The organism is Paenibacillus glycanilyticus (assembly GCF_030161375.1).
GTDB classification, from domain to species: domain Bacteria; phylum Bacillota; class Bacilli; order Paenibacillales; family Paenibacillaceae; genus Pristimantibacillus; species Pristimantibacillus glycanilyticus_B.
The window spans coordinates 57,672-108,486 of record NZ_BSSQ01000012.1 but is presented as its reverse complement, the minus strand read 5'-3'; the positions used below and the strand labels follow the sequence as shown (position 1 = coordinate 108,486).

Below are 50,815 nucleotides of genomic sequence, written 5' to 3'. Positions count from 1 at the left end.
GGCGGTGGGGGGGGGGGGGGGGGGCGGCCATCCCCCCCCCCCCACGCCGCTGCGGGAGCCGCTTCGCGGACGGAGCCGCCGGTGACCACGGCGACTTCGTCCGCGAGCGGCAGAAGCGCATCGAGGTCGTGCGTTGCCACGACCGCTCCGCGCCCCGCCGCCCTATGCGCGTCAAGCATCGCGCACAAGCGGCGGATGCCGTCGGCGTCTAATCCCGCCGTCGGCTCGTCGAGCAGCAGCCATTCCGGCTCGCATGCGAGCAGACATGCCATGGCCAGCCTCCGCTGCTGCCCTCCGCTTAACGTCCATGGGTCGCGCTCCAGCAGCTCCATGGACAAACCCGCCCGCTCCATTGCGCTAGCCATTCGGCGTTCCTTCTCCGCATCAGCAATCCCGTAAGGCTTAAGCGAATAATCGAACTCTTCCTTCACCGTTGACGCGAACCATTGCGATTCCGATTGTTGAAGGGCGATTCCCGTCTTCATGACGATGGGCTTGTTTAATCGCGGTTTCCTTCCTTTGGTTAACCATAACGGCTCGTCCCCGTTCTTGATCCGACCGCCTGCGATACGTCTTAGTCCCGCCATCGTCTCCAGTAGCGTCGATTTCCCCGAACCGTTGTGACCAACCAGCAACGTAATAGTCCCTTTTCGAAAGCTCAGGTTAATTCCGTCCAACAGCTTCTTATTTGGTTCGTTTGTTGCCATGACCGATACGTCTTCAAGCTTCCAATCTCCCGTCACTGCCCCGACACCGCCTTTGCAAGCAACTCTGGCGTAAGAGGAATCGGATGAAGATCAATACCGAGCGCCTGTAGTTCCCAAGCGGTCTGAATCACGTAAGGGGCTGTGAACCCTAGCTCCTCGCAGCTGCTTTTCTCTTCAAGCGAATGCCGTTCAAACAACCGCTCTGCTTCCCCATCAAACCTGATCTGTCCGTTCTCAAGAGCGAGGACGCGGTCGCCGGCTGCAAGCTCTTCCAGCTTCTGCGTAATCCAAAGCACGGCGACGCCTCTCTTATTGAGATCTCTTACCTTCTCCATCACGTGAAGGCAAGCCCCAGGATCGAGCATGGCCGTTATTTCATCCAATATAAGCATCGGTGCTTGAACGGCCAGACAGCCCGCAATAGCCGTCAGCTGCTTTTGTCCGCCGGATAACGTCTCGACGGGCTGATGCATCCGCATATGAAGACCGGTCTCGCGGAGAGCATCTTCGGCAAGCTGCGGAATCCGCTCCCCTTCCATGCCATGCTGCTCCAGCATCATGACGACATCTTCCCATGGCGTTGCGCCTACTACGGAAACGTCCGGTTGCTGCAGCACCATCGGTACTTGCCGCGTCGATTCATCCTTATACACCTTGCCTTCAACGTGCATCGCGCCAAAACCCGCGATCAGCCGGGCGAGCGTGCTTTTCCCGCTCCCGTTGCGGCCGATCAAATTAATCCACTCCCCTTGTTTAATGGATAAATTGATCTCCTTTAATAAATAAGCAGAAGCACTTGTCGGCTCCCCGTATGTAATCGGCTTAACTGACACGTTCGACAGCTCAGCCAACTTTTTTTCCAAAAACATCCCTTCAACCTCTTCCCCAAATGAAAAAGCTGTGCTAAAATCCAAATTGTTAACCTTAGTAAACTATAAATGGTTAACAATTAAAACGCAATACTCAAAAGGAGCCGATCCATCATGCGCACAAGCACTAATATTCGCAGCACCGTATTTATCGCCTTATTTGCAGCATTGTTTATCGTTATGAGCGCTATTCAGATCAAAGTGGGAGCGTACGTGCCGATTACCCTACAGACACTTGCCGTTACGCTTGCGGGAGCGATCCTCGGCCCGCGCAAAAGCTTTATCTCCCTTATTATTGTCATTGCGCTTACCGCGACGGGCCTCCCTCTCTTAAGCGGCAGAGGAGGACTTGAGACGTTAACCGGCCATACGGGCGGATTTATATTCGCCTTTCCGTTTTGCGCGCTGCTCGTCGGCTTTGCCACGCAAGCGATCTTTCGCAGCAAAGCTATCATGGGGAACCGCATTGTAGCTTTAGTTGCTTTGTTTATCGCGTTTGAACTGTTTGGATCATTCCTCACTTATGTACCCGGCGTTCCGTGGCTGATGCATGTAACCGGCCTTGATTTCGGCAAAGCGATGACAGCAGGCTGTTATCCTTATCTGCCCGGCGATGCGATCAAATCGTTTGTTGCAGCCATCATCGTCCTATCTCTCAAACCATACATTCTTAAAATTCAATCGTCAATGCTTCGCTCGCAAGACCATAACCAACCTATTCACACTTCTATTTAACCACGTTAATTCTAAGCTCAATAAGGGACAGCCATTAGACCAATGGCTGTCCCTTTTATATGCCTAACTGCCGATGCTATAATAATAAAGCTTTCAATTTCATACATACGAAGAAGATACGAGGTGATGGCCATGTTGGCCGTTGTAATCCTGATTGGCGCAATCGCGTTAATCGCCGTCTTAACGATGCTCGTCCTGCGGTTTTACCCTGCGTTTGGCGGTAGACCAAATGAGCAGACACAGGCAAGAATGTTGCGTTCTGCCCAATATGCGAAAGGTAAATTCGAGAATCAGCTTCCGACGTCCATGAGTATGTCGATGCGCGAATATCTTTCGACCGCAGGCGAGTTCATCAGAGGCAATCCGGGCGGAAGACCAGCTAAAGCGCTGACGAGCAATGCCATCGATCCCCGCTCCCTGCATGCCGCCCAGAAAGCCAAGGTCACCTGGTTTGGCCATTCCGCCATGCTGCTCGAGCTGGATGGCAAGAGACTGTTGCTAGACCCTATGTTAGGACAAGCCCCTTCCCCGTTTCCTTGGATAGGAGGCAAACGATTCAGCGACAAGCTGCCGATCGAGATCGAAGCGTTGCCTGCAATTGATGCCGTCATTTTTTCGCATGACCATTATGATCATTTAGATTATAGCTCTATACAACGCCTGAAAGACAAGGTTGGCCGTTTCTTTGTTCCGCTTGGCGTTGCAGCTCATTTGGTGCGATGGGGCGTGAGCCCTGACCGGATTGAAGAATTTGATTGGTGGGAGGAGATCGTGTGGGAATCCATTACTCTAGCCTGTACCCCCGCTCGTCATTTCTCGGGACGGGGCTTGGCGGACCGAAACAACACGTTATGGTGCTCATGGATCATTCACGGACAAGAAGCCCGGATCTTCTTCAGCGGCGACAGCGGCTACGGACCGCACTTTAAGGAAATCGGCAACAAATACGGCCCATTTGATCTCACTCTGATGGAATGCGGACAATACGATACGCGTTGGGCGGCCATTCACATGTTGCCGGAAGAAACCGTACAGGCGCATCTCGACGTGAAAGGAAGCCTTATGATCCCGATTCATTGGGGCGGCTTCAAGCTAGCTCTTCACGATTGGCGGGACCCGGCAGAACGGGCAGTAAAGGCAGCTCACGCTAGCAACGTCCGCATTGCGACTCCCCGTATCGGAGAACCCGTCACAATTGGCGGGGCGTCCTATCCGACAGCCGCATGGTGGCGCGAATAATAACGTAATTCATTCATAAAAAAAGGCTGTCCCGTTGCCATGACTGGCAATGGGACAGCCTTCTTCAATTTCTACAGCGACAACCGGTAAATCGCCACGACATCTTCTTTCTTCAGCTTGCGGAAGTTGCCGCGAGTACCGCTGCCTGTCGTTTTCTCCGCCATTTCTTCCAGTCTGCTGTCATCAATGTCATAATCCGCGAGACGCGACGGCGCTCCGATCGAATCCCAGAACTCGCGAAGTTTCGTTATGCCTTCGCGAGCTACTTCCAGGTCGCTTTTTCCGTCAGCTTGTACGCCAAATACATTAACCGCGAATTGCTTGAAGCGCCCTACGTTGTCTTCTACCACGTAATTCATCCAGTTCGGGAACAGGATCGCAAGACCCCCGCCATGAGGAATATCGTATACAGCGGACACCGCATGCTCCATATCGTGGTTGGCCCAGTCGCCTACAACCCCCATTGACAACGTTCCGTTAAGCGCCATCGTTCCGCAATACAGAATCGTCTCGCGAAGCTTCACGTTCGTTAGATCATTCACAAGTCCAGGGGCTGTTGCGATTACCGTCCGCAATATCGTCTCGCAGAAGCCATCCTGAACAGGCGTTTTAGGATCATGGTGGAAATACTGCTCAAGCACATGCGCCATCATATCGACCATTCCGTATACGGTATGATCCTTAGGCGCACTCGCCGTAAATACAGGATCAAGAATGGAGAACGTTGGGTAAGCGAGTACGTTGCCCCAGCCATGCTTCTCAAGCGTTTCTTGATTCGTGATCACCGAGCCGGAGTTCATCTCGGAACCCGTAGCGGCAAGCGTAAGAACCGTTCCAAGCGGCAATGCGGCCTCCGGCTTCGCTTTACGAGTCACAACATCCCAGAAATCCCCGTCGTATTTCGCCGCAATAATAATCGCTTTGGCGCAATCGATCGTACTACCGCCGCCTACCGCGAGTACCCAGTCAATCGACTCGGAACGGCACAGCTCAGCCCCGCGGTGTACGGTAGACAGTCTCGGATTAGGCTCAACGCCGCTTAACTCGGTAACGGTGCAGCCGGCTTGGCTCAACTGCGCGAGTACTTGCTCGTATAAGCCGTTGCGTTTGATGCTTCCTCCGCCATAAACGAGCAACACGCGTTTGCCCAGCTTTTCTGCTTCTGCCGGCAGTTGCTTTAATTGCCCTTCGCCAAAATACAGACGGGTCGGATTGTAATAGGTAAATGGATTCATTGCTTGATCGCTCCTTTGGGGTTATTAAAAATGAGAAAACCTCTATCGAAGCCATTCGAAGGCGAACGGCCGCGTCTAGAGGTAGGGTTTAACTCAATTAGTCACATTCTTCCGGTGCTTCAACCGTAGCGTCTTCGACATTGATTTTCTCGGATACCGTGTCGCGTACAATCGAAATTACCAGCTGCAGCAAGTAGTTGATGTCCGATTGGCTTTGCTGGAACTCGGATACGATCGGAATACCGTCCAATTCGTCCTGAAGTGTCTCCATCTCGCCTTCGATTTTTTTCACCATTTGCTCGTTTTTGAATGTCGTTTCGAATGCGACGACTTCTTTTTGCTTCTTCTTAATAAGCGTGATCAGCGATTGAATGCGCTCATTGCCTTGAATTTGCTTCTCGGCACGGCGGTAATGCTGGACTTCCTCGGAAGTAAAGATCAAATCCGCCAGTTCCTTCGCCTTGTTCATAATATCTTCACGGACCAGAAGGTCGCGTGTATCGAATTTCGGAACGTTGCAACCATGTTCATGGTCATGGTCATGATGGTGGTGCGAATTAACTGCAGTCTGTTGTTCGGACATCTATCATCTCTCCCACTAATTTGAATCGCTTCTAGGATACGTTGCTGGCTGAATTCGCTAGCGGCACTGCTTTAATATACCATGTTTTTGCTTCCGTTACACGAACATGTATAAATTGTCCAATCCATTCTTTGGGACCTTCCAGATGAACCAGCTTATTCGTGCGTGTCCGGCCAGCCAAAATATTCGCATTGTTCTTGCTCTCGCCTTCCACCAGCACTTCCAAGACTTCGCCTTCCAGCCGTTCATTGCTAGTCCTGCCATTCTCGGAGATCAGCTCGTTCAACCGCTGGAGACGTTTCTTCTTCACTTCCATCGGTACATTATCCTCCATCTCGGCAGCAGGCGTACCCTCGCGCGGAGAATAGATGAACGTATATGCAAATTCAAAACCAATCTTGCGAACCAAGGTCATCGTATCCTCAAACTGCTCATCCGTCTCGCCCGGAAATCCAACGATAATGTCCGTAGAGAGCGACACGTTCGGAATGGCCCGCTTGATCTTCGCTACAAGCTCAAGAATTTGATCCCGCGAATACTTCCGGCTCATACGCTTCAGCACTTCCGTGCTGCCCGATTGGATCGGCAGATGAATATGCTCAACCAGGTTGCCGCCTTGCGCAAGCACCTCGATCAGATGATCGTCGAAGTCCCGCGGATGACTTGTCGTAAAGCGGATTCTAGGAATATCTATCTTCGACATATCGAGCATCAAATCGCCGAAGCGATAATTCATATCTTCAAAGTCTTTGCCGTAGGCGTTTACATTTTGTCCTAGCAGCGTAATTTCTTTGAACCCTTGACGCGCCAGCTCGCGAACCTCGGCAACCACATCCTCTGGCCGGCGGCTTCGTTCTTTGCCCCTCGTATACGGTACGATGCAATAGGTGCAGAACTTGTCGCAGCCGTACATAATGTTGACCCAAGCGCGCATGCCGTCACGCTTCTTAGGCATATTCTCAATGATGTCGCCTTCTTTGGACCATACCTCAACAACCATCTCCTTGCTGAAATAAGCGTTTTGCAGCAATTGCGGCAGACGGTGAATGTTGTGTGTGCCAAAGATCATATCCACAAAAGCATGCTTTTGCAATATTTTGCCGACAACCGACTCTTCCTGCGACATGCAGCCGCATACGCCTAGCAAGAGACCCGGCTTTTGCAGCTTTAACGTTTTGAGATGGCCAAGTTCTCCGAATACTTTATCTTCGGCATTTTCCCTAATCGCGCAAGTATTGAGCAATATAACGTCCGCTTGTAGGCGATCTTCCGTCGGCTGATAGCCCATTTCTTCGAACATGCCCTTCATCACTTCCGTGTCATGTTCGTTCATCTGGCATCCATAAGTTTGTATTAAGTAATATTTCCCCCTGCCGAACGTCCGAAGCTCTTCAGGAATGGAGAAATCGTAATGAACCTCTATGTCTTCTTTCCCGCGTTTCTTTTCCTCTTTATAGTTCGGAGTGGAGTTAATTTGAATGTTTCTGCCTTTAATGCGATAGGTCGTAACCCCGTCTTCCTCGCTTAGCACCTTAGCATCCGAGAAATCAAAGTATTTGGAATAGTCTTTAACCTTGCCGGATTGCGAGTCTGGTGCCTGCGGATTCCCCTTTGACATGGTTGTTCACTTCCCTCTACATGAAATATTGCAGTTTTGCCCAATACAAAATTATAGCATACCTCATGCAGAGATATCCATTTGTTCCATCTGGACAAAAAAAGCCGGCAACGGTTCTTGACCGCTGCCAGCTTTTCCAAATGCCTATATCCTATTCGATAATTTCGGCAGTGTCGCCGTTTTTGATACCAGCGCCGTTTGCTTCATCGGTATCGATGTGCATATCCAGAGCAAAGTCCGGAGATACGCGTGCGATTACTTGCTCAAATACAACGCCGCGCTCGCCTTGGAAGCGAACCTTCAGCAATTGTTTGTCCGTAATAGCCCACTTCTCGGCATCGCTTGTGTGGAAATGAATGTGGCGGGCTGCTACGATTACGCCTTCTTCAATCGTCACTTCGCCTGCCGGTCCTTTAAGCGTAATGCCCGCAGAACCTTGAATGTTGCCGGATTCTCTAACCGGCGGGTTAATTCCCAAGGAGAAGGCATCCGTACGGGATACTTCCAATTGAGTCGCTTTGCGAACCGGTCCCAAAATTCTAACTTTCGGGAATGAGCCTTTTGGTCCAATGACCGCTACGGTCTCGTTCGCCGCGTATTGTCCAGGCTGCGATAACGGTTTAGCAACCGTCAGCTCGCTGCCCTCTCCGAATAATATAGCGACATGCTCCGCAGATAAGTGAATATGTCTTGCAGATACGCCTACGGGCACTAATTTTTGTTCCATTTTGTTTCTACTCCTTTATATCCAATCCGGCAATTTGTGAAAATGCCGTATGCCCATCATACACTTATTTAAATTCAGCGACAAGCTTATTGAAATGTTCTTCCGTTAAGGACAGATCCTGCTTCATAAGCGCTTCTTTGCCGAATCCGCTGATCATGTCCTCATACGACTTGCGCTGCGTATTCTGATAGATCAGTCCGGTGAGCAGGCCGTTCGTTTCCATAATCTTATTCATTGCGGCAATACGGTTGGTTGGATCGTAATCCGGGAACTGCTGTTCAAGATTAACGATGTTTTCTTTGAACCAATCGTACGTATTGATTTTGTTGAAGGTTACGCATGGGCTGAACACGTTGATCAGCGAGAAACCTTCGTGTTTAATGCCCGCTTCGATCAAAGCGGTTAACTGCTTCAAATCGCTGGAGAACGACTGGGCAACAAATGTAGCTCCTGCCGACATCGCGATCTCAAGCGGCGACAAAGTCGACTCGATCGAGCCCTCGGGCGTCGATTTGGTCTTGAAGCCTTCCGCGCTGCGCGGGGAAGTTTGACCTTTCGTCAATCCGTAAATTTGGTTATCCATGACGATATACGTAATGTTTAGATTACGGCGAATCGCGTGAACCGTATGGCCCATGCCGATCGCAAAGCCGTCGCCGTCGCCGCCCGAAGCGATAACCGTCAGCTCGCGGTTTGCAAGCTTAACGCCTTGCGCAATCGGAAGCGCGCGTCCGTGAATCCCGTGCAGGCCATAAGCGTTGATATAGCCGGAAATACGGCCCGAACAGCCGATACCCGAAATAACGGCCAACTCTTCCGGTTCGAGACCGACGTTAGCGGCAGCGCGTTGAATGGCCGCCTGGATAGAGAAGTCACCGCAGCCCGGGCACCAGTTCGGCTTCACATTGTTTCTAAATTCTTTAAATGTAGCCATGATTAGTCCAACTCCTTGCACGCTTTATAAACTTCCGATGGCAGGAACGGATTACCGTCATATTTCAGCAAGCTGCGCATTTTGTCCGCGAAGCCCGCATGCATTTTGATTTGTCCGGCGAGCTGGGCTGTTGCGTTATTCTCGATAACAACGACTTTTTTCGCCTGCTGCAAATGAGGGATCAATTGCTCTGTCGGGAACGGATGGATTTGACGGATCGTAACGTGGTTTGTTGTTACTCCGTCATTCGCCAGCCACTCGCGGGCTTGATCGATGGTTCCGCCAGTCGAACCCATGCCGATGATCAGCAGATCCGGCGTTTCGCTTGGCGCATCGGTACGCAGTCCGTCGCGAACATACAGACCATCCAGCTTATGAAGTCTCTTATCCATCATGTTCTGACGGTTAACGGCACTTTCTGAAGGACGTCCGGTCTCATCGTGCTCTACGCCGGTGACATGGTGTATACCGTGTTTTGCGCCAGGCAATACGCGAGGCGATACGCCGTCCGGCGTGAGCTCGTAACGTTTGAACAGCTGCTGCGGCTCTTGTTCCGGAGCATCCTGTACCAGCTTGCCGCGGTTGATCTGAATCGAGTTATAATCAAACGGCTCGCAGGACTGTTTGCCGAGCGACAATTGCAAATCCGTCATGACGATAACCGGTACTTGGAATTGCTCCGACAGGTTGAAGGCTTCAATCATGTCATAGAAGCAGTCTTCGATCGACGCTGGCGCGATAACGATCTTCGGAATCTCGCCGTGCGTGCCGTATACCATCGCGTTAAGGTCGGATTGTTCTTGCTTTGTTGGCAAGCCCGTCGAAGGTCCGCCGCGCTGGGTGTCCACGATAACAAGCGGAGTTTCCGTCATGCCCGCGAGGCCAATGGCCTCCATCATAAGCGACAAGCCAGGACCCGCGGATGCTGTCATCGTCCGTACGCCCGCATAGTTAGCCCCAATCGCCATCGTTACCGCTGCGATCTCGTCTTCGGTCTGTACAACCGTTCCGCCTAACGCGGGAAGTTTCTTGATCAGGTATTCCATAATTTCGGATGCCGGAGTAATCGGGTAAGCGGACATGAGACGGCAGCCTGCCGCAAGACATCCGAGACCAATCGCTTCGTTGCCGATCATAAACAGCTTCTGACGGCCGTCCGCTTCGTCCAGCTTGAATTCGTCAAGCGGTCCGCCAGCCTGCTCAAGAACGAACTCCGCGCCGCGTTTAACGGCCTCGATGTTTTTCTCGACAACGGCCGCACCTTTGCGTCCGAACTCTTCTTCAACTGCTTTATTAAATACTTCAAGCGGCAATCCGAGCAAACCCCAAGATGCGCCTGAAGCAACCATGTTCTTCATTAAGGAAGTACCCAGTTCTTCAGCCATAGCCGTAATTGGCACGGCAAACAGTCTCGCGTCGATGCCTTCCGGCACAACGGGATTAAACTTCGCATCTGCCACGATAACGCCGCCGCTGCGAAGTTCTTTTGCATTCAAATCTATGCTTTCTTGGTCGAACGCCACGAGGATGTCCAGATCATCGGAGATCGCACGGATCGGGTATGTGCTGATTCTGATTTTATTATTTGTATGCCCGCCCTTGATCCGGGACGAGAAATGACGATATCCGTATAAATAATACCCAAGCCGGTTAAGCGCCGTGGAAAAAATCCGGTCCGTACTTTCGACGCCTTCCCCCTGTTGCCCTCCGATCTTCCAAGACAATTGACTAATCAAAACGCCCATCTCCTCTTTTTGATGGCTTAGCCGCGTACATTTACTAAGGCAATATCCAACAATAATTTGTATTATGAATAAACAGTCAAACCAAGTGTAAAGGTGTGGTTTGAAAATTGCAAGATGTAAACGTTTAATGAATGATAATCATTTTCGATTGTTTATATACCATATTCAGATCAGAGCGGAGCCGTTTGCTATTCCGGCAAATTAGCCGTTAAAAATGTAAGCGCATTACCCGATAGGAACCGTTTGGTCTGCTCTTCGGAGTATCTTTTGAGCAGCGCCTCGCGTAGCCTGTACACCTCGCCCGGATGAGTCAGTCCGTTCACATATTTGTCGATTCCGTCAAAATCGGAACCAAGCATAATGTGCTGCTCCCCGCCAAGCCCGCCTACATGATCCACATGCCTCAGCACATCGTCCACGGTGACCTGATCCCCTTCGGCTACAAACCACGGGACATAGGTAATGCCAATAAGTCCTTGAAGGGCGATTATCGCCTTGATCTGATCGTCTGTTAGATTGCGGGGGTGATTGAGTAACGTCTTGGCATTAGAATGAGAGGCAATAATCGTCTTGGAAGCCAGATCCGCAACATCCCAAAATGCTCGCTCTGACAAATGAGATACATCCACAAGTATGCCCAGTTTGTCGCATTCCGCAACGAATGTTTTCCCTTGCGCGGTTAATCCGCCTCCACGGGGCTCCATAACGCCGTCTGCGGCCCAATTCGCATGATTCCAGGTTAATCCTGCCGCTCGTACGCCAAGGCGGTACAGGAGCCTTAGGAAAGACATGCGGCCCTGCAGCCCGTCCACGCCTTCCAGCGACAATAATGCTCCTATTTTGCCTGCTGACAGACATTCCGCCAAATCGGATTGAGTGCGAATCAGCATCATATCAGGACAAGTAAGCACTTGCTCGTAAAAAAGATCGATGCTCTCTAGTATAGGCTCGATAGAACCGTTCAACTTCTCTGGTATGTACACCGCGAAGGTTTGTAGAACGGCGCCTGACGCCTTTAACCGTTCATACGTCACATCAAGCTGATTGGATTCGCTGCCTTGAAAATTAAGTTTTGGTTGAACAAGCAGCTTGCTCAGCACATCGCAATGAAAATCCGCAACGGGAAAGTTCAATTGCCGATCACCTACTTCCGTTTCCAAATAACAATCAAGCACTAAAAAAAGCAAAAAACCTGTTTACTGCGTAAACAGGTTCCATTACCTGGCTTCATCCAGCCCCGAACAAATCGGTTATTAGATATTACCTAGGTTCTACAATCAATTTTATCGCTGTTCGGTCTTCTCCATCAATGACAATGTCAGTAAATGCCGGCACACAGATCAAATCCACCCCGCTCGGGGCTACAAATCCGCGAGCAATTGCTACTGCTTTGATCGCTTGATTAAGTGCACCCGCCCCGATGGCTTGCAATTCAGCGGCGCCGCGCTCACGCAAAACTCCGGCCAGCGCACCTGCAACGGAATTTGGATTGGACTTTGCTGAAACTTTTAATACTTCCATGAAAAAGGACCTCCTCGGGAATGATGGATGGATTCCACTATTTAGATAGTATTCGAGAGAGGTTAAAAAATTCCTGCTAATCCCGCAATAACTTTCATATCAATTCTGAATTAGCTAAACTTTTCGAATATTCATATAACTACTGCATCATCAGCCAATCGTCTTCGGTCAAACGAATTTTTTGCATCTTCGTCGCTTGTCCCGTCGCATCGTCAATATGAACGGATACCGCATGCAAATGCCAATCCCCTTCGTCAACCACAAATCTTGTTGGCAACTGCGTTAGGAACTTATGCAGCACCGCGTTGCGGTCCATGCCAAGCACGCCATCACGCGGACCCGTCATTCCAACATCCGTTAAGTAAGCCGTGCCGCCGGGGAGAATGCGGTCATCATTGGTTTGAACATGCGTATGCGTGCCGACAACGATAGATGCATGGCCGGCCAAATGCCAGCCCATCGCGATTTTCTCGGAAGTCGCTTCGGCATGGAAATCGACCAATATGTTTTTCGTTTTTTGCTTTGCTTCTTCCACAAGCTCTTCTGCTTTCCGGAACGGACAATCAATTGGCGGCAAGAAAGTCCGGCCTTGCAGATTAATGATGGCCAGTTGCTTGCCGTTTGCTTTGATCAAAGCAGATCCTTGGCCTGGCGTTCCTTCCGGGAAGTTGGCCGGCCGAACAATCCGAGGTTCCTCATCGATCCACTCAAAGATGTCCTTATTATCCCAGGTATGATTCCCCATCGTAATGCCATGTACGCCCCATTCGAAAAACTCGCGGGCAATGGCGGACGTAATGCCGCGGCCGGCTGCCGCGTTCTCGCCGTTCACAATAATAATATGCGGGTTGTATTTGCTCTTTAGCGCAGGAAGCACTTGCTTCAATGCTTTACGCCCAACGCTGCCTACTACGTCACCAATAAATAATACGTTCATTCTGACACTCCTTTAGCATGCAAAAAAGTGGCTGACAAGCAGCCACTTTCCGTTCTTGCTATTTGCTTGTGATCTACTTGGCATATTCAACTGCACGGGTTTCACGAATAACCGTAACTTTAATATGTCCCGGATAATCGAGTTCACTCTCGATTTTCTTCGTAATATCGCGTGCAAGCCGGAATGCTTCTGTATCGTCAATCTTTTCAGGTGCAACCATGACGCGTACTTCGCGTCCTGCTTGGATTGCGAAAGACTTCTCAACGCCGTCGAACGACTCCGAAATGTCTTCCAGCTTCTCCAGACGTTTAATGTACGTTTCAAGCGTTTCACGACGTGCGCCAGGGCGTGCGGCAGACAATGCGTCCGCTGCTCCTACTAACATCGCGATTACAGACGTTGCTTCTACATCTCCATGGTGGGAAGCGATACTGTTGATAACAACAGGATGCTCTTTGTACTTCTTCGCCAGCTCTACGCCGATCTCGACATGGGAGCCCTCAACCTCGTGGTCAAGCGCCTTGCCGATATCGTGCAGGAGGCCTGCACGCTTAGCTAGGGTAATATCCTCGCCAAGCTCAGCAGCCATTAGGCCAGTCAAATAAGCAACTTCCATTGAGTGTTTCAGCACGTTCTGACCATAACTTGTCCGATACTTCAGACGTCCGAGAATTTTAATCAAATCAGGGTGCAAACCATGAACCCCAACCTCGAAAGTAGCTTGCTCACCGTATTCACGGATCCGCTCGTCCACTTCCTTACGGGACTTCTCGACCATCTCTTCAATGCGAGCCGGATGTATACGACCATCTGCAACAAGCTTCTCAAGTGAAGTACGAGCAATTTCACGTCTAATAGGGTCAAAGCCTGACAGAATGACCGCTTCCGGTGTATCGTCAATAATCAGATCGATACCAGTCAATGTTTCGAGTGCACGGATATTACGGCCCTCACGTCCAATTATGCGGCCTTTCATTTCTTCGTTAGGCAGCGTTACGACCGATACAGTCGTCTCTGCTACGTGATCCGCCGCACAACGTTGAATAGCGAGTGAAATAATGTCCCGCGCCTTACGATCGGCTTCTTCTTTCGCTTGCTGCTCGATCTCTTTGATCATCTGTGCTGTTTCGTGTCGCACTTCTTGCTCAACATTTGACAAAATAATCGCCTTCGCATCTTCCATCGTTAAGCTGGAGATACGTTCCAGTTCACTAAGCTGCTGCTTGTAAATGGAATCAATTTGTTCTTGTGTTTCATCGATCCGTTTCTCTTTGTTGGCTACTAACTCTTCTTTGCGTTCAAGCGCTTCTATCTTTTTATCCAGCGACTCCTCTTTCTGGAGCAAACGTCTTTCCTGACGCACAGACTCGTTACGCCGCTCACGGATGTCTTTTTCAGCCTCCGTACGGAGTTTGTGGATTTCATCTTTTGCTTCGAGCACCGTTTCTTTCTTCTGAGCTTCCGCTTCCTTCTTCGCATTTTCTACGATTTGTACAGCAGCTTGCTCAGCGCTTGAAATTTTAGCCTCGGCAATAGACTTGCGAATAAAATAACCAATCCCAAAGAAAATAACGCCAACAACGAGACAGATCAACACCGTCCAAATAGGGTCCATCTTGTTCACCTCCTCGTTGCATACACCAAGGCAAACGCTTGGGATGATATTAGGTTTTTAGCCGGTTTCCATACCGATTGATTCTCTAACTTATTGACGAAAATAATCGTTTCAAATCAACTTTTGGAAGGAAAATTGATTTGATATAAAAGGAATACAATTTTATTTTATCTTTTGGCAAAATCAATTGTCAAGCAAAAGCCCTTCATCCTCTTCCGACTGCTCAATTTCTGCTTCATCTATAGCTGCTTTTACGGCAAGTTTCACGATATCCGAAGGAAAACCCCGACGCATTAAAAAACCCATCAGCTTCTGGCGTTTCTCTCGATTTTCCCCTTTAAGAGAGCGCCATTTCTTCTTTGCGGAATGTACGGCGGACGCAAGCTCGTCTTCTTTGTCGATTGAACCAAGCGCATCGGAAGCAGCTTGTTTCGATACTCCTCGCTGCGCTAGTTCCTGCTTAATCCAGCGGCTTCCTTTCTGACCATTACGGATCCGCTGCTTCGCGAATTGCCGCGCATACTCTCCATCATCAACAATATGTTCCGATTCTAAACGTTCGAGCGCATAAGCAATCGGTTCAGGCTCAAATTCTTTGCGGATCAAATACTGCTCAATCTGCTTGCGCGTTTTCGCTCCCATCCCCAAATAGGCGAGTGCACGCGCGTATGCCCGGTACCGTCCGTCTTCGCTCCCAATCTCCGCAAGCAGTTCTTTGGTAAGTTCTGTTCCTTTTAACAACCGATATTTAATAAGAATGTCTTCGTGCACGGACAATATCGGCTCTGCAACGCCGTTCGTGTATATATGATAACGGCTGCGTTTCTTAGCATCCTGCTCTACGGAAGAAATCTCAATCATCATAGGGGTTACACCTCGCTTCCAATCCAGTACAAAGAAGCAACGCCGCCCTCGAAAGGACGGCGTTGCTCTTACTTATGAACTTCAGTTGATCATGTGTTGTTATTAATCGTCAAGTTCCGACTCATCGAAATCATCGTCATCATCTTGCGAGAAGTTGGCAGGCTGCGCGGACGCAGACAAATTGCTCTGCTCGCGGATTTGCTTCTCGATAACAGCCGCGATTTGCGGGTGGTCTTTCAAAAATTGCTTAGCATTCTCGCGGCCTTGGCCAAGACGGTCGCCGTTGTAGGAGAACCAAGCTCCGCTCTTCTGAACGATATCCATCTCTACGCCAATATCTACGAGGCTGCCTTCTCTCGAAATGCCTTCGCCGTACATAATATCAATCTCCGCTTGTTTGAACGGAGGAGCTACCTTGTTCTTAACGACTTTAATACGCGTACGGTTACCAACCATGTCATTGCCTTGTTTGATCGTTTCAATACGGCGCACTTCAAGACGAACGCTGGAATAGAACTTCAGCGCACGGCCGCCAGGCGTAGTCTCTGGGTTACCGAACATAACGCCAACTTTCTCGCGAAGCTGGTTGATAAAGATCGCAATTGTTTTCGATTTGCTGATCGCGCCACCCAATTTACGAAGGGCTTGCGACATCAGACGTGCCTGCAGACCCACATGGGAATCCCCCATGTCGCCTTCAATCTCCGCTTTAGGTACAAGCGCCGCTACCGAGTCGATAACGATAATGTCCACGGCGCCGCTGCGTACAAGCGCTTCGGCAATCTCAAGTGCCTGCTCGCCTGTGTCCGGCTGGGACAACAGCAGCTCATCGATATTTACGCCCAGCTTGCTCGCGTACAACGGATCAAGCGCATGCTCCGCATCAATAAAGGCAGCTTGTCCGCCAATGCGTTGCACTTCCGCAATCGCATGAAGCGCAACGGTTGTTTTACCGGAAGATTCCGGACCATAACACTCAATAATACGACCTCTTGGCAAACCGCCGATTCCAAGAGCAATATCTAAAGCAATTGAACCGCTTGGTACGGTTTCAACTTGCATATGTGTGGATTCCCCTAATTTCATAATGGAGCCTTTACCAAATTGCTTCTCAATTTGACGTAAAGCCATTTCCAAAGCAGCACGACGATCCGACAAGCTACTCACATCCTTCATTATTTATAATTGTATGATACCTTGTTTCCGTTCAAATGCCAAGCTTTTTTTCGAACATACATTCGTCTTTTTATTTCCACACCACCCCGAATGCTAAAAATGGACATAAAAAAACCGCAGCAAAGTAATCTTCGCCACGGTTCTTCCGCATAAATCAAATTATAGCGGGAATGGAACATATAGGCAAGCTTTTTCGCTTTAATCCGACAAATTATTCCTCTTTCAGCTTCAGCCATAATTGATACAGGGCAGCTTTCACCGCGCGAATCCGGATGATGGCGCGGGTGCCGGAGAAATGGCCGGTGAAGACTGCTGTCGGCTTCCCTCTTTGCGCTACTGCATAATAGACAAGCCCCACGGGTTGACCTTCCGCTTGAGCCGGACCTGCTACTCCGGTCAAGGAAACGCCAAAATCCGAATCTCCGATCTGCCGGACCCGTTCCGCCATCATGACTGCGGTTGACTCGCTGATCGCGCCAGGTGCTCCTTCGCCTTGCAACTGGGCCATCGGAATGCCGAGCAATTTATGTTTCATTTCATTTGTGTACGTCACAACGCCGCCCGAATACTCCCCGCTGCTTCCCGGAATTCCGGTAATCAGCTCGGCCAGCAGACCTCCACTGATGCTTTCTGCCGTGGACAGCTTCCTTCTGGAACTCCGAAGCAGTTGTACAACCCGCTCTTCCAGCGTTATTTCCTCTTGCGCAAACAAGAACTCGCCTACGCGCTGCTTAATCGCCTCAACGGTACGGTCCAGTTTGACCGTTGCTTCTGTCTCGTTCGGGGCTTTTGTCGACACCCGAATGGCAATCTCGCCCTCCTTCGCATATGGCGCTATGGTTGGATCCGATTGCGCTTCAATGAGATCAATCAGCTTTGCTTCCAGCGAGGATTCGCCGATACCGGCAAACATGAGCAGCCGTGAATACAGAGGTTCCTCCGAACCTAGAACCGATCTAAGCCAATCGGAAGCAGGGCCTTCCATCATTGGCTTCATCTCGCGGGGCGGTCCGGGAAGCAGCAAATAATGAGTCCCGTCTTCCGTGAGCCCGTTGCCTACGGCAAGACCCGCTTCATTCTCAATCGGGCTGCTGCCGTCAATCATAAGCGCCTGCCTCCGATTGCTTTCAACCATATGAATACCTCGGGAGCTGAACATCTGCTCGATTGTGTCCATCGAAGGCTGATGAATGGATAAGCCGCGGTTGAGATAGGCGGCCAGCACATCCTTGGTCAGATCATCCTGGGTTGGGCCAAGACCGCCTGTGAATACGAGCAAATCCGCGCGTTCACGCGCGATTTCGATAGCCTGCTTGATCCGGCTTGGATTATCGCCAACAACCGTTTGGAAATAGACGTCGATCCCGAGAGTTGCCAGTTTTCTGGATAAGTATTGCGCATTCGTATTTACGATTTGACCGAGCAATAACTCGGTTCCAACCGCGATAATTTCCGCTTTCATACGATCTCTCCCTTCGATTTTCGCAGCATGAGGAAGCAAAAGCACCCCCCCATGGCTGGAAAGATGCTTTATTGTTACTTATATGATCCCGATTATTGCACAGGTATCAAATTTTTGTTTTTGAAGAAATAATCAAAACCGGAATATACCGTAATGAGCACGGCAATCCAGCTCACGATCTCGTCAAACGGAAAATCAATAAACGAGAACGGGAAGTTGTTAAGTAGAAGCGAAATAATCATCGTGATTTGCACGGCTGTTTTCCATTTGCCCCAATTGCTCGCCGCCATAACGCTGCCTTCGAGCAAAGCAATCTGGCGCAAACCGGTTACCGCAAATTCACGGCTGATAATAACGATCGCCATCCAAGCCGCAAGCTTATCCATCTGCACGAGCGAGATCAGAACCGCTGCAACAAGCAGCTTGTCCGCCAATGGATCAAGAAGCTTGCCCAGATTCGTAACGATCTTGTTCTTTCTGGCAATATAGCCGTCCAGCCCGTCCGTGCTAGCCGCTATAATAAAAATAATAGCCGCAATAATCTGATTGTATGTAATGGAATAATCATCGCCGAATTCAAGAGGCTTAATATCGATGTTCACGAGCAGAAATACCATAATGATCGGCACTAAAATAATTCGGGCCAGCGTAATCTTGTTAGCCAGGTTCATTTATTCACACCCCCGGACCGTCTAGCCTTGTTCCTGCATTGATGCATAATTGCATGTACTGTCATTTGTATGTCCCCCGGATCGTTTCCAAAGCTATCTAAAAGTATAATACATGCTATTTCCTGTGTCAAAATACCAGTTGTCATAGACCTAAAGCCCTTTCACTACCGCGAAGGAGCGGCAGCGAAGGGCCGTAAATGGTTGGCTACAGGCTTAGCGGTAATTCGTGAACTGCAGGTCGATTTGCAAATCCGCGCCGCGCAAAAGGGCCATAACGGCCTGGAGATCGTCGCGGCTTTTCCCCGTTACGCGAATCTGGTCGCCTTGGATCTGACTTTTTACTTTCAGTTTGGAGTCGCGGATCAAAATATTGATTTTTTTGGAAATTTCCTGTTCGATCCCCTGCTTCAGCTTGATCCGTTGGCGAACGGTGTTGGCGGAAGCCGATTCAATCTTGCCGTACTCCAAGTTTTTAACCGGCACGCCGCGCTTCACCATTTTGGACTTCAGAATATCAAGAACGCTCTCGAGCTTGAAGTCGTCATCGGATACAACTACGAGTTCTTCTTTCTCCAGCTTGATGCTGCTCTTGCTGCCTTTGAAGTCGAAGCGTGTCTCGATCTCGCGTTCAGCTTGCTGAATCGCGTTGTTCAGCTCTTGCATATCCATCTTTGATACAATGTCAAATGAACTTTCAGACATGGTTAGACAACTCTCCCTTTGTATCTGTTCCGAATTTATTGATTACCCGTCGTACCGACTGTATCGCCCGCGGATGTGTCTGGATTGGTGGTCTCTCCCATATTTTGGGTAGCCGATCCATCCGTTTGACCGCTTGCTACGGGATTCAGCTGGATTTTCTTCGAACCGGCGCGATCACCGTCATTAATTTGCACGCCGTCAACGGTAATTACGCTAAGGTCGGCACGGCCAACGTTGATGTAAAGAGGCTGATCCAGATCATAGGACAGAACCGAACCGTCTTCCGTCACTTTTGAAATCAGCGCCTTGCCGTCTTGGCTACCTTGGCGAACCTCTGTCCAGCTTTTGCCGCCGGAAGTCGTAATCTCCACTTTGTGAACCACGCCTGCAGGCGCTACATCATAATGATCCACCTTGCCAATCTTGGACGAGAACGTGACCGTCGTTGGGTCCTGGCTAGGAGTTGGGGTAGGCGTTGCCGTAGGAGTTGTCGTTGATCCCGTTCCGCCAGTCGCAGAATCCGTCGACTGTGTCGGCGGAGCCGGAGAAGCCTGATCCGTAATATTCGTATTGTCGATTTCTTTCGGATCGTCTGATTTCTGGTTAACGAAATAAACCCAAACGACAACAACGATGAGGATCAGGAACGACCACATCATAATATTAAAGCCAAGTTTGCTTATCCGTTCGGAAGAACGGGTTCGAACCCGCTTTGGTTGTCTCGCGGGAACAGCCTCTACGATCTGATCCGTAACTGTAGTCGGAACCTCGTGTTGGTACAAGCGTAGAACTTCATCCGCATCGAGGCCAACGGCATCGCAATAATTTTTCACAAAAGCGCGCAAATAGAACGTTCCCGGCAACACGCTATGGTCGCCGTCTTCGATCGCTTCTAAGTAGCGCTTGCGTATTTTTGTTTGTTCTTGAACGTCTTCAAGCGTTAAACCGCGCTCTTCTCTTGCTTGACGCAGTAACGCTCCTAAATCTGACATGGGGTCTACTCCTCCCTACTAGAATTCATTATCCGAATAATTTGCCGTAAATGATTCGTATGTAATCTCTTCGTCCGGCGTATTGCGAAGCTCAATAATCATATCAAAATGGCTGTAATCATATTGCGATTCCTTGATAAAGATATCCGGATGCTCAATCACCTTGGTTGAAGGCATTGCCATAATTTCCTGCAGAAGCGAATAATGCTTCTCGTTGGAACGGATCGTACTCACAATACCGTCGATGATAAAAATGTTGTTGTCGTTCATCTCATCTTCCGACAGCTGACTGCGCACGGTTTGTCTCAGCAATGTCGAAGATACAAAAGTCCAGCGTTTATTCGAACATACGCTTCCGGCAATAATCGATTCCGTCTTGCCAACGCGCGGCATGCCTCTTAAACCAATAACCTGATTGCCTTCCCGCTTAAACACCTCTCCAAGAAAATCGACAAGAATACCAAGTTCATCTCTTGTGAAACGGAATGTTTTGCGGTCATCCGAATCGCGTTCAATATAACGACCGTGACGAACTGCCAGTATATCAACGATTGTTGGCGTGCGCAACTTATTAACGGTGATATTATCAACCTTCTGCAGCATTTTGCCAAGCAATACGATTTTCTCTTCGTCATCCGTCTGCAGGAGCATGCCACGCGTACGGTCTTCCACGCCATTAATCGTCATAATATTTACTTCAAGCATCCCTAGCAGCGATGCTATATCGCCTAACAAACCCGGACGATTCTTATGTATTTTGTACTCCATATAATATTGCTGCTTTGCCATTTCACACCGTCCCTTGTTGTCACCAATCCCATTTGATTGACTCGTCTACAAAAATTTATTCTACAATTTTCGCCACATTCCTGCAACCTATTCGCAGACATTGCAGAAAAGCCTCCCGTTTTGGAGGCTTTTCTGCAGATGAAGAGCAATTAAGTTTGGTCAACCAGCTTAACCATCAACCCAGCGACGGTATGGCGTTCGCTCTCGTCGCCAACATCCCACAGTTGCTTCAGTACGCGTTGCTGCTCATTTTTAGGATCAACCTTCTCGTCAAGGAAGGAGCCGATTTCATAGGCCAGGTTTTTGATGGTATCCTCCGTCATGCCGTTGCTTTTGGCTTGCGACACGCGTTCGGACAAGAATTCTTTCCAATTGCCGAAATCAGAAAGGACGTTTGACATTTTATTTTCGCCTCCTGGATAAGTTCATTCTTAAGATGAGTGTTAGCACTCAACAAAGATTAGTGTGTGTAGAAGCGAAAAGGATTATGCAGCAAGCGGAATTTAAGTATGCCAACCGCCGTTTGGACTAATAACTTGACCCGTTATGTAAGACGATTCCGGTAAAGAAAGGAAATAGACAAGCGAAGCCACTTCATCGGGTTGTCCAAAACGACCAAGCGGAATTTCCTGCTCAAGCGCTGCTTTCTCTTCTTCGTTGAACCCGCTCATCATCATCGTATCCACCGCACCGGGGGCTACCGCGTTAACGGTAACGCCAGATGGCGCTATTTCCTTAGCTAGCGCTTTGGTAAAGGCATTCATACCGCCTTTGGTTGTTGAATACAACACTTCGCAAGATGCGCCTGACATTCCCCATATCGACGAAACGTTAATGATTCTGCCAAAGCGGCTTGCAATCATATGCGGCATGAACAACTGACTGCATAAGAACATGCCTTTGAGGTTAACGGCCATGACATCATCCCATTCCTGCTCGGTGACATCCATCAGCATTCCGTAATGGGAAATACCGCCGTTATTCACGAGTATGTCGGGCAATCGATCATGGGCTTCGAGTTTTTCCTTCATGCGAATAAGCTGTTCCTTGGAACGCAAATCCGCCGAAATCGTCATTACGTTAGCGCCGAGCCTCATGCAAGCTCGAGCTGTTTCGTTGGCCGCTTCATGCGACTCTCGATAATGAATAACGATGTTAAGTCCCTCCGCGGCAAAACGCTGCGCGATGGCAGCGCCGATGCCGCGGCTTCCCCCGGTAATTAACACCGTCATTTCCTTAAATGGCTTCATTAAGCTGGCTGTCCATCCGGCTTCTCGACGATCGAAATCGCCAATTGATTGAAGTCAAAATGCTCGAGCAGCCGTTCGTTCACTTGCTCCAGGGTACAATTCTCGTACAGGGAGATCAGATCAAACATGTCGCTGTCACGGAACCGGTAACGGGTAAATTCGCCGGCTATTGCTTCAGGGGAATTTAGCATCCGCAAGTAACCGCCGATTTTTTTCCGCTTCGACCGTTCAAATGCGGCCGGTTCAATGCCCGTGCGGAGCGCTTCTTCAACCGCTTCGCGGATTTTGTTCAACAGTTCATCCGGGTTAGGCGTATCGCCGCCAATAACCGAGAAGGCATAGTCGGTGCTAACATTAAATTCCGTTCCGAACGAATCGGAAATTAAATTTTGCTCATACAAGTCCTGATACAGAGCAGAGCTAGCCCCAAACAACGCATCAAGCATCAGCTTGGAGGTCACTTCGTGCTCTAATAGAGCATCGCCTGCAAGACCTACTTGCTTCTCTTTGAATCCGAACATCACTTTAGGAAGCGACACCGGCAGCTTCGTCACTTTGCGAGGCATTTTTACGCTTTCCGGCTCGTGCTCGAAGAAACGTTTGATTTCGCCTTGCGGTTTAAACGTTTTGCCGGCTTGATTATTGCGAACCAGCTCGAACACTTCCTCCGCTTTTACGCCGCCCACGACAAACAACAGCATATTGGACGGATGATAAAACGTTTCGTAGCAACGGTACAAGGTTTCCTTATCGATCTGATAGATCGATTCCACCGTTCCCGCAATATCGATATGAATCGGATGCGTATGATACATCGCGTCAATGAGACCGAAGTATACGCGCCAGTCCGGATTGTCTTTGTACATATTGATTTCTTGCGCAATAATGCCCTTCTCTTTATCCACGTTCTGATCTGTGAAGTAAGGGTTTTGAACAAAATCAATCAAGGTTTCAAGGTTAGCCGGAATTTGCTCCGTCGCCGAGAACAGATAAACCGTACGGTCAAAGCTTGTAAAAGCGTTCGCCGAAGCACCTTGCGAAGCAAAGGTAGCAAAGATGTCGCCTGTTGGTTCTTCGAACATTTTGTGCTCAAGGAAATGTGCGATCCCATCCGGGACCCGAACCGGCTCATCATTTCCAACGGCAAATTTATTGTCTACGGAACCATATTTAGTCGCAAATGTGGCATAGGTCTTCTGAAAGCCTTCCTTCGGCAAGACGATCACTTCGAGGCCGTTATCCAGCACTTCGCGGTATAGCGTTTCCTGAACGCCTTTGTAGTCGAGTGTCTCCATTGCCGCTTACGCCTCCTTCTGGTCTCGCAAAAAGTATATCGTATCCAGTTGCGCGAGTTCCGCAACCCGAACGATATCCTCTGCTGTTACGGCTTCGATCTGGTCAAGCAACTGCTGTGCCGTTCTTTCCTTGCCGGACAGGACGGCGTTAAAGTCATAGGCGATCATTTCGTAAGCGGAATCTTGCAATTCCCGCAAATGGTTGGCGATCATTGCTTTTGTCTGATTCATTTCAAGCTCGCTCAGCTGGCCTTGGCGCATGCTTTCGAGCTGCTCTTTAATAATGGTAACCGCCTTCTCATAATTGGCGATCTCAATTCCGGACTGAATCGTGAGAAGCCCTTTGTGTCCGTCAAGCCTGGAAGCCGCATAATAAGCAAGGCTCTCCTTCTCCCGGACATTCAGAAATAGCTTCGAATGCGGATAACCGCCCAGAATGCCGTTATACATTAAGGAAGCCGCATATTGATCGTCGCCATATCCGACATTGGTACGCAGCCCCATATTCAGCTTGCCTTGATTAACATCCATCCGGTCAATGACGGTTTTGACATTGCGGACTTCATGGACGATTGTAGGAACGGAATAGCTAGCCGGTGTCCCATCATCGATTCGGAAGGCTTCCTTCGCTAGCGCCGCAACTTCCTCCATGCTTGTATCGCCTACAACATATAGATCAAAAGCAGCTTCATTCAGCCACTGTTTATATTGCTCATACAAAGATTCCGATGTAATGGATGCGATCTCATCCAGCTTGCCCAGCGGGTGCAGCCGGTAAGGCTCATTCGCGCACATTTCCTCCATGCAGCGTTCAGCCGCATAACGGATTTTATCGTTCACGATCGATTCCAAACGCTTGGTCAAGGTTTGTTTCTCGGCATCTACGTATTTGCGGCGGAATACGCCGTCTTCCGTCACCGGTTCCGTTACAACCTCGCCAAGAAACCGCAAGGAAGAACTAAGCAGAGGAACATCGGATGATACAAAATGGTCATTAATAACATCCATGCGAAATTGGACGATTTGGGAATCGCCTCTTTTATATACGTCAAATCCGAAGCCAGCGCCATATAGATCATCGAGCCTTTCCCGGAAAGCCTTCGTTTCGGGAGTCGACACTGTCCCGCGGCGCAAGACAAACGGGGTAAGTGCGGTCTTTGTTACAGCGTTTTCAGATAAAGGCAATCCTGCAAAAAGCGATATCGCAAACGTCTTGAATCGTTTGGTAGGCATCACATGTAGCCTGATCCGGCCAATTTGACCTCTTTCGAATAATGTCACTTCCGTTTGCTCCTTCCGAGTAAAATGGAATATAGTAAATGTATTCCATTTTCAAGCTTCCTATACCATTCTAACCGATACGAAATGGAAGAAGCAACCTGCCTGCCCAAGGCAGAAAGGCTGCTTCTCCTAACCGTTACATACAGAAAATATGCTTGCCGATTGTTTTCACTTGCGGTCTGGACCAGATCCATTTGGATGTGGCTGTTTCCGGGTTGAAGTAATAGGTGCAACCGCCTGTAGGATCCCAACCGTTTATGGCATCTTGTACGGCTTTGCGTGCCGACTCATTGGGAGTCAACCAGATTTGGCCATCGGCCACCGCCGTAAAGGCTAGCGGCTGGAAAATAACGCCGGATACCGTATTCGGGAAGCTTGGCGATTTCACGCGGTTCAAAATAACGGCGGCTACCGCAACCTGACCCTCGTAAGGCTCGCCTCGCGACTCGCCGTAGACGGCGTTCGCCATGATCTTCAAATCACTCTCTGAAAACCCCAAATTATTAGACTTTGAAGGTTGATCGCCACTATTGGAACCGCTGTCCGTATTGCCCGATGAACCTGAGCCTGACGAACCAGAGTTTCCGCTACCGGAATCCGCAGCTGAAGGCTTCCAGTTTTTTGTAGCTTCCCATAACTTCAGTTTGGTTTTTGCCCCAACAATACCGTCGGATTTCATGCCGAATTTCCACTGGAACCAAGTGACGGCATTTTTGGTTTTGGTACCGAAACTTCCGTCGATCTTGCCGTCATAATAGCCCAAGTATTTAAGTCTTCCCTGCAGTTCATATACATCGGAACCGGAGGATCCTACCGTTAATGTTGCATTGCTGAACGTTGGTTTTGCGTCATCCAGCGAATACCGCTGGAGTGAATACATTCCGAACAATACCGTCACGATGATGGTAGTCACGACAATTAATCGATTTTTCATCAGGAATCTGCCTTTCTCTTGCAAGTTAGTCCGCGATTAGCTGCGTTACCTAACTCTAGTATGAGAAGGGATTCCTGCTTCTATTCATCAAACCTGGGATTGCGAGGTCAGGATGAAATTCGATTCGCCTGATATTGCTCGATTGACATTAGAACTTCCCTTGGCTTGCTGCCTTCATATGGGCCTACAATCCCGCGCGCCTCCATCTGATCGACAAGTCTTGCCGCGCGTGTATATCCAACCCTCATGCGGCGCTGAAGCAGCGATACGGAAGCTTGCTTGGCTTCCAGTACAATCTGGACGGCTTGATCGTACAGCTCATCCAGTATTTCTTCCGGATCGGTTGATTCCTCCTCAACTTCAGGAACCAAATCCTCCTTGTATTCCGCCTCTCCTTGGCCTCTTGCGTACTCCACGAGCGCTTCAACCTCTTGGTCGGACAAAAAGGCGCCTTGAACGCGAATCGGCTTCGACATCCCTACCGGCAAATACAACATATCTCCCCGGCCGAGCAGCTTCTCGGCGCCAACCATATCCAGAATGGTACGGGAGTCCACCTGCGAAGATACGCCAAAGGCAATACGTGATGGAATATTGGCCTTGATTACGCCGGTAATAACATCAACTGACGGACGTTGCGTAGCAATGATGAGATGAATACCCGCGGCACGCGCCATTTGGGCAAGCCGCGCGATGGAATCCTCCACATCGTTGGAAGCAACCATCATCAAATCGGCCAACTCGTCTACAATAACTACGATGTATGGCAAGACGGCTTTAGGATTGTCGGCCATGAGGGCATTATATCCTTCGATGTTACGCGTACTGGACTTGGAGAACAGCTCGTAACGCTTCTCCATTTCAACAACGATTTTCTTCAAAGCAAGCGCAGCTCTTCTAGGATCCGTCACGACCGGAGCCAGCAAATGAGGTATCCCGTTATAAATATTTAATTCGACCATCTTTGGATCGACCATTAAAAACTTGACTTCGTCTGGAGCCGCTTTGTACAAAATACTGGTAATTATGCCGTTAATACAAACGGATTTACCCGAACCCGTTGCGCCGGCTACCAGAAGATGGGGCATTCTAGCCAGGTTGCCGATAATCGGCTGCCCGGAAATATCCCGGCCAAAAGCAATCGACAGCTTGGAAGGCGCGTTCTGGAAGGTAGCGGTCTCCATAACCTCGCGCATCGTTACGACGGACACTTCCATATTCGGAACTTCAATGCCGATTGCGGATTTGCCCGGAATAGGAGCTTCCATCCGGATATCCTTGGCTGCTAACGCCAAAGCGATATCGTCTGTTAAGCTGACAATCCGGCTAACCTTAACGCCTGTCGCAGGCTGTACTTCATAACGCGTTACGGCCGGGCCTCTAACCACGTCAAGCACTTTTGCACGTACGCCAAAGCTTTCGAGGGTCGCTTCCAGCTTGCGTTTGGAATCCATGGCATCCGTACCGTCGCCTCCTCTTGCCATCAGGCTTGGTTTGGCGAGCAAAGAAAACGGCGGAAGCAAATAAGGCTTCTTGACCGGCACGTCCGATGCCGGCTGGTGTATGCCGGTTGTTGCCGTCGCAGAATTCTCCTCCATGATGCCTTCTTGAATATCCTGTTCAACGACAACGTCTTGTCCGGCAGCTGGATCAGACGTATCCGGCAGGTCTATGTCTTCCGGGTACCGGGCAGGGTCTGCTGAAGGTGTTATGTATTCCTCAGGTTCATCTTCCTCGTATGAATCAGTACGCGGAACGATTCTAGTCACGACAACAGGCATTTCCTCTTCCTCGAGTTCATCGTGAACCGGGTATACAGGCGATGGCGCCGGGGCCGCGCTGGCACGCCCGGGCTTTTGTTCCCAAGGCGGTAGTTCGTCCTCATCCTGTTGCGGCTTGGCAAAAGAGTCTACTTCTCCGTTACGATCCCATTCATCATCCCATGCCCCGCTATTTGCCCAGTGAGGCTTCGCGCTTTGCTGCTGGCCTCCATGATATTGTTCTTCGTTCATGGACCAATCATCTTGGGCTGACTGCGCAACTTGCTGGTTCTCCTGCTCCTGATTTCGCCAGGAGAAGAACAAAGACTTCTTGCGTCTGGACGGCAAAGCCGCCGTATAATCATCATCGTCATCATCATCAATGGCATCCGATTGTACGAACACCGGTGGCTGCGTTTTCTTCGTTGATTTGGCAGAGGTTCGAAGCGCTGCGCTTCTGGACCATTTGGCCGATAGCAGCTTATACAGCCTGATCGTCTTGTCTCTTCCGATTCGAGCAAGTTCCACATAGGATTTGCCGGTAAGCAGCATAATCGAGATTGCGTACATGACCCCTGCAATCAACTTGGAGCCGAAATAGCCGAATAACGAAAACAACATCGAATATTCAATGGCGCCGATGTAGCCTCCGCTTATCGCCCGTTGGCTGATTGGCCGATCATCCGTACTGTCGAAGGCAAGCAATTCGTCTTTGACGTCTTGACTGAGTTGACTGAGAATAAATCTGCCCGTTACATCCGACGTTGGCAGAAGCTTGCGGTCAATTTCCGCAATGCTGCTAGATAACACAAGAGCTAACACAAATACAATTAGGCCTGTCCGCCGGTTGGTCCAACCGCGCGGCCAAGCCCTCTTGACCATAACGACTAATCCTACATAAATGCCAACCAATGCCAACACAAAATAAAACTTGCCGAGGAAGACCCCAAACAGCTTGGACAAGGAACGGCCCACGGTTGCTTCTCCCGATAATGCAATAACCGAAACCGTGATGAGTAAAATACCGTAAACTTCATATTTTAATTGGGTTGCTATCGATTTTTTCTTCCGTCTTTTCTTAGCCAATGATTCGTCACCTCTGGCATACATTATACCATAGGTGGACAAATGTTCCTATTGGACATAAGAACCTTTGTGCGTATTTTATTTCTCCGGAGGTTGTCCAAACATGACGAATTGGCCCGGAGAAAGTTCCGGCTTCAAGTAATCCTCCAAGGAACATTGGATTAATCGGACGATTTTCCCCATTCCCGGCGCGACTGGCTGAACCTGCATGAACACTCCGTTTACCCATACCTCTTGCGAGGGAATCGGCTCTGCATTTATACCGTCCAAGACTGCTTCAAGCGGCATTATCGTGTAGAAAGTCATTAGTTATACACCCCCGGTTGGGCTGCTGGCTTGCGCTCGGCAATGCGGCGGTTCAATTCCCTCAAGGCATCTCCAAGACCGCCCACCGCATCAATGAGACCGTGCTTCACCGCATCGGAACCAATAACGGTTGTACCGATATCTCTTGTAAGCTCACCGGTCTTAAACATAAGTTCTTTGAATGTTTCCTCCGATACATTTGAGTGCATGGTTACAAATCTTAGAATACGTTCCTGCATTTTATCCAGATACTCGAACGTTTGAGGTACGCCGATGACGAGACCGTTCAACCGGATCGGATGGATAGTCATCGTTGCCGTAGCCGCGATAAATGACATATTGCCCGCTACCGCAATCGGAACACCGATGGAATGGCCTCCTCCAAGCACTAATGTAACGGTTGGTTTCGATAACGATGAGATCATCTCCGCAATGGCAAGTCCCGCTTCAACGTCTCCGCCAACTGTATTTAGTACAATGAGAATTCCTTCGATTTTCGGATTTTGCTCCGCAGCCACTAATTGCGGGATCAAATGCTCATATTTGGTCGTCTTATTTTGAGGAGGCAGAACAATATGCCCTTCCACCTGGCCTATAATCGTCATGCAAAAAATGTTGGATTCGGATGCAGGCGTTGCTGTCTGCCCTAATTGTTGTATGGTTTCTACGATACTGTTTTGTTTTTTCTTCTCCGTTTCCGCCGGCTCCGGTTGCGGCGGTTGTCCTTCGTTTAATAAATGCATGCAAAATCCCCCTCATCGTAAATGCTCGTCATAGTATGAGGTGGAATGGCGAATTTATACCGCATTACACGCAAAAAAGAACGTTCCGGGCAGGCGTTAATCTCCTCTTCCCTGAACGTTCTTCCTATAAGTTCACACTTCCATTATGATCGGTAAAATCATTGGCCGTCTTCTTGTCTGTTCATATAAGAAACGCCCTAGGGCATCTTTGACGTTTGTTTTGAGCGAAGCCCATTCATTCACTTTATCGTGCATCAGCTTATTCAGCGTCGAAATAACGATCTTGTTCGCTTCGTCTAGGAGCGTTTCCGATTCCCGGACGTATACGAATCCGCGCGAGATGATATCCGGTCCCGAAACGATTGAACCGCCGTCTTGTTTGCTGATTGTAACAACCACCACAAGAATGCCGTCTTGGGATAACAGCTTGCGGTCACGCAACACGATATTGCCGACATCTCCAACGCCTAAGCCGTCGATAAGGATGTTCCCTGCTTGTACTTTGGAGCCTTTTCTAGCCAGACCATCTTGAAATTCAACCGTCTCGCCATTATCTATAACAAAAATATGATTGCGGTCAATCCCTACGGCTTCGCCAAGCTGGGCATGTTGCCGGAGCATCCGGTATTCGCCATGGATCGGTATGAAATATTTCGGCTTGATTAAATTCAGCATCAGCTTCAATTCTTCCTGGCTTCCGTGACCTGAGACGTGAACGCCGGATACGGAACCCGGCCCATAAATAACATGCGCTCCCAGGCGGAATAGCTCATCGACAGTTCTTCCCACGTAACGCTCGTTCCCCGGAATTGGCGTTGCCGCTATAATAACGGTATCACCAGGCAAAATATCTACTTTGCGATGAGTCGAACGCGCCATTCTTGTCAATGCGGACATCGGTTCACCTTGACTGCCCGTGCACAAGATCACTACGCGATCAGCCGCCAGCTTGTTTATTTCCTCGGGTTCAATGATCATTCCATCCGGAATTTGTAAATAACCAAGCTCGGAAGCAATCGCAACAACATTCACCATACTGCGGCCCACAACGGCTACATGGCGATCTGTAGCAATCGCCGCGTTAATTACTTGTTGAATCCGGTGTACGTTGGAAGCGAAGGTTGCGACAACAACCCGCTGTGTGGATTTATGAAAAATATCTTCCAGCTCTTCGCCGACATTCTTCTCCGAAGGCGTATAACCGGGTCGTTCAGCATTTGTACTGTCCGACAGCAAGGCAAGCACTCCCCTGCTGCCGATCTCCGCCATGCGTTGCAAATCCGCGTATTGGTCATTGACCGGCGTATAATCGAATTTAAAATCCCCGGTGTGAACGATTGTTCCTTCCGGTGTATCAAGCGCAATACCGATAGAATCCGGTATACTATGATTGGTCCTGAAAAAGCTTGCCTTAATCGTTCCAAGCTGCACCTCGGAATCCGCGTCGATCACAATCCGTTTGGTCTCCCCGAGCAGTCCTGCTTCCTTCAGCTTGCTCTCAATCAAGCCTAACGTAAGCTTGGTACCATAGACCGGTACATTCAGCTGCTTCAATACATAGGACAATCCGCCAATATGATCTTCATGGCCATGCGTAATAAGGAAAGCCCGCACCTTCTCCCGATTTTCAATCAAATAAGTGATATCCGGGATAACGATATCGATGCCCAGCATATCTTCCTCGGGGAATTTCAGACCCACGTCCACAACGACAATATCATTCGCATATTGAATGACATACATGTTTTTGCCTATTTCGCCAACGCCGCCAAGAGCAAATACGAGCAGCTTATCCTGATTTTTCTTCGACAAGTGCTTCCCTCCTTCGAATTCAACCATTCTCTGCGCAAGACAATTGTATGAATTTTCCGACCGTTTCACTTGACCTCATTATACATGATGAAAAAGATGGAAAACAAGGTGAAACAACTGCCGGCAAGTCCTCTGCCATGAACGCAAAAAAGCAGGCGGAGACAACTCTCCGCCTGCTTGATTTGGAATAGGTAAGATTAGACCAGCTTGCTAATAAAAGCAGCCTCGGCTTCGCTTGGAGCAACCAGCGGCAATCTTACTCCGCCAACCGGCAATCCGCGCAGACCAAGCGCATACTTCACGGCAACCGGGTTAGGTACCGGATGCGGGCATTCGAATAACCCTTTAAATACCGGGTAACATTCCGCATGGAGCTTTGCTGCTTGCTTCACATCCCCGTTTAAATACGATTCAATAAGCTGCTTCATCTTCGCGCCGATAATATGGCTCGCTACACTAACGATGCCGTATCCGCCGATCGCAAGCGTAGGAAGCGTCGCGCTGTCATCTCCGCTGTATACTTTGAAGCTCTCAGGAGCTGCAGCAATAATGAGGGACAGCTGGTCAGAGGAAGCACAATCTTTCGTTGCAACAACATTGTCCAGTTCCGCAAGCCGGAGGGTGGTCTCAACGGAAATGTTGATTCCGGTACGTCCTGGCACGTTGTACAGCACCACGGGTAATTTGGTAGATTCAGCGATTGCTTTGAAGTGTTGGTACAAACCTTCCTGATTTGGCTTGTTGTAGTACGGCGCTACAAGCAGCAATCCGTCTACGCCGGCGTCTTCCGCGACCTTGGACAAATGAATCGAGTGAGCCGTGTTATTGCTTCCGGTTCCCGCAATAATTTTGCACCGGCCAGCTGCGCGTTTAACGGCATAACGGAACAATTCCGCTTTCTCATCTTCAGTAAGGGTCGGGGATTCCCCCGTTGTACCAGATACAACAAGCGAGTCGCTTTGCTGTTCTTCAATCAAATAATCGATCAGTCGACCGGTCGTGTCCCAGTCGATTTGACCGTTCTCATCAAAAGGCGTGACCATTGCCGTAATTAATCTACCAAATTCCATTGTTATGACCTCCTGATTGAAACGTCTTATATATGAAGCTCAAACTTCGCGTGAAGTGCTCTAACCGCCTTCACCATATCTTCTTCTTTCACCAATACCCAGATCGTTGTATTGGAGTCCGCAGATTGCATGATCGTGATACCTTCTTCGGTTAAGGCCTCTACAATTCGAGCCATAACGCCAGGCACGCCATTCATCCCTCCGCCAATAACGGATACTTTGGCGCAGCCGCGAACGGCTTTGGGTTCATACCCGCATTCCTGAAGAACGGATACAGCCCGGTCTGCGTCATGATCAAAAACCGTGTACATCGCGCCGCTAGGCGTGACGTTAATGAAATCAACGCTGATATGATGTCTGGCCATCGTCTGGAATACTTGAAGCTGAACATCATTTCTGCCTTCGATAGCTTTAACCGAAATTTGGGTAACGCCGGAAACGTGTGCAATCCCTGTTGCTTGCCGGTCTGCAACCGGTGACAAGACCGCATCGGACACAAGAGTCCCCTCTTCGCTGGAGAAGGTTGATCGTACGCGAACCGGAATTCTTGCCTGCTGCGCAATCTCGACGGCGCGGGGATGAATGACTTTTGCCCCTTGGCGAGCCATGTTGCAAATCTCCGCATAACTTACGATTTGCAGCGGCTTCGCATTCTCGACAATCCGGGGATCCGCGGTCAATATGCCGTTCACGTCCGTATAGATATCCACCATTTCAGCACGCAATGCGGCCCCTATCGCTGTAGCCGATGTATCGCTGCCGCCCCGGCCAAGCGTTGTCATGTCTCCGCTTTCCGTGCTTCCTTGAAAACCCGTTACAATAACGACCTTGCCATCGCCCAAATGCTGCAAAACCTTCTCGGGACGAAGCTCTTTGATGCGGGCTTGGCCGTATTGATCATCTGTAATAATTCCTGCTTGGCCGCCGTTTAATACGACCGATGGTATCCCTTCAGAGCAAAGCAAACTGCACAAAGCCGCGGCCGAGATAATCTCTCCGCAACCGAGCAGCATATCCCGCTCCCTCGCAGGCAGCTTGTCACCGTTATTTCGGATCAGTTGGAGCAAGGTATCCGTTGCATAAGGATCCCCTGTACGCCCCATGGCCGATACAACGACAACTACGCTGTAGCCGTTTGCGAGCTCTCTAGCAATATGTTGAAGACATAAGCTTCTAGCATGATCGGTCGAAAGTGAAGTGCCCCCGAATTTTTGTACCAGGATGCGCATTGCAGTCTTTCCTCCGTAACCGATACAAAGATGTCTTAAAATGAGTTTGAATATGAAGCAGACATCTTTCCCGATCGTAGTTGTTTTTTTGTTGTTGCACTAGTTGCGCAATTCGGATTGCCAATTAAGGCAAAACAAGCGGCGTAATCGAACGTCAGATTCCGGCTTAATCGCCAGCGCCTAACCTCTTTCGCCGCCTGCATGTGATAGATGATACATCTATTAGAGCATTTTAGTAATTAAACCGCTCAATCAGTAACGGCTGCAGCTGTTTCCCTTCCAGGGCTGCTTCGCAAGCTTCCAGCGCAAGATCCATTCTCGCGACAAGCGAATTAGGCTTTTGAACCGGATTATCTTGGCCAAACGGCACAAAATAAATATTTTTAGCTACTAACAGCTTTGCAATATTAGCAGCATTAAGCCCGAGACCATCATTCGTTGAAATGGCAAGTACGAGAGGTCTTAAGTTACGCATTTGAGCCTTCGCAGCCATCAGTACCGCGCTATCCGTAATGGCATTTGCTAGTCTGCTGGTTGTGCTACCTGTACAAGGCGCAATCAACAGGACGTCAAACAGCTTAGACGGACCAAGAGGTTCAGCCTGCACAATGGTCGAAATAATCTCGTTGCCGGTGATCGCCTTCAGCTGCGTCTGCCATTCTTCAGACGTTCCGAATCGCGTGTCTGTTGTCATAATGGTCTGCGATACAATCGGCACCACATTTGCGCCAGCATCCACAAACCGCTTAATTTGCGGCATAATCTCCGCTAAAGTACAGTGCGAGCCAGACAGCGCGTACCCGACTGTTTTTCCAGTCCAATCCATTACCCATTCCCCCGCTTTATCGAATCGTCCGTGATCAACTGAGTTAAGCAATCCGCTATGATTCGTCCAGCTGTTTTGGGTGCGACGATACCGGGGAGTCCGGGCGCGAGTATCGCTTTCATGCCTCTCTTCTCGGCGAAGCGGAAATCAGTTCCGCCCGGCTTCGTAGCAAGGTCAATAATAACGCATCGCGAGGGCAAATTTGCTATAATTTGCGCTGTGACTATCATAGTCGGAATTGTATTAAAAAGCAAGTCAATATTACCCGTATTTTGGAGTAGTTGACTTGTGTAAAACGGCACAAACCCCATCTCGGCAGCTCTTGCAAAATGCTCGCTCCGCCTTACTCCCACAAGCACTTTGGCGCCAAGATTCTGCAAAGTTCTAGCCATGGTGAATCCTGTTCTGCCAAATCCCAATACCATACTGGTTGATCCATGTATCGTAATGTCCGTATTCTGAATGGCCATCATAATGGCCCCTTCTGCCGTCGGAATGGAGTTATAGATAGCGACATCATCCCTATCAAAAAGCTCAACAAGACCGATTTGATGCTTCTCGCAAAGCTCCCGCAAATAGGGCTTTGCCATTCCGGCATATACCTTGCAATGCTTTGGCAGCCGAGCGATATGCTGATCCTCCAGCCGCATCCCCCGGTCACTGAATACAGCATGAATATTGCCGTTGTCGTCCGTGCCTACTGCAGGCAGCAGCAGTGCATCAACATCATCAAAAAAGCTCTCGTCAAATTCGGCATGCACTGCGCCGTCTAAGGAAGAATGCAATCCGTCAAAGCCGGATACGGTAACCGTTGCATCCAGCTCACTTAACTTGCGGATGACTTCCAGCTGTCTCGCATCGCCTCCCAGCAGCAGTATTTGAACGCCTGTTAGCATGTAGGCTTCACTCCTTTCTGCGCACTAGTTATAGACCATCTTATGCCCTGCGCCCAGAATGGTGAAAACCAATATTTCGAAACGCAAGGTGAATCGGTTTCGCTATCCTTTATTTGGTGAAGCTTATAATCCTTAGAACGCAAAAAAGCACCAAACCAAGGTTAAAAACCTGGTTTGGTGCTTTTGAAGGCCATATTGGGTTACACGCCGGTATGCCCAAAGCCCCCGGCGCCGCGGACCGTGTCCGGCAATTCATCCGCTTCGGAGATCGTGATCTCCGGCAGCTGCTGGATAACCATCTGGGCGATTCGCTCGCCGCGGTTGATCGTAAACGGCTCTTGGCCGTGATTAATAAGAAGTACCTTTACTTCTCCGCGATAATCCGCATCGATTGTACCCGGGGAGTTTAAGCAAGTAATGCCATGCTTAAACGCCAGACCGCTTCTGGGACGCACCTGTGCTTCAACCTGTGCCGGCATTGCCATCGCAAGTCCTGTAGGAATCAGCTTGCGTTCTCCTGGCGCCAGCACGACAGGCTCGGTCACAGCAGCTTGCAGATCGAAGCCTGCTGCCCACTCCGACATTTTGCTTGGTAAAGCGATATCTTCATTGCCTGCCAGTCTCTTAAACAGAATTTGAAACAAAACGATCCCTCCCGATCTGTGCTGCAGCTTTATCGTTTGTTCCAACCATGGCAACGGCAAACGGCACGGACAACATCCGCTTCGTTACTTCGCGTACATCATTCATCGTGACATTGTCGATTCTTTGCAGCATTTCGTCTAATGTATAGTGTCTTCCAATCATCAGTTCGTTTTTGCCGAGTCGATTCATACGGCTGCTTGTGCTTTCCAGGCTAAGAATCAAGCTGCCTTTCAGCTGCTCTTTGCCGCGGTGTAATTCTTCGTCGCTTAAGCCTTGGACCGACAATTCTTCCATTTGCTCCAGCGTCAGATCAAGAACCTCTTTGGTCTGCTTGGGCGCAGTGCCCGCGTACACGGTGAACAGACCGCTGTCGGCGTAAGAGGTATGGTAGGAATACACCGAATAGGCCAATCCCCGCTTCTCGCGAATTTCTTGGAACAAGCGGGAGCTCATGCCTCCGCCTAACGCATTGTTCAACAAGATCATTGCGTACAGCTGCGGATCGGAAATCGAACAACCGGGGAACGACAAGCAAAGATGGTTTTGTTCGGTCTTTTTCTTGAAGAAAACATAATCGCCGTGGAACGTTGGAGCCGTTACGAGGCTGCTTGTTCCTTTATTCTGGAACCGTCCGAAATATTTCTCTAATAGAGCCAGCAGCTTGCTTTCTTCTACATTGCCGGCAACGCTGATTACGGTGTTGTCGATCGTATATGTATCTTTCATATAACCGCGTAGCGAATCCGAATTCATGGCTGTCAGCCGCTCTTCCAGTCCGAGAATTGAATAGGCAAGCGGATGGTCGCCATAAGCGGCGCGGGAAGATTCATCATGGACCTTATCATCCGGCGTATCTTCGTACATCGAAATTTCTTCCAGAATGACATTTTTTTCTTTAGCCAATTCTTCCGCATCAAGCTTTGATTCGAAGAACATATCGGAGAGCGCATCTACGGCAAGAGGCAGATGCTCATCCAGTACCTTAGCGAAGTAACACGTATACTCTTTGGATGTAAAAGCATTCACATTACCGCCAATTCCATCGAACAAATCGGCAATGTCTTTTGCTGTACGGCCGTTTGTGCCTTTGAATAACATATGTTCGACGAAATGGGATACCCCGTTGTTCTCAGGTGTTTCATTCCTGGAACCAGTCTTAACCCAAATGCCGAAGGATACCGACCGGAATGTCGGCAAATATTCCACAACGACGCGGAGGCCGTTGCTGAGCGTGTATTTGTTCACATTGTATCCTCCTAAAATGAATTGGCACCTAAAAGGTGAATTTGCTACCGTTTGTGACGATTCATGCTTCGTAAGCATGAGCTTAATGAATTGGCACCTAACGGCTTCGTAAGCATGAGCTGAACATGAATGCTTTCACTATAACAAATTTAGGGAGTCTGCTCAACCGCCGCAGGCAAACGATCTGATGATAATGTCTCGCTAACCGTACCAAGCGCATAACCCTGGCGTTTAGCTTCCCTGATCATCCCTAGCAGCGCATCGCGCGAAGATGCCGTTGGATGCATAAGTATCATGGCGCCTGGCTCCAGTTTGGAGGAAATTTTCCGGATAATCCAATCCGGTGACGGTTTGCGCCAATCCACCGTATCTATCGTCCAAAGCACCGTCATCAAACCCTGCTCGTTAGCAACCTGTACGGTTGTTTGGTTATAGGATCCGGAAGGCGGAGCAAACCATTTATTCTGAACCGATAACGTTCCTTTCAACAAATCTTCCGTACGCGAAATTTGCGTATATTGAGATTGTCTGTTTAGAGTACTCATATCGGGGTGCGAATACGCATGGTTTGAAATTTCATGGCCGCGATCCTGAATTTGTTTGGCAACATCGGGATATTTCTTCAGCCAAGAACCGTCGAGAAAAAAGGTAGCTTTTACGTTTTCCTTGTCGAAAGTATCTAGAATAGACGGAAGAAATTCATTCCCCCATGCTACATTCACCATGATCGCAATCATCTTTTTATTGGGATTGCCTTTATAGATAGGCCAAGGCCCAAGATCTTTTAAAGAAACTTTAGGAGGAATTTCTTTGTAAACGAACTGAATCGGCGAAGTTGTCCCGCTTGCCAGCGTCTGCTGATACGTTTTCTCGATATCCACTTCTAGTCCGTTATAACCGGGAATGGCTTTCCACACCCGATCGATTCTAGCATCGATTGGAGCTACAAAACGCTCGGCTGCTTCCGTCTCAATAGTTGTCTTTAGCTTTGTTTTCTCTGCATCCGATATTGAGACTTCCCCGCCGGTCACAACAGCTTCCTGGCCCTTTACCGCTTCGATATAATCCATGACGCCACCGACGTTTAGCCGGAATAAAGCAAATAGTACGAGAAAGGAAGCCAATAATCCCATTAATTTATTTCGCATCCGCATCATTCCAGCTCCTACTAATCGGTATCAGGCACAGCTTATCCATAAGCCTGCGCTTGTCTAATAGGTATGAGTAATTGGACAGGATTATACCGGATGCGGCCAAAACTGTCTCTTTTTGAGAACAAACAAAAAGAAGACAGTCACGGATCTGTCTCTTGTTGAGGAACAAACAAAAAGAGACAGATCAAATCTGGCTCTTTGCTTACTTCCATATAGAAGCGCAGTATATTACTGCGCTGGTACTTCTGGAGTGAGAACAGCTTTACGGGACAAGTTGATGCGGCCCTGCTGATCGATTTCCGTTACTTTTACCGTAATTTGATCGCCAATCGCCACAACGTCCTCTACTTTCGCTACACGCTCAGTAGACAGTTGGGAGATGTGTACGAGACCGTCTTTGTTCGGGAGGATCTCAACAAACGCGCCGAATTTCTCGATACGTTTTACAGTGCCTAGGTAAACCTCTCCTATAACGACTTCTTTTACGATACCCTCGATAATCGCTTTCGCTTTTTGGTTCATCTCTTCGTTCGAGGAAGCGATGAAGACCATGCCATCCTGCTCGATATCGATTTTTACGCCGGTTTCTTCAATAATTTTATTGATGATTTTACCGCCGGAACCGATAACGTCACGGATCTTATCAGGGTTGATGCGAAGAGTCAGGATCTTAGGCGCATATTGCGACAGGCTCGAACGCGATTCGGACATCACTGCCGTCATTTTTCCGAGAATGTGCATACGGCCGATACGTGCCTGCTCTAGCGATTGCGCCAAAATCGCACGGTCAATGCCGTCGATCTTGATATCCATTTGGATCGCGGTTACGCCTTTTGCTGTGCCTGCTACCTTGAAGTCCATATCGCCGAGGTGATCTTCCATACCTTGGATATCGGACAAAATCGAGAAATGGTCGCCGTCTTTGATGAGGCCCATTGCAATACCAGCTACAGGTGCTTTAATCGGTACGCCTGCATCCATCATGGCAAGTGTGCTTGCACAAATACTTGCTTGGGAAGTCGAACCATTCGATTCAAGGACTTCAGATACAAGACGGATTGTGTACGGGAATTCCGTTTCGGAAGGAATAACCTTCGACAATGCGCGTTCGCCGAGCGCACCGTGGCCAATCTCGCGGCGGCCTGGAGGACGAAGCGGACGAGCTTCACCAACGCTAAACGGCGGGAAGTTGTAATGATGCATGAAGCGTTTAGTTTCTTCCGGGCTAATACCGTCCAGAATTTGAACATCGCCTAGCGCACCAAGCGTACAAATGCTAAGCGCTTGAGTTTGTCCACGCGTGAACAAGCCGGAACCGTGCGTACGCGGCAACAAAGCCACATCGCATTCGATTGGACGAATCTCATCGAGCGCGCGGCCGTCAGGACGTACTTTATCATGCGTAATCAAACGGCGTACTTCTTCTTTGACGATGTCATACAGCACTTCTTTCACATCGCCCAGAAGTTCTGGCGTGTCCGCATATACTTCTTCAAAATGAGCAATGGTTTCGCTGTTAACCGCATCGATTGCATCTTGACGCGCATGCTTCTCGGGAATGCGGATTGCTTCAACCAGCTTCTCCGAAGCAAAGGCGCGAACAGCATCGTTTACTTCAGCGTTAACGGCATGAAGCTTCACTTCCATCTTCGGTTTGCCTGATACTGCTTGAAGTTCCTCAATCGTTGCAACGATTTTTCTGATCTCATCATGGCCGAACATGATTGCTTCGAGCATCACGTCTTCCGCCACTTCATTACCTTCTGCTTCAACCATCATGATTGCGTCTTTTGTACCTGCAACCGTAACGAAAATTTCAGTCTCCGCTTCTTGCTCAACAGTTGGGTTAATGATGAATTGACCATTGATCCGACCTACGTTTACGCCGCCTACCGGACCGTTAAACGGAACATCGGAAATGCTCAGCGCTGCGGAAGTACCGATCATTGCCGCAATTTCCGGCGTGCAGTTCTGGTCTACGCTCATCACGATATTCGCAACTTGAACGTCGTTACGGAAGCCTTCCGGGAATAACGGACGAATCGGACGGTCTGTCAAACGGCTCGACAAGATCGCTTTTTCGCTTGGACGTCCTTCGCGTTTAATGAAGCCGCCAGGGATTTTACCTACGGCGTATAAACGTTCTTCATAGTTTACTGTCAGCGGGAAGAAGTCCAAATCTTTAGGCTCTGCCGAAGCTGTAACCGTACAGAGGACAACTGTGTCCCCGTAACGAACGGTTACCGCAGCGTTAGCTTGCTTGGCCAATCGGCCTGTTTCCAATACAAGCGGTCTTCCGCCTAATATCATCTCTACTCGTTGCAAACGTATCCCTCCTCAAATGCTTATCGATTTCGTTTATGTATTCAACTTACATTCGTGCATAACACGGATATATCCTGCTGAATCTTGTGATATTACAAAAAGCAACCCGATTCTGCCGGCTCCGGTAGCCCGGACGGCAAGACAACCAGGTTGCTTTTCATGAAACTTGTTTTAGCGGCGAAGGCCGAGTTTTTCGATCAATGCGCTATAACGTCTAACATCTTTGTTTTTCAGGTATGCCAACAGCTTACGGCGTTGACCTACCATCTTCAGCAGACCACGGCGGGAATGATGATCTTTCTTGTGCTCCCGCAAGTGTTGCGTCAGATTCACGATGTTTTCCGTCAGGATAGCCACTTGAACTTCCGGGGAACCCGTGTCGCTCGCGTGTGTTTTGTGAGTCTCGATCAGTTGTGTTTTACGATCTTGTGTAATTGCCATCCTCGTTCACCTCCTATTTCAGTTAATCGCCGATAGCCTCGATAACGCCGGTGAGAGCAATCATCCAAGCTATGGTTCGATTGTTATGCAAGAAAAGACAAGCCTTTCTCGCCAACAACGTAAGTTAGTATAGCACAATAGAGCAGGCAAGTAAATGCCAACCGTTACGCAAGGCCAAAGAATTGCTTGGCTTGCTTCGCATCAGCGCCGATTTGCTCAATCAGCTCATGGACCGAACCAAACTTTTTCTCCGGACGGATAAAGGAATGGAACTCCAAAGAAATCGGTTCGCCGTAGATGTCCTGGTGGAAATCAAACAGATGCGCTTCCAATACGGGACGTATCTCTTCCTTATTGAACGTCGGCTTCATTCCGTGGTTAAGGACGCCGGAGTAGGTTTTCCCCGCTACCTTTGCCTTAATGGCAAAGACACCTAGACAAGGCGTAATGAACGGCTTGGATAAGCCGACATTCGCCGTTGGGAATCCGATTGTGCGGCCGCGCGCATCACCATGAACAACAATACCGTCTAATTCATATGGTCTGCCAAGAAGAGTTGTCGCTAAAGCGATATCCCCCTTCTCCAGAGCAGAGCGAATATACGTACTGCTCACTTTTTCGCCATTCTCGTACAACGGGTCCACAATATCGACCTTGATATCGGGACTTCCCATCGTTCTCATCATTTCAGGATTGCCTTGGCCTTTTGAACCAAACGTAAAATCAAACCCTACCACAACATGTTCGGCATGGAGCGGACGCAACACCTCGTCAACGAATTGCTGAGGGCTGATCGCCGCAAACGTCAAGTCGAATTTGACAACAATCATGATGTCTACTCCAAGCTCCGCAAATAGAGCCTGTTTCTCGCCTGGCGGGGTCAAGCAGCTGAAATACTGATCCCCTTGCCCAAGGACTTCTTTGGGATGAGGCAGAAATGTCATGACCGCGGACAAAGCGCCCGATTGCTTTGCAATTTGTACGGCTTGCCGGATGACATTCTGATGCCCGCGGTGAACACCGTCGAAGTGTCCAATCGCTACGGCAATTTTCTTATCCTTCAGTACTGCCGGACATTCTTGTAATGGATAGGTAAGGGATATAATTTCCATGCTGATACACCTGCAATTCCTTTATATAATCCCGGTTAGGAGAATACTTTCACCGGCTTAAGCGCCAACGCTTCATCATCGGCCTCGAAAATCCCGATAAAAGCATCATTCTCGCCATATAAGCGAACGAGACAACTGGAATCCAAGGTTGCAGCAATCCGTTTATACGGTATTTTCTGCCCTCGAAGCGCCATCTCCGCCACAGCGCTGTCTGCCTGTATCCGCTGAAGATGGTCAATGGCCAAATCTGCCGGAAGCATCTTCTCCTCAAGACGTCCCGCGGATTGCAATTGTTCCAATTCTTCAAGCGTAACACATTGCTCTCTTGTAATTCCTCCGGACATGGTACGGGTTAACTGCGCCATTGCAGCAGGCACGCCAAGTGCTTTGCCGATATCTACGCACAATGTGCGAATATACGTACCTTTGGAGCATATTACGGAAAAGGTAAACCGCGGCTTATCCGCCGTTAGATCTTCATGCAGAAGGTCAATTTGATGAATCGTCACTTTGCGTGATTTCCGTTCGACCGTTTTACCTTCTCGCGCAAGCTCATACAGTCGCTTTCCGTCTACCTTTACGGCAGAGAACATAGGCGGAACCTGATCAATCTCGCCAACAAAGCTTTGCAGAACTTGCAGCACTTGTTCTTTTGTTACCTGTATGCCGGTTTGCTCCTCTAGAACTTCTCCGGTTAAATCTTCCGTATCTGTAGCTATGCCTAGCTGAATGACTGCTTCATACGCTTTGGGGCGTTCCTGCAAGTACTCTACGACTCTAGTCGACCTGCCAAGGCATAAAGGCAATACGCCGGTAACCATTGGATCTAAAGTTCCTGCATGCCCGATCCGTTTCATACGTACAATGCGCCGTACTTTGGCCACCACATCATGCGACGTCCATCCAGCAGGCTTCCATACGGCAATAATTCCGTCCATCTATCCCTTCAACGCCTTTCTGACTGCTTCAACAAGTACGTGAGCGGATTCGGCCAAATCCCCTTGCATCTTGCATCCGGCAGCACGAACATGTCCGCCTCCGCCAAATGCTTGGGCAATCGCGGCTACGTCCACCTTACCCGCCGACCGGAGACTTGCTTTGACGCCGTCTTCCGTTTCTTTGAGCAAAATGCCAACTTCCACCCCATCTATATTCAGAGCGTAATTAACAATGCCTTCCAAATCATCGGAAACAGCGCCTGTCTCCTTCATATCGTCCTTAGCCACATACAGCCAGCCGATCTGATGATCTTCCGTAAAAGTTAATCTCGCCAGACTGCGCTGGAGCATCTTAAGCTTCGCCATTGTCATCTTCTCTAGAAGATGGTCGGCAAGCTTATGACCTGGTGCGCCAAGCGACAACATGCGGGAAGCAACATCCATTACCTTAGAGCTCGTATTGGAATAGCGAAAACCTCCGGTATCCGTCAACAGCCCCGTATAGATGGCGGTGGCACAATCAACATCAATGGATTGGCCGGCCCGTTCAACCAGATCAAACAGTATTTCAACCGTTGCAGCCGCGTCAGGGCGAATGATATTTACCGTACCAAACCCGTCATTGGTTGGGTGGTGGTCAATATTCAACAACTTCACATCCTGCGCAAACAAGGCTGAAACCTCGCCAATACGCCGAAAATCGGCGCAGTCGACCGCAATTACATGCGTGTACGTTTGCACCGGTTTATCCTTGCGATAATTGACGATTTGATCAAAGCCCCTTAAGTAGCTGAGCCGTGAAGGGGATTCCCCTTCATTGATCAGCGTTTTTGATTTGCCAAGTTGGTCAAGCATCCAGCCGACTACCGAGGTGGAGCTAATCGCATCCCCATCGGGCTGCACGTGGGAGACGACTAGAAAGTCGTCTCCTTCCCGCATAAACGCAAGTGCAGCTTCAAGCTGTTGCCCGTAATCCGCGCCGGCCGTCATCGGCCTTCGTTCCCGCGGTTAATTTCATCAAGCAGCCCTTCAATGCGGCTGCCGTACTCGATGCTGCTGTCGAACTTGAACAGCAGCTCCGGAGTATGGCGCAGACGCATCCGCTTGCCGAGCTCGGAACGGAGATAACCGTTCGCGCGGCCAAGCGCTTTAAGGGTTTCTTCTTTTTGTTCTTCACTGCCGAGCACGCTGAGATATACACGCGCCTGTGACAGATCGCTAGTAGTCTCTACGCCCGTTACCGTAATAAACCCGATACGAGGATCTTTCAGCTCGGTTTGAATAATCTGGCTCAGCTCTTTTTTAATTTGTTCGCCGACCCGTCCTACACGAATTTTAGCCATGCTTAAATCACCTCTCTAGCGCTCCACAGATTCCATGACGAAGGCTTCAATAATATCTCCTTCTTTGAAGTCGCTAAACCGCTCGATTGTAATACCGCACTCGTAACCTTGAGCAACTTCCTTCACATCGTCTTTGAAACGTTTCACTGTATCCATTTTACCTTCGAATACAACGATACCGCCGCGGATAACGCGAACTTCGGAGTTACGGGTAATCTTGCCGCTAATAACCATACAACCGGCGATAGCTCCAACTTTGCTCAGTTTGAAGATGTTGCGAACTTCAGCCTGGCCTTGAACAACTTCCTTGAAGATTGGATCCAGCATGCCCTTCATCGCTTGCTCGATCTCTTCAATTACGTTATAGATAACGCGGTGCAGACGAACATCAACTTTCTCCTGCTGTGCGGCAAGATCCGCTTGAGGCTCAGGGCGAACGTTAAAGCCGATCACGATGGCATTCGAAGCCGAAGCCAAGTTAATATCGGATTCCGTAATTGCGCCTACGCCGCTGTGAATGATTTTGATGCGTACGCCTTCGATTTCGATTTTCGCAAGGGAGCCTTTGAGGGCTTCTGCGGAACCTTGAACGTCGGCTTTGATGATAATGTTGAGATCTTTGATATCGCCTTCTTGGATATGCTTGAACAGATCGTCAAGCGTAACGCGGGAATTCGCACCCAGCTCGGATTGACGCTGTTTGATCGAGCGGCGATCGGAAATCGCTCTAGCTTTGCGCTCGTCTTCAAACACCATAAACGGATCGCCTGCAAGAGGTACTTCTGTAAGACCCGTAATCTCGACCGGAGTCGAAGGACCTGCTTCTTTTAAACGGCGGCCTTTATCGTTCACCATTGCGCGGACACGACCGAAGGTGTTACCGGCAACAAAGGCGTCACCAATCTTCAACGTACCATGCTGTACGAGTACGCGAGCTACAGGACCTTTACCTTTGTCCAGCTCGGCTTCGATAACCGTACCGCGTGCGCGTTTGTCCGGATTTGCTTTGTAATCATTTACTTCTGCAACGAGAAGGATCATTTCAAGCAGTTCTTCCAGACCAAGGCGTTGTTTAGCGGATACGTTAACGAAGATTGTATCGCCGCCCCACTCTTCCGGTACCAGTTCGTATTCCGTCAGAGCTTGTTTGATTTTATCAGGATCCGCGTCAGGCTTATCAATCTTGTTGACTGCTACGATAATCGGTACGCCTGCTGCTTTCGCATGGTTAACCGCTTCTACCGTCTGTGGCATTACGCCGTCATCGGCTGCAACAACGATGATTGTAATATCCGTTACTTGAGCACCGCGAGCACGCATGAGCGTAAACGCTTCGTGACCCGGTGTATCGAGGAACGTAATTTTCTTCTGGTTGATTTCAACTTGGTAAGCACCGATATGCTGCGTAATACCGCCAGCTTCGCCGCCTGTTACGTTCGTGGAACGGATTGCGTCAAGAAGCGTTGTTTTACCATGGTCAACGTGACCCATAATGGTAACAACCGGAGGACGAGTCGTCAGATCTGCTTCGTCATCCACTTCTTCAACAGTCTCGAACGTATCTTCTTCAACCGGAATTTTCACTTCAACTTCTACGCCAAATTCGGATGCAATAAGAAGAATTGTATCCATATCAAGCTCTTGGTTGATTGTTGCCATTACGCCAAGAGAAATAAGTTTCTTAATAACTTCCGAAGCATCCTTGTGGAGAAGTTTCGCCAAATCGCCTACCGTCATTGTACCGCGTACAATGATTTTCTTAGGCGTGTTGTCGATTTTCTCGCGTGGAGGTTGGTTAGACTGGTGACGGTTGTTTCTGCCGCCTTTGCCGCCGCGTCCGTTTGGATTCGTTCTGAAGTTTGGCTTGCCGTCGTCAAAACGTTTTTGATGACCAGTATTGTTCGTTTTGTTCTTGTTAACGGCATTATTGCCTTTACGGTTTGTCGATTCACCGGCCGCAGTACCGCGCGATGTTGGAGCCGGACGGGACGAAGCGCCGCCGCCTTGGCCGCCTTGACCTTGCGGACGGTTAAATCCGCCGCCTTGACCGCCTTGACCTTGCGGACGGTTGAATCCGCCGCCTTGGCCGCCTTGACCTTGCGGACGGTTGAACCCGCCGCCTTGACCGCCTTGTGGACGGCTGCCGCCTTGACCACCTTGACCTTGCGGACGGTTGTAGCCTCCGCCTTGACCGCCTTGCGGACGGTTGCCGCCTTGACCGCCTTGACCTTGCGGACGGTTGTAGCCTCCGCCTTGACCGCCTTGTGGACGGTTGCCGCCTTGACCGCCTTGACCTTGCGGACGGTTGTAGCCTCCGCCTTGACCGCCTTGCGGACGGTTGTAGCCGCCACCTTGACCGCCTTGACGGTTTCCTTGGTAACCGCCTTGATTGTTGCCGCTATTTTGCGGTCTTGTGTTGTTCGAGCTGCCTTCGCTTGCACTAGCGCTAGGCTGGCTCTGATTATTGTTTTCTTGCTGGCTTTGTGGTTGTGCTGGACGTTGTTCCTGTTGCGATTGGTTAGTTTCGGATGTCGTTTTAATAGAATTCATAGGCCCCTGTCTGTCCTGAGATAAATTTTTGTTTGCTTGTGATGCTTGCGGTTTGCTTGCCGTCTGAGATTGAGGCGAAGACGCTGCCGAAACGGTCGCGCCACCTGACTCCTGAGCGCGTTTTGCTGCCGCATTAGCTTTTATATCGCGGAAGAATCCTTCCACTTTGTTAACCATTGCCGGTTCCATAACACTCATATGATTATTGACGGGCATGTCAAGCCGCTTAAGAATCGTTATAATTTCTTTACTGCTCATGTTTAGCGATTTCGCGTATTCGTATACACGAGTTTTATCTTTATTGTCCTTGCTGTTGTCCTGTTGTTTGCTCAATATTATCCACCTCCGAATTTTGACTCAGATGACCTGCAATCATTTTTCCGAACTTTGCGTCAGTTACCGCCAGTACGACTCGTTCCGGCTTTCCAATGGCCTTTCCAAGCTGATCGCGGTCAAATGCTTCGGCGAGCTGTACCCCGTAGGTGTTGCATTTGTCGCGAAACTTCTTTTTTGTGTTGGGAGATGCATCGCCCGCAAGGATCACGAACTGCGCTTCTCCCTTACGAACCGCCTTGAGCACAATTTCATCGCCAGTAATCAATTTCCCGGCTCTCATGGCCATACCGAGCGAGGATAAAAATTTATTCGTCTTCATCGCTTTCCCGCTCCTTGCCTGCCAGAAACTCGTCCTCTACCGCAATGAAATCCTGTTCAAGCTGGTCGTAAATCGAGGCGCCGACTGCTTGCTTTAATGCCCGATCGAGCGCCTTGGACTTCTTCGCCAGCTTAAAGCAGCTGACCTGTCCGCATAAGTAGGCGCCGCGACCGGCTTTTTTCCCCGTCAGGTCTATAAGCACTTCTTCGTTTGGTGTCCGGACAACCCGGATGAGTTCTCTCTTTGGCTTCATTTCTTGGCATGCCACGCACTTGCGAAGCGGCACTTTTCTCGGTCTCACCGCACACCCCTCCTTTGCCCGTTAATGGACCCAAGATGTAAGCCGTCTATTAATCGATCGAAACGGAATCCTGGTGCATGGTGCCAGCCGAGGTTTTAGCGCGGCCGTACTCCTGCTCCGCTTGCGTCTCGCTCTTAATATCGATCTTCCAGCCAGTCAGCTTTGCCGCAAGGCGAGCGTTCTGACCTTTGATGCCAATGGCAAGAGACAATTGGTAATCCGGTACAATGACGCGGGCCATCTTCTCTTGTTCGAATACGATAACCTCAAGCACCTTCGACGGGCTGAGCGCATTCGCCACATATTCTTCCACGCTCTCCGACCAGCGGACGATATCAATCTTCTCGCCTGTGAGTTCGTTTACGATAGTTTGTACACGCATGCCCTTAGGACCTACGCAGGATCCAACCGGATCAACCTCTTCATTACGCGAATAAACGGCGATCTTCGAACGGAACCCGGCTTCGCGGGCAACGGAACGAATCTCAACAACGCCGTCGTAAATCTCCGGTACTTCTAGCTCGAAGAGACGTTTCAGAAGGCCTGGATGAGTACGGGACAAAATAATTTGCGGCCCCTTCGTCGTGTTCTCTACCTTCGTAATATACGACTTCACGCGGTCGCCGTGTTTGAATTTGTCCGTTGGCATAAGCTCCGTAAGCGGAAGTACCGCCTCTACTTTACCCAGATCTACAAACAGGTTGCGCGTGTCTTGGCGTTGCACGATACCGTTCACGATGTCTTCTTCTTTATCAATAAAAGCGTTGTAGATCAAACCGCGCTCCGCTTCACGGATACGCTGCGTAACGACCTGCTTCGCGGTTTGCGCTGCAATCCGGCCGAAGTCGCGAGGCGTAACTTCGATGTCCGCGATATCATCCAACTGGTAGTGAGGGTTAATCTCGCGTGCCGCGTCAACTGTAATTTCAAGACGCGGGTCGAGCACTTCGTCTACAACGTTCTTACGAGCGTATACTTTAATAACGCCGCTATGGCGGTTAATGTCCACGCGAACATTTTGCGCTGTGTTGAAGTTGCGTTTGTAGCTAGATATCAAAGCCGCTTCAATCGCTTCTAACAGCACTTCCTTTGCAATCCCTTTATCCCTCTCGATTTCCGACAATGCTTCAATAAAATCCATGCTCATTGGAATGGAGTTCCCCCTTTCAAAAATAAACCGCTATTTAGAACACAATCGCAAGACGCGCGCTCGCGACCTTGGCATAAGGAATGATATGTTCTTTTTTGCCGATTTTCACAGTAGCCTGCTCGCCGTCAAACGCCGTAAGCTGCCCTTCAAATTCCTTAGAACCGTCAATTGGCTCGTAAGTCGTTATGTAAACATGCTTACCAACTGCCTTGCGAACATCTTCCGGCTTCTTAAGTGGACGTTCCGCCCCCGGAGATGATACTTCCAAGAAGTATGCATCGGAGACCGGATCGTTCTTATCCAATTCCTCGCTCAAAAATTCGCTGATTTTGCCGCATTCGTCTATATCGATGCCGCCTTCCTTGTCCACGAACACACGAAGGAAGTAATTACTGCCTTCCTTGACGTACTCAATATCAACAAGTTCAAATCCATTGCTGTTGAGGAACGGCGTAAGCATAGCCTCAACGACGGTTTTGATTTTGGATGTGCTCAATCGGTGTAACCTCCTGTTTCTTCATACGCCTGAAATCAGCCACTTTCGTATATGAAAAAAGCCGTTTACAAAACGTAAAGAGTGGGTTTCCCCACTCTCTGCTTCAAGTCTCTATCCACATCATTGCCACAAAAATTATATCATAACCGCATAGGGGTGACAAGAAATGTTTTCTAGCCTGTCAAGTTTAAAACAATGACAGTTGGTTGGATTCCGGCAGTCCGCGGAAGCAGCCCATCCCCGTTAATACCTCGATAATGGTCTTACTTGCCTTCGATCTTTGCTGGAAATCCTCGATGGACAAGAACTCGCCCGAATCCTTGGCGGCCGCGATGTTGCGCGCCGCATTGTCGCCGATCCCGCCAATTGCCGAGAACGGAGGAATGAGCGATTCTCCGTCAACGATGAATTTGGTTGCTTCCGACCGGTACAAGTCAATCGGCTTAAACGAGAAGCCTCTCGCAGTCATTTCGAGTGCCATCTCAAGCAAGGCAATGCTGTTCTTCTCTTTGGTCGTTGCGTTAAAACCTTTGTCTTCAATCTCGATAATTCTCTTCTGAATGGCGTCATACCCTTGGCAGAGCAATTCGAGATCAAAGTCCTCCGCGCGTACCGAGAAATACGTCGCATAATAATAAATCGGATAATACAATTTGAAGTAAGCGGTCCGGACCGCGGAAATAACATAAGCGGCGGCATGCGCTTTCGGGAACATGTACTCGATCCGCAGACAAGAGTCAATGTACCAAGCCGGCACCTTGCATCGCTTCATCTCTTCGATCCATTCCGGCGTCAGGCCTTTACCTTTACGCACGCTTTCCGTAATCTTGAACGCAAGTCCGGCATCCATA

The 50,815-nt window shown here is 49.4% G+C and carries 49 protein-coding genes (1 of these 49 running past the window's edge); 2 read left to right on the top strand and 47 right to left on the bottom strand.

The annotated features are described in order from the left end of the window. A partial coding sequence (locus QQK89_RS14600; RefSeq protein ID WP_284239308.1) for an energy-coupling factor ABC transporter ATP-binding protein occupies positions 1-743 on the bottom strand: 743 nt, incomplete at its 3' end. Then, entirely contained in the window at positions 740-1,576 is an 837-nt protein-coding gene (locus QQK89_RS14595) for an ATP-binding cassette domain-containing protein (protein WP_284239307.1), read from the bottom strand. The genes QQK89_RS14595 and QQK89_RS14600, both read right to left, overlap by 4 nt. 114 nt (positions 1,577-1,690) lie before the next feature. Here QQK89_RS14595 and QQK89_RS14590 point away from each other — a divergent pair, with 114 nt between their 5' ends. Together QQK89_RS14590 and QQK89_RS14585 are read left to right on the top strand one after the other, a co-directional pair. Next, on the top strand, positions 1,691-2,311 hold the full coding sequence (locus tag QQK89_RS14590; RefSeq protein ID WP_284239306.1) for a biotin transporter BioY: 621 nt from the start codon (positions 1,691-1,693) through the stop codon (positions 2,309-2,311). A gap of 132 nt (positions 2,312-2,443) precedes the next feature. Continuing rightward, the gene (locus QQK89_RS14585) at positions 2,444-3,550 is read left to right on the top strand and encodes an MBL fold metallo-hydrolase (protein ID WP_284239305.1); all 1,107 of its coding nucleotides are present in this window, start codon (positions 2,444-2,446) and stop codon (positions 3,548-3,550) included. 71 nt (positions 3,551-3,621) lie between these two features. Here QQK89_RS14585 and QQK89_RS14580 read toward each other — a convergent pair whose 3' ends face one another. The 45 genes from QQK89_RS14580 to QQK89_RS14360 form a co-directional block, all read right to left on the bottom strand. Beyond that, entirely contained in the window at positions 3,622-4,785 is a 1,164-nt protein-coding gene (locus QQK89_RS14580; protein WP_284239304.1) for an iron-containing alcohol dehydrogenase, read from the bottom strand. A gap of 97 nt (positions 4,786-4,882) precedes the next feature. Beyond that, on the bottom strand, positions 4,883-5,368 hold the full coding sequence (locus tag QQK89_RS14575; RefSeq protein ID WP_284239303.1) for a RicAFT regulatory complex protein RicA family protein: 486 nt from the start codon (positions 5,366-5,368) through the stop codon (positions 4,883-4,885). A gap of 31 nt (positions 5,369-5,399) precedes the next feature. Further along, positions 5,400-6,986: a tRNA (N6-isopentenyl adenosine(37)-C2)-methylthiotransferase MiaB gene (miaB, locus tag QQK89_RS14570; RefSeq protein WP_284239302.1), complete on the bottom strand. Its 1,587-nt coding sequence runs from the start codon at positions 6,984-6,986 to the stop codon at positions 5,400-5,402. 151 nt (positions 6,987-7,137) lie between these two features. Continuing rightward, positions 7,138-7,713, bottom strand: a complete 576-nt coding sequence (locus tag QQK89_RS14565) for a phosphate propanoyltransferase (RefSeq protein ID WP_284239301.1) — start codon at positions 7,711-7,713, stop codon at positions 7,138-7,140. A 64-nt stretch (positions 7,714-7,777) separates the two neighbouring features. After that, positions 7,778-8,647 (bottom strand): 2-oxoacid:ferredoxin oxidoreductase subunit beta, encoded by an 870-nt coding sequence (locus QQK89_RS14560; protein WP_284239300.1) that lies wholly within the window; start codon positions 8,645-8,647, stop codon positions 7,778-7,780. 2 nt (positions 8,648-8,649) lie between these two features. Beyond that, a complete protein-coding gene (locus tag QQK89_RS14555; protein WP_284239299.1) occupies positions 8,650-10,383 on the bottom strand; it encodes a 2-oxoacid:acceptor oxidoreductase subunit alpha in 1,734 nt (577 codons plus the stop codon). 197 nt (positions 10,384-10,580) lie between these two features. After that, positions 10,581-11,525 carry a dipeptidase gene (locus QQK89_RS14550; protein ID WP_284239298.1) on the bottom strand — a complete coding sequence of 315 codons (945 nt, stop codon included), beginning with the start codon at positions 11,523-11,525 and terminating at the stop codon, positions 10,581-10,583. A 127-nt stretch (positions 11,526-11,652) separates the two neighbouring features. Then, a complete protein-coding gene (locus tag QQK89_RS14545; protein WP_005550495.1) occupies positions 11,653-11,913 on the bottom strand; it encodes a stage V sporulation protein S in 261 nt (86 codons plus the stop codon). Positions 11,914-12,052: 139 nt separating this feature from the next. Continuing rightward, a complete protein-coding gene (locus tag QQK89_RS14540) occupies positions 12,053-12,850 on the bottom strand; it encodes a TIGR00282 family metallophosphoesterase (protein WP_284239297.1) in 798 nt (265 codons plus the stop codon). Between the two features lie 73 nt (positions 12,851-12,923). Beyond that, positions 12,924-14,465, bottom strand: coding sequence for a ribonuclease Y (gene rny / locus QQK89_RS14535; protein ID WP_284239296.1), 1,542 nt, complete (start codon positions 14,463-14,465; stop codon positions 12,924-12,926). Positions 14,466-14,648: 183 nt separating this feature from the next. Then, positions 14,649-15,329 (bottom strand): RecX family transcriptional regulator, encoded by a 681-nt coding sequence (locus tag QQK89_RS14530; RefSeq protein WP_284239295.1) that lies wholly within the window; start codon positions 15,327-15,329, stop codon positions 14,649-14,651. Between the two features lie 102 nt (positions 15,330-15,431). Continuing rightward, positions 15,432-16,487 carry a recombinase RecA gene (recA, locus tag QQK89_RS14525; RefSeq protein WP_284239294.1) on the bottom strand — a complete coding sequence of 352 codons (1,056 nt, stop codon included), beginning with the start codon at positions 16,485-16,487 and terminating at the stop codon, positions 15,432-15,434. Positions 16,488-16,716: 229 nt separating this feature from the next. Beyond that, positions 16,717-17,967, bottom strand: a complete 1,251-nt coding sequence (locus QQK89_RS14520) for a competence/damage-inducible protein A (RefSeq protein ID WP_284239293.1) — start codon at positions 17,965-17,967, stop codon at positions 16,717-16,719. Positions 17,968-18,059: 92 nt separating this feature from the next. After that, entirely contained in the window at positions 18,060-18,638 is a 579-nt protein-coding gene (gene pgsA / locus QQK89_RS14515; RefSeq protein WP_284239292.1) for a CDP-diacylglycerol--glycerol-3-phosphate 3-phosphatidyltransferase, read from the bottom strand. 213 nt (positions 18,639-18,851) lie between these two features. Next, positions 18,852-19,340: a YajQ family cyclic di-GMP-binding protein gene (locus tag QQK89_RS14510; RefSeq protein ID WP_284239291.1), complete on the bottom strand. Its 489-nt coding sequence runs from the start codon at positions 19,338-19,340 to the stop codon at positions 18,852-18,854. A gap of 35 nt (positions 19,341-19,375) precedes the next feature. Beyond that, positions 19,376-20,332 (bottom strand): helix-turn-helix domain-containing protein, encoded by a 957-nt coding sequence (locus tag QQK89_RS14505; protein ID WP_284239289.1) that lies wholly within the window; start codon positions 20,330-20,332, stop codon positions 19,376-19,378. Positions 20,333-20,350: 18 nt separating this feature from the next. After that, positions 20,351-21,121 (bottom strand): DUF3388 domain-containing protein, encoded by a 771-nt coding sequence (locus QQK89_RS14500; protein ID WP_284239288.1) that lies wholly within the window; start codon positions 21,119-21,121, stop codon positions 20,351-20,353. Positions 21,122-21,270: 149 nt separating this feature from the next. Then, positions 21,271-21,522 carry a DUF3243 domain-containing protein gene (locus tag QQK89_RS14495; RefSeq protein WP_284239286.1) on the bottom strand — a complete coding sequence of 84 codons (252 nt, stop codon included), beginning with the start codon at positions 21,520-21,522 and terminating at the stop codon, positions 21,271-21,273. 102 nt (positions 21,523-21,624) lie between these two features. Then, the gene (gene ymfI, locus QQK89_RS14490) at positions 21,625-22,371 is read right to left on the bottom strand and encodes an elongation factor P 5-aminopentanone reductase (protein WP_284239285.1); all 747 of its coding nucleotides are present in this window, start codon (positions 22,369-22,371) and stop codon (positions 21,625-21,627) included. Then, complete coding sequence (gene yfmH, locus QQK89_RS14485; RefSeq protein WP_284239284.1) at positions 22,371-23,666, bottom strand: EF-P 5-aminopentanol modification-associated protein YfmH; 1,296 nt, start codon at positions 23,664-23,666, stop codon at positions 22,371-22,373. The genes ymfI and yfmH overlap by 1 nt, the downstream gene beginning before the upstream one ends. A gap of 6 nt (positions 23,667-23,672) precedes the next feature. Further along, positions 23,673-24,899 (bottom strand): EF-P 5-aminopentanol modification-associated protein YfmF, encoded by a 1,227-nt coding sequence (gene yfmF, locus QQK89_RS14480; protein WP_284239310.1) that lies wholly within the window; start codon positions 24,897-24,899, stop codon positions 23,673-23,675. Between the two features lie 184 nt (positions 24,900-25,083). Beyond that, complete coding sequence (gene sleB / locus QQK89_RS14475; RefSeq protein WP_284239283.1) at positions 25,084-25,881, bottom strand: spore cortex-lytic enzyme; 798 nt, start codon at positions 25,879-25,881, stop codon at positions 25,084-25,086. 107 nt (positions 25,882-25,988) lie between these two features. Then, a complete protein-coding gene (locus tag QQK89_RS14470; RefSeq protein WP_284239282.1) occupies positions 25,989-28,727 on the bottom strand; it encodes an FtsK/SpoIIIE family DNA translocase in 2,739 nt (912 codons plus the stop codon). A 78-nt stretch (positions 28,728-28,805) separates the two neighbouring features. Then, a complete protein-coding gene (locus QQK89_RS14465; RefSeq protein ID WP_284239281.1) occupies positions 28,806-29,033 on the bottom strand; it encodes a YlzJ-like family protein in 228 nt (75 codons plus the stop codon). Continuing rightward, a complete protein-coding gene (locus QQK89_RS14460; RefSeq protein ID WP_284239280.1) occupies positions 29,033-29,776 on the bottom strand; it encodes a ClpP family protease in 744 nt (247 codons plus the stop codon). The genes QQK89_RS14465 and QQK89_RS14460 overlap by 1 nt, the downstream gene beginning before the upstream one ends. Before the next feature lie 132 nt (positions 29,777-29,908). After that, complete coding sequence (locus QQK89_RS14455) at positions 29,909-31,588, bottom strand: ribonuclease J (protein ID WP_284239279.1); 1,680 nt, start codon at positions 31,586-31,588, stop codon at positions 29,909-29,911. Between the two features lie 197 nt (positions 31,589-31,785). Beyond that, a complete protein-coding gene (gene dapA, locus QQK89_RS14450; protein ID WP_284239278.1) occupies positions 31,786-32,658 on the bottom strand; it encodes a 4-hydroxy-tetrahydrodipicolinate synthase in 873 nt (290 codons plus the stop codon). A 26-nt stretch (positions 32,659-32,684) separates the two neighbouring features. After that, on the bottom strand, positions 32,685-33,887 hold the full coding sequence (gene dapG, locus QQK89_RS14445; protein WP_284239277.1) for an aspartate kinase: 1,203 nt from the start codon (positions 33,885-33,887) through the stop codon (positions 32,685-32,687). Positions 33,888-34,119: 232 nt separating this feature from the next. Next, positions 34,120-34,713 (bottom strand): dipicolinate synthase subunit B, encoded by a 594-nt coding sequence (locus QQK89_RS14440; RefSeq protein WP_284239276.1) that lies wholly within the window; start codon positions 34,711-34,713, stop codon positions 34,120-34,122. Further along, positions 34,713-35,609 (bottom strand): dipicolinate synthase subunit DpsA, encoded by an 897-nt coding sequence (gene dpsA, locus QQK89_RS14435; RefSeq protein WP_284239275.1) that lies wholly within the window; start codon positions 35,607-35,609, stop codon positions 34,713-34,715. Before dpsA ends, QQK89_RS14440 begins: the two co-directional genes overlap by 1 nt. A gap of 200 nt (positions 35,610-35,809) precedes the next feature. Next, on the bottom strand, positions 35,810-36,253 hold the full coding sequence (dut, locus tag QQK89_RS14430; RefSeq protein WP_284239274.1) for a dUTP diphosphatase: 444 nt from the start codon (positions 36,251-36,253) through the stop codon (positions 35,810-35,812). Continuing rightward, entirely contained in the window at positions 36,234-37,499 is a 1,266-nt protein-coding gene (locus tag QQK89_RS14425; RefSeq protein WP_284239273.1) for a M16 family metallopeptidase, read from the bottom strand. Before QQK89_RS14425 ends, dut begins: the two co-directional genes overlap by 20 nt. A gap of 149 nt (positions 37,500-37,648) precedes the next feature. Further along, entirely contained in the window at positions 37,649-38,656 is a 1,008-nt protein-coding gene (locus QQK89_RS14420; RefSeq protein ID WP_284239272.1) for a polysaccharide deacetylase family protein, read from the bottom strand. Positions 38,657-38,881: 225 nt separating this feature from the next. Then, complete coding sequence (gene pnp / locus QQK89_RS14415) at positions 38,882-40,963, bottom strand: polyribonucleotide nucleotidyltransferase (RefSeq protein WP_284239309.1); 2,082 nt, start codon at positions 40,961-40,963, stop codon at positions 38,882-38,884. 186 nt (positions 40,964-41,149) lie between these two features. Continuing rightward, entirely contained in the window at positions 41,150-41,419 is a 270-nt protein-coding gene (gene rpsO / locus QQK89_RS14410; protein ID WP_015844979.1) for a 30S ribosomal protein S15, read from the bottom strand. Between the two features lie 164 nt (positions 41,420-41,583). Beyond that, entirely contained in the window at positions 41,584-42,531 is a 948-nt protein-coding gene (locus QQK89_RS14405; protein WP_284239271.1) for a bifunctional riboflavin kinase/FAD synthetase, read from the bottom strand. Between the two features lie 35 nt (positions 42,532-42,566). Then, complete coding sequence (gene truB / locus QQK89_RS14400; RefSeq protein ID WP_284239270.1) at positions 42,567-43,469, bottom strand: tRNA pseudouridine(55) synthase TruB; 903 nt, start codon at positions 43,467-43,469, stop codon at positions 42,567-42,569. Next, positions 43,470-44,459 (bottom strand): DHH family phosphoesterase, encoded by a 990-nt coding sequence (locus tag QQK89_RS14395; RefSeq protein ID WP_284239269.1) that lies wholly within the window; start codon positions 44,457-44,459, stop codon positions 43,470-43,472. It lies immediately after the preceding gene. Further along, on the bottom strand, positions 44,456-44,812 hold the full coding sequence (rbfA, locus tag QQK89_RS14390) for a 30S ribosome-binding factor RbfA (RefSeq protein WP_284239268.1): 357 nt from the start codon (positions 44,810-44,812) through the stop codon (positions 44,456-44,458). The genes QQK89_RS14395 and rbfA overlap by 4 nt, the downstream gene beginning before the upstream one ends. A gap of 15 nt (positions 44,813-44,827) precedes the next feature. Continuing rightward, complete coding sequence (gene infB, locus QQK89_RS14385) at positions 44,828-47,695, bottom strand: translation initiation factor IF-2 (protein ID WP_284239267.1); 2,868 nt, start codon at positions 47,693-47,695, stop codon at positions 44,828-44,830. Continuing rightward, positions 47,661-48,017, bottom strand: a complete 357-nt coding sequence (locus QQK89_RS14380) for a L7Ae/L30e/S12e/Gadd45 family ribosomal protein (protein WP_284239266.1) — start codon at positions 48,015-48,017, stop codon at positions 47,661-47,663. Before QQK89_RS14380 ends, infB begins: the two co-directional genes overlap by 35 nt. Continuing rightward, on the bottom strand, positions 48,004-48,318 hold the full coding sequence (rnpM, locus tag QQK89_RS14375) for an RNase P modulator RnpM (RefSeq protein ID WP_284239265.1): 315 nt from the start codon (positions 48,316-48,318) through the stop codon (positions 48,004-48,006). Before rnpM ends, QQK89_RS14380 begins: the two co-directional genes overlap by 14 nt. A 49-nt stretch (positions 48,319-48,367) precedes the next feature. After that, the gene (gene nusA / locus QQK89_RS14370; RefSeq protein WP_284239264.1) at positions 48,368-49,465 is read right to left on the bottom strand and encodes a transcription termination factor NusA; all 1,098 of its coding nucleotides are present in this window, start codon (positions 49,463-49,465) and stop codon (positions 48,368-48,370) included. Positions 49,466-49,502: 37 nt separating this feature from the next. Beyond that, positions 49,503-49,964 (bottom strand): ribosome maturation factor RimP, encoded by a 462-nt coding sequence (gene rimP / locus QQK89_RS14365; protein ID WP_284239263.1) that lies wholly within the window; start codon positions 49,962-49,964, stop codon positions 49,503-49,505. A 187-nt stretch (positions 49,965-50,151) separates the two neighbouring features. Continuing rightward, positions 50,152-50,815, bottom strand: partial view of a PolC-type DNA polymerase III gene (locus QQK89_RS14360; RefSeq protein WP_284239262.1) — the final stretch only. Its footprint extends 3,650 nt past the window's final position; only the last 664 of its 4,314 coding nucleotides appear in the window; the start codon falls outside the window, past its right edge — the gene reads right to left on this strand; its stop codon occupies positions 50,152-50,154.

Excerpts from the sequence above, each read along its gene's own strand:
- QQK89_RS14595 (WP_284239307.1), bottom strand. The coding sequence starts at position 1,576 with ATGTTTTTGGAAAAAAAGTTGGCTGAGCTGTCGAACGTGTCAGTTAAG.
- QQK89_RS14590 (WP_284239306.1), top strand. The coding sequence starts at position 1,691 with ATGCGCACAAGCACTAATATTCGCAGCACCGTATTTATCGCCTTATTT.
- QQK89_RS14585 (WP_284239305.1), top strand. The coding sequence starts at position 2,444 with ATGTTGGCCGTTGTAATCCTGATTGGCGCAATCGCGTTAATCGCCGTC.
- QQK89_RS14580 (WP_284239304.1), bottom strand. The coding sequence starts at position 4,785 with ATGAATCCATTTACCTATTACAATCCGACCCGTCTGTATTTTGGCGAA.
- QQK89_RS14575 (WP_284239303.1), bottom strand. The coding sequence starts at position 5,368 with ATGTCCGAACAACAGACTGCAGTTAATTCGCACCACCATCATGACCAT.
- miaB (WP_284239302.1), bottom strand. The coding sequence starts at position 6,986 with ATGTCAAAGGGGAATCCGCAGGCACCAGACTCGCAATCCGGCAAGGTT.
- QQK89_RS14565 (WP_284239301.1), bottom strand. The coding sequence starts at position 7,713 with ATGGAACAAAAATTAGTGCCCGTAGGCGTATCTGCAAGACATATTCAC.
- QQK89_RS14560 (WP_284239300.1), bottom strand. The coding sequence starts at position 8,647 with ATGGCTACATTTAAAGAATTTAGAAACAATGTGAAGCCGAACTGGTGC.
- QQK89_RS14545 (WP_005550495.1), bottom strand. The coding sequence starts at position 11,913 with ATGGAAGTATTAAAAGTTTCAGCAAAGTCCAATCCAAATTCCGTTGCA.
- QQK89_RS14540 (WP_284239297.1), bottom strand. The coding sequence starts at position 12,850 with ATGAACGTATTATTTATTGGTGACGTAGTAGGCAGCGTTGGGCGTAAA.
- rny (WP_284239296.1), bottom strand. The coding sequence starts at position 14,465 with ATGGACCCTATTTGGACGGTGTTGATCTGTCTCGTTGTTGGCGTTATT.
- QQK89_RS14530 (WP_284239295.1), bottom strand. The coding sequence starts at position 15,329 with ATGATGATTGAGATTTCTTCCGTAGAGCAGGATGCTAAGAAACGCAGC.
- QQK89_RS14520 (WP_284239293.1), bottom strand. The coding sequence starts at position 17,967 with ATGAAAGCGGAAATTATCGCGGTTGGAACCGAGTTATTGCTCGGTCAA.
- pgsA (WP_284239292.1), bottom strand. The coding sequence starts at position 18,638 with ATGAACCTGGCTAACAAGATTACGCTGGCCCGAATTATTTTAGTGCCG.
- QQK89_RS14510 (WP_284239291.1), bottom strand. The coding sequence starts at position 19,340 with ATGTCTGAAAGTTCATTTGACATTGTATCAAAGATGGATATGCAAGAG.
- QQK89_RS14505 (WP_284239289.1), bottom strand. The coding sequence starts at position 20,332 with ATGTCAGATTTAGGAGCGTTACTGCGTCAAGCAAGAGAAGAGCGCGGT.
- QQK89_RS14500 (WP_284239288.1), bottom strand. The coding sequence starts at position 21,121 with ATGGCAAAGCAGCAATATTATATGGAGTACAAAATACATAAGAATCGT.
- QQK89_RS14495 (WP_284239286.1), bottom strand. The coding sequence starts at position 21,522 with ATGTCAAACGTCCTTTCTGATTTCGGCAATTGGAAAGAATTCTTGTCC.
- ymfI (WP_284239285.1), bottom strand. The coding sequence starts at position 22,371 with ATGAAGCCATTTAAGGAAATGACGGTGTTAATTACCGGGGGAAGCCGC.
- yfmH (WP_284239284.1), bottom strand. The coding sequence starts at position 23,666 with ATGGAGACACTCGACTACAAAGGCGTTCAGGAAACGCTATACCGCGAA.
- yfmF (WP_284239310.1), bottom strand. The coding sequence starts at position 24,899 with ATGCCTACCAAACGATTCAAGACGTTTGCGATATCGCTTTTTGCAGGA.
- sleB (WP_284239283.1), bottom strand. The coding sequence starts at position 25,881 with ATGAAAAATCGATTAATTGTCGTGACTACCATCATCGTGACGGTATTG.
- QQK89_RS14465 (WP_284239281.1), bottom strand. The coding sequence starts at position 29,033 with ATGACTTTCTACACGATAATGCCGCTTGAAGCAGTCTTGGACGGTATA.
- QQK89_RS14460 (WP_284239280.1), bottom strand. The coding sequence starts at position 29,776 with ATGCATTTATTAAACGAAGGACAACCGCCGCAACCGGAGCCGGCGGAA.
- dapA (WP_284239278.1), bottom strand. The coding sequence starts at position 32,658 with ATGGAATTTGGTAGATTAATTACGGCAATGGTCACGCCTTTTGATGAG.
- dapG (WP_284239277.1), bottom strand. The coding sequence starts at position 33,887 with ATGCGCATCCTGGTACAAAAATTCGGGGGCACTTCACTTTCGACCGAT.
- QQK89_RS14440 (WP_284239276.1), bottom strand. The coding sequence starts at position 34,713 with ATGGATTGGACTGGAAAAACAGTCGGGTACGCGCTGTCTGGCTCGCAC.
- dpsA (WP_284239275.1), bottom strand. The coding sequence starts at position 35,609 with ATGCTAACAGGCGTTCAAATACTGCTGCTGGGAGGCGATGCGAGACAG.
- QQK89_RS14420 (WP_284239272.1), bottom strand. The coding sequence starts at position 38,656 with ATGATGCGGATGCGAAATAAATTAATGGGATTATTGGCTTCCTTTCTC.
- pnp (WP_284239309.1), bottom strand. The coding sequence starts at position 40,963 with ATGATATTAGGCGGAAGACCGCTTGTATTGGAAACAGGCCGATTGGCC.
- rpsO (WP_015844979.1), bottom strand. The coding sequence starts at position 41,419 with ATGGCAATTACACAAGATCGTAAAACACAACTGATCGAGACTCACAAA.
- QQK89_RS14405 (WP_284239271.1), bottom strand. The coding sequence starts at position 42,531 with ATGGAAATTATATCCCTTACCTATCCATTACAAGAATGTCCGGCAGTA.
- truB (WP_284239270.1), bottom strand. The coding sequence starts at position 43,469 with ATGGACGGAATTATTGCCGTATGGAAGCCTGCTGGATGGACGTCGCAT.
- QQK89_RS14395 (WP_284239269.1), bottom strand. The coding sequence starts at position 44,459 with ATGACGGCCGGCGCGGATTACGGGCAACAGCTTGAAGCTGCACTTGCG.
- rbfA (WP_284239268.1), bottom strand. The coding sequence starts at position 44,812 with ATGGCTAAAATTCGTGTAGGACGGGTCGGCGAACAAATTAAAAAAGAG.
- QQK89_RS14380 (WP_284239266.1), bottom strand. The coding sequence starts at position 48,017 with ATGAAGACGAATAAATTTTTATCCTCGCTCGGTATGGCCATGAGAGCC.
- nusA (WP_284239264.1), bottom strand. The coding sequence starts at position 49,465 with ATGAGCATGGATTTTATTGAAGCATTGTCGGAAATCGAGAGGGATAAA.